The 54,237-nt window shown below is 68.2% G+C and carries 54 protein-coding genes and 2 riboswitches (2 of these 56 only partly in view); of the genes, 30 read left to right on the top strand and 24 right to left on the bottom strand.

Annotated elements, in window-relative coordinates; genetic code table 11:
• Positions 1 to 31 carry the 3' portion of a hypothetical protein gene (locus ACTJLF_RS28060; protein WP_157773606.1) on the top strand. It extends 134 nt beyond the left edge of the window, so only the last 31 of its 165 coding nucleotides appear in the window; its start codon lies beyond the left edge, outside the window; it ends in the stop codon at positions 29 to 31.
• Between the two features lie 24 nt (positions 32 to 55).
• On the opposite strand, the gene mmsB is transcribed toward ACTJLF_RS28060, so the two are convergent.
• The 4 genes from mmsB to ACTJLF_RS28040 form a co-directional block, all read right to left on the bottom strand.
• On the bottom strand, positions 56 to 952 hold the full coding sequence (gene mmsB, locus ACTJLF_RS28055; RefSeq protein WP_126182223.1) for a 3-hydroxyisobutyrate dehydrogenase: 897 nt from the start codon (positions 950 to 952) through the stop codon (positions 56 to 58).
• A gap of 120 nt (positions 953 to 1,072) precedes the next feature.
• Positions 1,073 to 2,188 (bottom strand): enoyl-CoA hydratase/isomerase family protein, encoded by a 1,116-nt coding sequence (locus ACTJLF_RS28050; protein WP_019652020.1) that lies wholly within the window; start codon positions 2,186 to 2,188, stop codon positions 1,073 to 1,075.
• A 64-nt stretch (positions 2,189 to 2,252) separates the two neighbouring features.
• A complete protein-coding gene (locus tag ACTJLF_RS28045; RefSeq protein WP_126182225.1) occupies positions 2,253 to 3,407 on the bottom strand; it encodes an acyl-CoA dehydrogenase family protein in 1,155 nt (384 codons plus the stop codon).
• Positions 3,408 to 3,510: 103 nt separating this feature from the next.
• Positions 3,511 to 5,034: a CoA-acylating methylmalonate-semialdehyde dehydrogenase gene (locus tag ACTJLF_RS28040; RefSeq protein WP_019652018.1), complete on the bottom strand. Its 1,524-nt coding sequence runs from the start codon at positions 5,032 to 5,034 to the stop codon at positions 3,511 to 3,513.
• 160 nt (positions 5,035 to 5,194) lie between these two features.
• On the opposite strand from ACTJLF_RS28040, the gene ACTJLF_RS28035 reads away from it, so the two are divergent.
• Together ACTJLF_RS28035 and ACTJLF_RS28030 are read left to right on the top strand one after the other, a co-directional pair.
• A complete protein-coding gene (locus tag ACTJLF_RS28035) occupies positions 5,195 to 6,154 on the top strand; it encodes a LysR family transcriptional regulator (protein ID WP_019652017.1) in 960 nt (319 codons plus the stop codon).
• A gap of 41 nt (positions 6,155 to 6,195) precedes the next feature.
• Positions 6,196 to 7,365, top strand: coding sequence for a pyridoxal phosphate-dependent aminotransferase (locus tag ACTJLF_RS28030; protein ID WP_440884341.1), 1,170 nt, complete (start codon positions 6,196 to 6,198; stop codon positions 7,363 to 7,365).
• Here ACTJLF_RS28030 and ACTJLF_RS28025 read toward each other — a convergent pair.
• The 3 genes from ACTJLF_RS28025 to ACTJLF_RS28015 form a co-directional block, all read right to left on the bottom strand.
• Complete coding sequence (locus ACTJLF_RS28025; RefSeq protein WP_019652015.1) at positions 7,362 to 8,744, bottom strand: CoA transferase; 1,383 nt, start codon at positions 8,742 to 8,744, stop codon at positions 7,362 to 7,364. The two genes, ACTJLF_RS28030 and ACTJLF_RS28025, sit on opposite strands and share 4 nt — an antisense overlap.
• Positions 8,745 to 8,823: 79 nt before the next feature.
• A complete protein-coding gene (locus ACTJLF_RS28020; RefSeq protein WP_019652014.1) occupies positions 8,824 to 9,462 on the bottom strand; it encodes a 3-oxoacid CoA-transferase subunit B in 639 nt (212 codons plus the stop codon).
• Between the two features lies 1 nt (position 9,463).
• Complete coding sequence (locus ACTJLF_RS28015; protein WP_019652013.1) at positions 9,464 to 10,267, bottom strand: CoA transferase subunit A; 804 nt, start codon at positions 10,265 to 10,267, stop codon at positions 9,464 to 9,466.
• Positions 10,268 to 10,381: 114 nt separating this feature from the next.
• Here ACTJLF_RS28015 and ACTJLF_RS28010 point away from each other — a divergent pair, with 114 nt between their 5' ends.
• Positions 10,382 to 10,948: a LuxR C-terminal-related transcriptional regulator gene (locus ACTJLF_RS28010; protein ID WP_019652012.1), complete on the top strand. Its 567-nt coding sequence runs from the start codon at positions 10,382 to 10,384 to the stop codon at positions 10,946 to 10,948.
• Here ACTJLF_RS28010 and ACTJLF_RS28005 read toward each other — a convergent pair.
• Positions 10,945 to 11,442: a GNAT family N-acetyltransferase gene (locus ACTJLF_RS28005; RefSeq protein ID WP_222431610.1), complete on the bottom strand. Its 498-nt coding sequence runs from the start codon at positions 11,440 to 11,442 to the stop codon at positions 10,945 to 10,947. The genes ACTJLF_RS28010 and ACTJLF_RS28005 overlap by 4 nt on opposite strands.
• A 232-nt stretch (positions 11,443 to 11,674) precedes the next feature.
• Between ACTJLF_RS28005 and ACTJLF_RS28000 the strand changes: the two genes are divergently transcribed.
• On the top strand, positions 11,675 to 11,821 hold the full coding sequence (locus ACTJLF_RS28000) for a hypothetical protein (RefSeq protein ID WP_019652010.1): 147 nt from the start codon (positions 11,675 to 11,677) through the stop codon (positions 11,819 to 11,821).
• Positions 11,822 to 11,833: 12 nt separating this feature from the next.
• Here ACTJLF_RS28000 and ACTJLF_RS27995 read toward each other — a convergent pair whose 3' ends face one another.
• The 4 genes from ACTJLF_RS27995 to ACTJLF_RS27980 are packed head-to-tail and all read right to left on the bottom strand — an operon-like array spanning position 11,834 to position 15,393.
• Positions 11,834 to 12,802 (bottom strand): Bug family tripartite tricarboxylate transporter substrate binding protein, encoded by a 969-nt coding sequence (locus ACTJLF_RS27995; protein ID WP_440884340.1) that lies wholly within the window; start codon positions 12,800 to 12,802, stop codon positions 11,834 to 11,836.
• A gap of 52 nt (positions 12,803 to 12,854) precedes the next feature.
• Positions 12,855 to 13,235, bottom strand: a complete 381-nt coding sequence (locus ACTJLF_RS27990) for a VOC family protein (RefSeq protein ID WP_440884339.1) — start codon at positions 13,233 to 13,235, stop codon at positions 12,855 to 12,857.
• A complete protein-coding gene (locus ACTJLF_RS27985) occupies positions 13,232 to 14,221 on the bottom strand; it encodes a hydroxymethylglutaryl-CoA lyase (RefSeq protein ID WP_440884338.1) in 990 nt (329 codons plus the stop codon). The genes ACTJLF_RS27990 and ACTJLF_RS27985 overlap by 4 nt, the downstream gene beginning before the upstream one ends.
• Complete coding sequence (locus tag ACTJLF_RS27980; RefSeq protein ID WP_440884337.1) at positions 14,218 to 15,393, bottom strand: CaiB/BaiF CoA transferase family protein; 1,176 nt, start codon at positions 15,391 to 15,393, stop codon at positions 14,218 to 14,220. The genes ACTJLF_RS27985 and ACTJLF_RS27980 overlap by 4 nt, the downstream gene beginning before the upstream one ends.
• Before the next feature lie 131 nt (positions 15,394 to 15,524).
• Here ACTJLF_RS27980 and ACTJLF_RS27975 point away from each other — a divergent pair, with 131 nt between their 5' ends.
• Positions 15,525 to 16,445, top strand: coding sequence for a LysR substrate-binding domain-containing protein (locus ACTJLF_RS27975; protein WP_132751415.1), 921 nt, complete (start codon positions 15,525 to 15,527; stop codon positions 16,443 to 16,445).
• A 38-nt stretch (positions 16,446 to 16,483) separates the two neighbouring features.
• Here the strand turns inward: ACTJLF_RS27975 and ACTJLF_RS27970 are convergent, their stop codons facing one another.
• Together ACTJLF_RS27970 and adh are read right to left on the bottom strand one after the other, a co-directional pair.
• Positions 16,484 to 16,858, bottom strand: a complete 375-nt coding sequence (locus tag ACTJLF_RS27970) for a DUF779 domain-containing protein (protein ID WP_145758747.1) — start codon at positions 16,856 to 16,858, stop codon at positions 16,484 to 16,486.
• On the bottom strand, positions 16,858 to 18,378 hold the full coding sequence (adh, locus tag ACTJLF_RS27965) for an aldehyde dehydrogenase (protein WP_126182244.1): 1,521 nt from the start codon (positions 18,376 to 18,378) through the stop codon (positions 16,858 to 16,860). The genes ACTJLF_RS27970 and adh overlap by 1 nt, the downstream gene beginning before the upstream one ends.
• Positions 18,379 to 18,593: 215 nt before the next feature.
• Between adh and ACTJLF_RS27960 the strand changes: the two genes are divergently transcribed.
• The 3 genes from ACTJLF_RS27960 to ACTJLF_RS27950 all read left to right on the top strand — a co-directional run bounded on the left by ACTJLF_RS27960 (position 18,594) and on the right by ACTJLF_RS27950 (position 23,221).
• The gene (locus ACTJLF_RS27960) at positions 18,594 to 20,474 is read left to right on the top strand and encodes a sigma-54-dependent Fis family transcriptional regulator (RefSeq protein ID WP_440884336.1); all 1,881 of its coding nucleotides are present in this window, start codon (positions 18,594 to 18,596) and stop codon (positions 20,472 to 20,474) included.
• 121 nt (positions 20,475 to 20,595) lie between these two features.
• A complete protein-coding gene (locus ACTJLF_RS27955) occupies positions 20,596 to 21,438 on the top strand; it encodes a class I SAM-dependent methyltransferase (RefSeq protein ID WP_132798365.1) in 843 nt (280 codons plus the stop codon).
• A gap of 184 nt (positions 21,439 to 21,622) precedes the next feature.
• Positions 21,623 to 23,221: a glucan biosynthesis protein gene (locus ACTJLF_RS27950; protein ID WP_126182247.1), complete on the top strand. Its 1,599-nt coding sequence runs from the start codon at positions 21,623 to 21,625 to the stop codon at positions 23,219 to 23,221.
• 28 nt (positions 23,222 to 23,249) lie between these two features.
• On the opposite strand, the gene ACTJLF_RS27945 is transcribed toward ACTJLF_RS27950, so the two are convergent.
• Positions 23,250 to 23,660 (bottom strand): FKBP-type peptidyl-prolyl cis-trans isomerase, encoded by a 411-nt coding sequence (locus ACTJLF_RS27945; RefSeq protein ID WP_184603965.1) that lies wholly within the window; start codon positions 23,658 to 23,660, stop codon positions 23,250 to 23,252.
• Between the two features lie 118 nt (positions 23,661 to 23,778).
• Here ACTJLF_RS27945 and eat point away from each other — a divergent pair, with 118 nt between their 5' ends.
• The 7 genes from eat to ACTJLF_RS27910 all read left to right on the top strand — a co-directional run bounded on the left by eat (position 23,779) and on the right by ACTJLF_RS27910 (position 31,115).
• Positions 23,779 to 25,206, top strand: coding sequence for an ethanolamine permease (eat, locus tag ACTJLF_RS27940; protein ID WP_019651989.1), 1,428 nt, complete (start codon positions 23,779 to 23,781; stop codon positions 25,204 to 25,206).
• Between the two features lie 22 nt (positions 25,207 to 25,228).
• Positions 25,229 to 26,632: an ethanolamine ammonia-lyase subunit EutB gene (locus tag ACTJLF_RS27935; protein WP_184603968.1), complete on the top strand. Its 1,404-nt coding sequence runs from the start codon at positions 25,229 to 25,231 to the stop codon at positions 26,630 to 26,632.
• The gene (gene eutC, locus ACTJLF_RS27930; protein WP_184603970.1) at positions 26,629 to 27,435 is read left to right on the top strand and encodes an ethanolamine ammonia-lyase subunit EutC; all 807 of its coding nucleotides are present in this window, start codon (positions 26,629 to 26,631) and stop codon (positions 27,433 to 27,435) included. Before ACTJLF_RS27935 ends, eutC begins: the two co-directional genes overlap by 4 nt.
• 49 nt (positions 27,436 to 27,484) lie before the next feature.
• Entirely contained in the window at positions 27,485 to 27,829 is a 345-nt protein-coding gene (locus ACTJLF_RS27925; RefSeq protein WP_440884335.1) for a helix-turn-helix domain-containing protein, read from the top strand.
• Complete coding sequence (locus ACTJLF_RS27920) at positions 27,819 to 29,072, top strand: type II toxin-antitoxin system HipA family toxin (protein ID WP_440884334.1); 1,254 nt, start codon at positions 27,819 to 27,821, stop codon at positions 29,070 to 29,072. The genes ACTJLF_RS27925 and ACTJLF_RS27920 overlap by 11 nt, the downstream gene beginning before the upstream one ends.
• Before the next feature lie 101 nt (positions 29,073 to 29,173).
• On the top strand, positions 29,174 to 30,436 hold the full coding sequence (locus ACTJLF_RS27915) for a haloacid dehalogenase-like hydrolase (RefSeq protein ID WP_440884333.1): 1,263 nt from the start codon (positions 29,174 to 29,176) through the stop codon (positions 30,434 to 30,436).
• Between the two features lie 97 nt (positions 30,437 to 30,533).
• On the top strand, positions 30,534 to 31,115 hold the full coding sequence (locus ACTJLF_RS27910) for a peroxidase-related enzyme (protein WP_440884332.1): 582 nt from the start codon (positions 30,534 to 30,536) through the stop codon (positions 31,113 to 31,115).
• 144 nt (positions 31,116 to 31,259) lie between these two features.
• Here the strand turns inward: ACTJLF_RS27910 and ACTJLF_RS27905 are convergent, their stop codons facing one another.
• Genes ACTJLF_RS27905 through ACTJLF_RS27895 form a run of 3 tightly spaced genes read right to left on the bottom strand, consistent with a single transcriptional unit; the run spans position 31,260 to position 34,345 of the window.
• Positions 31,260 to 33,011 (bottom strand): phosphoethanolamine transferase, encoded by a 1,752-nt coding sequence (locus tag ACTJLF_RS27905; RefSeq protein ID WP_440884331.1) that lies wholly within the window; start codon positions 33,009 to 33,011, stop codon positions 31,260 to 31,262.
• A 46-nt stretch (positions 33,012 to 33,057) separates the two neighbouring features.
• Positions 33,058 to 33,654 carry a phosphatase PAP2 family protein gene (locus ACTJLF_RS27900; RefSeq protein ID WP_354323915.1) on the bottom strand — a complete coding sequence of 199 codons (597 nt, stop codon included), beginning with the start codon at positions 33,652 to 33,654 and terminating at the stop codon, positions 33,058 to 33,060.
• Positions 33,641 to 34,345: a phosphatase PAP2 family protein gene (locus ACTJLF_RS27895; RefSeq protein ID WP_440884330.1), complete on the bottom strand. Its 705-nt coding sequence runs from the start codon at positions 34,343 to 34,345 to the stop codon at positions 33,641 to 33,643. Before ACTJLF_RS27895 ends, ACTJLF_RS27900 begins: the two co-directional genes overlap by 14 nt.
• 163 nt (positions 34,346 to 34,508) lie before the next feature.
• Between ACTJLF_RS27895 and ACTJLF_RS27890 the strand changes: the two genes are divergently transcribed.
• Positions 34,509 to 35,180 carry a response regulator gene (locus tag ACTJLF_RS27890; RefSeq protein WP_019651979.1) on the top strand — a complete coding sequence of 224 codons (672 nt, stop codon included), beginning with the start codon at positions 34,509 to 34,511 and terminating at the stop codon, positions 35,178 to 35,180.
• 46 nt (positions 35,181 to 35,226) lie between these two features.
• The gene (locus ACTJLF_RS27885) at positions 35,227 to 36,582 is read left to right on the top strand and encodes a sensor histidine kinase (RefSeq protein WP_440884329.1); all 1,356 of its coding nucleotides are present in this window, start codon (positions 35,227 to 35,229) and stop codon (positions 36,580 to 36,582) included.
• 175 nt (positions 36,583 to 36,757) lie between these two features.
• On the opposite strand, the gene ACTJLF_RS27880 is transcribed toward ACTJLF_RS27885, so the two are convergent.
• The 3 genes from ACTJLF_RS27880 to ACTJLF_RS27870 are packed head-to-tail and all read right to left on the bottom strand — an operon-like array spanning position 36,758 to position 38,873.
• Entirely contained in the window at positions 36,758 to 37,183 is a 426-nt protein-coding gene (locus tag ACTJLF_RS27880; RefSeq protein ID WP_440884328.1) for an acyl-CoA thioesterase, read from the bottom strand.
• Positions 37,180 to 38,070, bottom strand: coding sequence for a DMT family transporter (locus ACTJLF_RS27875; protein WP_440884350.1), 891 nt, complete (start codon positions 38,068 to 38,070; stop codon positions 37,180 to 37,182). Before ACTJLF_RS27875 ends, ACTJLF_RS27880 begins: the two co-directional genes overlap by 4 nt.
• Before the next feature lie 20 nt (positions 38,071 to 38,090).
• The gene (locus ACTJLF_RS27870; RefSeq protein WP_019651975.1) at positions 38,091 to 38,873 is read right to left on the bottom strand and encodes an SDR family oxidoreductase; all 783 of its coding nucleotides are present in this window, start codon (positions 38,871 to 38,873) and stop codon (positions 38,091 to 38,093) included.
• A gap of 143 nt (positions 38,874 to 39,016) precedes the next feature.
• Between ACTJLF_RS27870 and ACTJLF_RS27865 the strand changes: the two genes are divergently transcribed.
• Positions 39,017 to 40,714: an electron transfer flavoprotein-ubiquinone oxidoreductase gene (locus ACTJLF_RS27865; protein ID WP_019651974.1), complete on the top strand. Its 1,698-nt coding sequence runs from the start codon at positions 39,017 to 39,019 to the stop codon at positions 40,712 to 40,714.
• Between the two features lie 102 nt (positions 40,715 to 40,816).
• On the opposite strand, the gene ACTJLF_RS27860 is transcribed toward ACTJLF_RS27865, so the two are convergent.
• The gene (locus ACTJLF_RS27860; RefSeq protein WP_440884327.1) at positions 40,817 to 41,887 is read right to left on the bottom strand and encodes a hypothetical protein; all 1,071 of its coding nucleotides are present in this window, start codon (positions 41,885 to 41,887) and stop codon (positions 40,817 to 40,819) included.
• Between the two features lie 32 nt (positions 41,888 to 41,919).
• The gene (locus ACTJLF_RS27855) at positions 41,920 to 42,156 is read right to left on the bottom strand and encodes a hypothetical protein (protein ID WP_184603990.1); all 237 of its coding nucleotides are present in this window, start codon (positions 42,154 to 42,156) and stop codon (positions 41,920 to 41,922) included.
• A gap of 169 nt (positions 42,157 to 42,325) precedes the next feature.
• On the opposite strand from ACTJLF_RS27855, the gene denD reads away from it, so the two are divergent.
• The 4 genes from denD to ACTJLF_RS27835 all read left to right on the top strand — a co-directional run bounded on the left by denD (position 42,326) and on the right by ACTJLF_RS27835 (position 46,279).
• A complete protein-coding gene (denD, locus tag ACTJLF_RS27850) occupies positions 42,326 to 43,345 on the top strand; it encodes a D-erythronate dehydrogenase (protein ID WP_440884326.1) in 1,020 nt (339 codons plus the stop codon).
• A gap of 44 nt (positions 43,346 to 43,389) precedes the next feature.
• The gene (locus ACTJLF_RS27845) at positions 43,390 to 44,364 is read left to right on the top strand and encodes a TRAP transporter substrate-binding protein (RefSeq protein ID WP_126182257.1); all 975 of its coding nucleotides are present in this window, start codon (positions 43,390 to 43,392) and stop codon (positions 44,362 to 44,364) included.
• 98 nt (positions 44,365 to 44,462) lie between these two features.
• Positions 44,463 to 44,975, top strand: a complete 513-nt coding sequence (locus ACTJLF_RS27840) for a TRAP transporter small permease (protein ID WP_126182258.1) — start codon at positions 44,463 to 44,465, stop codon at positions 44,973 to 44,975.
• A gap of 11 nt (positions 44,976 to 44,986) precedes the next feature.
• Positions 44,987 to 46,279: a TRAP transporter large permease gene (locus ACTJLF_RS27835; RefSeq protein WP_126182259.1), complete on the top strand. Its 1,293-nt coding sequence runs from the start codon at positions 44,987 to 44,989 to the stop codon at positions 46,277 to 46,279.
• A 24-nt stretch (positions 46,280 to 46,303) separates the two neighbouring features.
• Here the strand turns inward: ACTJLF_RS27835 and ACTJLF_RS27830 are convergent, their stop codons facing one another.
• Entirely contained in the window at positions 46,304 to 47,086 is a 783-nt protein-coding gene (locus ACTJLF_RS27830) for an AraC family transcriptional regulator (protein WP_440884325.1), read from the bottom strand.
• A gap of 97 nt (positions 47,087 to 47,183) precedes the next feature.
• On the opposite strand from ACTJLF_RS27830, the gene ACTJLF_RS27825 reads away from it, so the two are divergent.
• From ACTJLF_RS27825 to gcvP, 7 genes are all read left to right on the top strand, one after another.
• Positions 47,184 to 48,374, top strand: a complete 1,191-nt coding sequence (locus tag ACTJLF_RS27825; RefSeq protein WP_440884324.1) for an MFS transporter — start codon at positions 47,184 to 47,186, stop codon at positions 48,372 to 48,374.
• An 81-nt stretch (positions 48,375 to 48,455) separates the two neighbouring features.
• Positions 48,456 to 48,950, top strand: a complete 495-nt coding sequence (locus tag ACTJLF_RS27820) for a L,D-transpeptidase Cds6 family protein (RefSeq protein ID WP_080647784.1) — start codon at positions 48,456 to 48,458, stop codon at positions 48,948 to 48,950.
• A 102-nt stretch (positions 48,951 to 49,052) separates the two neighbouring features.
• Positions 49,053 to 49,601 carry a hypothetical protein gene (locus ACTJLF_RS27815; RefSeq protein WP_019651964.1) on the top strand — a complete coding sequence of 183 codons (549 nt, stop codon included), beginning with the start codon at positions 49,053 to 49,055 and terminating at the stop codon, positions 49,599 to 49,601.
• 33 nt (positions 49,602 to 49,634) lie between these two features.
• Positions 49,635 to 50,045: a YkvA family protein gene (locus ACTJLF_RS27810; protein WP_440884323.1), complete on the top strand. Its 411-nt coding sequence runs from the start codon at positions 49,635 to 49,637 to the stop codon at positions 50,043 to 50,045.
• A gap of 53 nt (positions 50,046 to 50,098) precedes the next feature.
• Positions 50,099 to 50,179: riboswitch (glycine riboswitch) on the top strand.
• Between the two features lie 20 nt (positions 50,180 to 50,199).
• Positions 50,200 to 50,309: riboswitch (glycine riboswitch) on the top strand.
• A 45-nt stretch (positions 50,310 to 50,354) separates the two neighbouring features.
• Positions 50,355 to 51,527 carry a glycine cleavage system aminomethyltransferase GcvT gene (gene gcvT / locus ACTJLF_RS27805; protein WP_440884322.1) on the top strand — a complete coding sequence of 391 codons (1,173 nt, stop codon included), beginning with the start codon at positions 50,355 to 50,357 and terminating at the stop codon, positions 51,525 to 51,527.
• A 52-nt stretch (positions 51,528 to 51,579) separates the two neighbouring features.
• Positions 51,580 to 51,951 (top strand): glycine cleavage system protein GcvH, encoded by a 372-nt coding sequence (gcvH, locus tag ACTJLF_RS27800; RefSeq protein WP_019651961.1) that lies wholly within the window; start codon positions 51,580 to 51,582, stop codon positions 51,949 to 51,951.
• 168 nt (positions 51,952 to 52,119) lie between these two features.
• A protein-coding gene (gcvP, locus tag ACTJLF_RS27795) for an aminomethyl-transferring glycine dehydrogenase (protein ID WP_354323938.1) crosses the window boundary here: on the top strand, positions 52,120 to 54,237 show its 5' portion. It continues 798 nt past the right edge of the window; only the first 2,118 of its 2,916 coding nucleotides appear in the window; its start codon is at positions 52,120 to 52,122; its stop codon lies beyond the right edge, outside the window.

The following is a 54,237-nucleotide window of genomic DNA, read 5'->3' as shown; positions in this document are numbered from 1 at the left end:
GCTGTGGCTGCTGCAGTCGCGCTACAGCTGAGCCGGATCGATCGACGCAGCGGGCTCAGGAAGCCTTCTGCACCAGCTTCAGCACGCTCGAGAAATCGAGCGCACCATGGCCGGCGAGGCTGTGGGCCGCATACAGGCTGCGCGCCAGCCCGCCCAGCGGCGTGGCCGCACGCACGGCGGTGGCGTTTTCCTGGGCCAGCCCCAGGTCCTTGAGCATCAGGTCGGTGCCGAAGCCGCCGGCATAGTTCTTCGAAGCGGGCGCCGTCTCCATCACGCCGGGCATCGGGTTGTACTTTTCCAGCGCCCAGTTGCCGCCCGAGCTGCGGCGCATGATCTCCGAGAGCACCTTCGGATCGAGCCCGTTGGCCACGCCCAGCGCCAGCGCCTCGGAGGTGCCGATCATCAGGATGCCCAGCAGCATGTTGTTGCAGATCTTCGCGGTCTGCCCCGCACCTGCCGCGCCGGCATGGAAGATGTTGGCGCCCATCTTCTCGAGCACCGGGCGCGCACGCTCCAGGTCTTGCGTCTCGCCGCCGACCATGAAGGTCAGCGTGCCCGCGATGGCGCCGCCGGTGCCGCCCGATACGGGCGCATCGATCATCGCGATGCCCTTCGCCGCAGCCGCCTCGGCCACCTTGCGCGAGGTCGCGGCCGCGATGGTGCTGCTGTCGATCACCAGCGAGCCTGCGCGGATGCTCTCCAGCAGCCCGGGCTTGCCAGCGCCGCCCAGGAACAGTCCTTCAACGTGCGCGCTGGCCGGCAGCATGCTGATGACGACCTCGGCATCCGCCACCGCCTCGACGGCCGACTTTGCGATCGGCAGGCCGTCGGCACCGAACTTCGCACAGGCCTCCTTCGAGAGGTCGAAGGCGGCGAGCGTGTGGCCGGCCTTGTGCAGGTTCATGGCCATCGGGCCGCCCATGTTGCCTAGTCCGATGAATGCGATCTTCATTTGATGTCTCCTGGGTTGCTTGAACACGAATGCCGGATCAGGACGCAGAAGACGCGAAGGTTTCGCGTCCTTCGCGGAACCTTCGCTCCCTTTGCGCCCGGCTGGCCGCTTCTTTCTCTCTCAGGCCAGCGATGCCAGCTCCGGCGGCATCTCCCCGCGCGGACGCAGGTGGTCTTCGATGAAGGCGGGCGTGATCTCCTCGAGCGTGGCCGGGTTCCAGCGCGGATTGCGGTCCTTGTCGACCAGCACCGCGCGGATGCCTTCGGCGAAGTCCTTGTGCGCGCAGAAGCCGAGCGAGGCCCAGTACTCGAGGCGGAACACTTCGGCCAGCGACATGCGCAGCACGCGCTGCCACAGCTCGAAGCTCAGCGCAGCCGAGCTGGGCGCGCCCTTGGCGAAGGTCTTGGCTGCCGTCTGCAGCCACGCGTCGTCGCTCTGCAGCTCGCGCAGGCGCCCGGCGATGTCGAGCAGGTCGTCGCCCGCCATCAGCGCGTTGATGGTGTCGTAGTGCTCGCGCACCTTCGATGCCGGCATCTCGGCGCCTTCGCCCGCCTTGGCGAGGATGCGCGACAGCGTGGCGCGGTCGGACTTGTTCTCGCCGGCCCATTGGGTGGCGGCGATGGCTTCGAGCACTTCGCTCTTGCGCTCTTGCGGCACCAGCACGTCGGCAAGGCCGCAGAAGATGGTGTCGGCCGCGTTGATGTTCGCGGCAGTGAGCGCGAGGAACAGCCCGGTGCGGCCCGGCGTGCGGCGCAGGAACCAGCTGCCGCCCACGTCGGGGTACAGGCCGATGTTGATCTCGGGCATGGCGATGCGGCTTTGCAGCGTCATCACGCGATGCGAGGCGCCCGCCAGCAGGCCCACGCCGCCGCCCATCACGATGCCGTGGCCCCAGCACAGGAAGGGCTTGGGGAAGGTGTGGATCAGGTAGTCGAGCTCGTACTCCTCGCGGAAGAAGTCCTCGGCGTAGGTATTGCGTTCGGGGCCGCAGTCGAGCAGCGTCTGGTAGAGCTGGCGCAGGTCGCCGCCGGCGCAGAAGGCCTTCTCGCCCGAGGCCTGCAGCAGCACGCCGACGATGCCGGCGTCGCTCGCCCATTCGCGCAGCTTGGGGGTGAGCAACCGCACCATGTCCACGGACAGCGCGTTGAGCGAAGCCGGCGCGTTGAGCGTGGCAACGGCGAAGCGCTGGCCGCCGGCGGTCTTGATTTCGTCGAAAAGAACTACTGAGTCGGTCATGTGAAGCTGAGGTGAGACTGGGCTGGATCGGATGCGGGGACAGCACGCTGAGAACGCGCAGGTTTCAGCGGATGTCGCTGTCCCCTTCCAGCAATTTTCGCGCAACGATCACGCGCATGATCTCGTTGGTGCCTTCGAGGATCTGGTGCACGCGCGTGTCGCGCACCAGGCGCTCCAGCGGGAATTCGCCAAGGTAGCCGTAGCCGCCGTGCAGCTGCAGCGCATCGTTGCAGACGTTGAAACCGGCGTCGGTCGCGAAGCGCTTGGCCATTGCACAGTAGGTGCTGGCGTCGGCATGGCCGGCATCGAGCTTCGAGGCTGCGAGCCGCACCATCTGCCGCGCAGCGACCAGCTCGGTCGCCATGTCGGCCAGCTTGAACTGCAGCGCCTGGAAGCTGGCCAGAGGCTTGCCGAACTGCTGGCGCTCGTGCAGGTAGCGGCGGGCCGCATCGAGCGCGCCCTGCGCGGCGCCCACCGAGCAGGTCGCGATGTTGATGCGCCCGCCGTCGAGCCCCTTCATGGCGATGCGAAAGCCCTCGCCCTCCTTGCCCAGCAGGTTCTGCGCGGGAATGCGCACGTTGTCGAAGCTGATGGTGCGCGTGGGCTGGCTGTTCCAGCCCATCTTGTGTTCCTTCTTGCCGTAGCTGATGCCCGGCGCGTCGGCCGGCACCGCGAAGGCCGAGATGCCGCTCGCTCCCGCGCCGCCCGTGCGCGCCATCAGCACCAGCACGTCGGTCGAGCCTGCGCCCGAGATGAAGGCCTTGCCGCCGTTGATGACGTACTCGGCACCCTGCAGTTCGGCGCGCGTCTTGAGCGAACCCGCGTCCGATCCGGCGCCCGGCTCGGTCAGGCAGTACGACGCCAGCTTGCGCCCGCTCGTCAGGTCCTCGCCCCACTGCTGCGCCACTTCGTCGGTCGCCCAGGTGCCCAGCATCCACGTCGCCATGTTGTGGATGGTGATGAAGGCCGTCGTCGAAGGGTCGACCGCCGCCATCTCCTCGAACACCAGCGCGGCGTCGAGGCGCGGAAGGCCGAGGCCGCCGATGCGCTCGGGCGCATAGAGGCCGCAGAAGCCCAGCTCGCCAGCCTTGGCGATCGCTTCCCTGGGGAAGATGGCTTGCGCATCCCACTGCGCCGCATGCGGCGCGAATTCAGCCTGAGCGAAATCGCGCGCCGTCTCGGCGAAGGCGCGCTGCTCCTCGGAAAGTTCAAAGTCCAATTGATGCCCCACAGCAGATCATTTCTCGAGTCCTCTTTCCGGGGACATCGCGCAGCCGGCCTTGCCGGATCGCAGATGTGGCCCCGGGAGCCTGGGGGCGAGCTTATTTCAGGCTGATGGTCGTGTTCACGCCGTGCGAGACGGTGCTGTCGTCGAACCAGCGCGCCGTCACCGTCTTGGTCTGCGTGTAGAACAGCACGACCTGCTTGCCGTACGGGCCCAGGTCGCCGAGCTTCGAAGCGCGCGAGCCGGTGAACGAGAACATCGGCACCGGCACCGGGATCGGCACGTTGATGCCCACCTGGCCCACGTCGATGTCTTCCTGGAAGCGACGCGCCGCCGCGCCCGACTGCGTGAAGATCGCAGTGCCGTTGCCGTTCGGGTTGCTGTTGATCAGCTCGATGGCCTCGTCGATGTTCTCGGCGTCCGCGACGCACAGCACGGGGCCGAAGATTTCCTGGTCGTAGATCGTCATGCCGGGCTTCACGCCGGTGAAGATCGTCGGGCCGACGAAGTTGCCCTTCTCGTAGCCGGGCACCGTCGGCTTGCGGCCGTCGAGCACCAGCTTCGCGCCGTCGGCTTCGCCGCGCTCGATGAGGCTGTTCACGCGGTCGTAGGCGGCGCACGAGACCAGCGGGCCCACGTCCACGCCCTTGTCGGTGCCGGCGCCGACCTTCAGCGTCTTCGCCTTCTCGATCAGCTCGGGCACCCAGTTGCGCGCCTCGCCCACCAGCACCGCCACCGACACCGCCATGCAGCGCTGGCCCGCGGCGCCGAAGCTCGCGCCGGCCAGTGCGTTGAGCGTCTGCTCCTTGTTGGCGTCGGGCATCACGATGGCATGGTTCTTCGCGCCCATCATGCATTGCACGCGCTTGCCGGCCAGCGTGGCGCGGTTGTAGACGTGCGTGCCGACCTTGGTGGAGCCGACGAAGCTGATCGCCTTGATGTCCTTGTGGTCGCAGATGCCGTTGACCACGGCCTCGCCGCCATGCACCACGTTCAGCACGCCGGGGGGCACGCCGGCCTCGAGCGCCAGTTCGCACAGGCGCATGGTGACCATCGGGTCCTGCTCGGAAGGCTTGAGCACGAAGGTGTTGCCGGTGACGATGGCCATCGGGAACATCCACAGCGGGATCATGGCCGGGAAGTTGAACGGCGTGATGCCGGCGCACACGCCCAGCGGCTGCAGCAGCGTGTAGGTGTCGACGCCGCTGGCCACGTTGTTGGCCAGTTCGCCGAGCTGCAGGTTGCCGATGTTCGAGGCGTGCTCGACCACTTCGAGGCCGCGGAACACGTCGCCTTCCGCGTCGGGCAGCGTCTTGCCCTGCTCGGCCGTCAAGATCGCGGCGAGCTCGCTCATGTTCTCGCGGATGAGCTGCTGCAGCTTCAGGAAGATGCGCGCGCGGGCGCCGATGGGCGTCTTGCGCCAGGTCTTGAAGGCTTCCCTGGCGGAAGCGACGGCGGCGTCGAGCTCGGCCTGCGTGGCGAAGGGCACGCGCGCCAGCACTTCCTGCGTGGCCGGGTTGACGACGTCGCGCCATTCGGTGGTCTTCGATTCGACCAGCTTTCCGCCGATCAGCAGCTTGACGGTGGCGACCTGGGTCGAGGGCGTGGTGGTGGCGTCCATGGGTTTTGTCTCCTGTGAATCTGTGAAAGCGGCGCCGGGCGAACCGGGTCGGTCACGCATCCTAGCTTTGCAGATTTGCCATGACAATAGACAAAATTGCGCGACGACTTTGCAAAAATGCAAAGCCTTCCACCCGATACGACCTGAAGCACGAAAGCACATGGACTGGGACAACCTGCGGTACTTCCTGGAGCTGGCCCGCTCGGGCACGCTGATGAGCGCGGCACGGCGGCTGGAGGTCGACCACACGACTGTGGCGCGGCGGATCCAGGCGCTCGAGAAGGAGGTCGGCGCCCCGCTCTTCTCGCGCGAATCGGGCGGCCACCGGCTCACCGAGGCGGGCCGGCGCCTGCAGCCGCAGGTCGAGGCGATGGAGAGCGCCTTCCTGGCGGTGGAGAGCACCGCGCCGGCATCGCAGGAAGGCCTTTCGGGCCTGGTGCGCATCGGCGCGACCGAAGGCTTCGGCACGGTGGTGCTGGCGCCGCAGCTCGCGTCGTTCGCGGTGCGGCACCCGAAGCTCACCATCGACCTGCTCGCGATGCCGCGTCTCGTGCACCTGTCTCGGCGCGAGGCCGACATCGTGATCTCGCTCGAACGCCCGGCGCGCGGGCCGGTGGTGGTCGCCAAGCTCACCGACTACACGCTGCGCCTGTACGCATCCAGGCAATACCTGTCGGCGCACAAGCCGATCCGCACCCGGGAGGACCTGCGCGGCCACACCTTCATCAGCTACGTGGACGACCTGCTCTTCAGCAAGGAGCTGCAGTACCTCGACGAACTGCACCGCCCCGACGCCTTCGCGCTGCGCAGCACCAGCGTGCTCGCGCAGCACAGCGCGGTGGCTGCGGGCGCGGGCATCGCGGTGCTGCCGGCGTTCCTCGCCGAACACGACAGCGCGCTGCGCCCCGTCCTGCCCGGGCAGGCGAACTTCACGCGCACCTTCTGGATGTCGATGCCGGCGGAGACCAAGCATCTCGCGCGCATGCAGGCGGTGTGGAACTTCCTGCGCGAGACGGTGCAGGAGCGGCAGTCGCTCTTGCTGCTGCAGCCGCCTGGCGAAGAGAATGAGTCGAGCGGCCCGCCACAACGGCCGGCCCGCCAGCGCAAGCCCACCCCATAACGATCGACCCGCTCCCCCAGACGGAGACAGGAGAAACGCCCATGCCACGCCACCGCCCCGCCCGACTCGAACACATCGCCGGCATCGGCGTCGACCGCATGGGCGCCATCGCAGACGACGCGAGCGGCCCGCCGTTCCTGCGGCTGGAGAACCTCGACGTCGACATCCCGCCAGACCCCGAAGCCGTCGCGCGCACCGTGCAGGCCGCATCGTTCGACCCCGACAACAGCTACCTGCCCTTCGTCGGCCAGTCCCGGCTGCGCGACGTGGCGGCGCGGCATGTGTCGGCGCTCTCGGGCGTGGCGTACAGCGGCGCGCGCAACTGCGTGATCTCGGCGGGCGGGCTCTCGGGCATCCTCAATGCGCTGCTCGCGACCGTCGAGGTCGGCGACGAAGTGCTGGTGACCGACCCGACCTACGCAGGCCTGCTCAACCGCATCCGCCTTGCGGGCGGCACACCGAAGTACGTGCCCTTCAGGTTCACACCCGGCGGTGAATGGGAGCTCGACCGCGAAGCGCTGCAACAGGCAGTCGGCCCGCGCGTGCGCACCATGCTGCTGATGTCGCCCTCGATGCCCTCGGGCGGCTGCTTCGACGAGGAAGACTGGCGCGCCATCGCCGCGCTGTGCGTGCAGCACGACATCACGCTGATCCTCGACACCGCGATGGAGCGCCTGCTGTACGACGGCCGCAAGCCCATCCATCCCGCGGGCCTGCCCGGCATGGCCGAGCGCACCATCACGGTGGGCTCGTCGGCCAAGGAACTGCGCATGATCGGCTGGCGCGTGGGCTGGACCGTGGCGCCCGAGAGTTACATGCCCGACCTCGTGGCCGTGTCGCTCGCCAATGTGGTGGTGCCCGTCGGTATCGCTCAGGACGCGGTGGCCACCGCGCTGGAGCAATCGCCGCGCACGCTCGCGCCCTACGTGGCGGAACTGGAGCGGCGGCGCGACACGGTGCTGGAGGAGCTCAAGGGCCTGCCGGTCGGCGTGCCGGGCGGTGGCTGGTCGCTGCTGCTGCGCACGAGCGATTTCGGCATCGACGGGCAGACGTTGTCGGAGCGCCTGCTCGCGCAGCGCGTCTGCGCCACCGCGATGAAGGGCTGGGGCAAGACGCATGGGGCGCAGTACCTGCGCTTCGTGTTTTCCAACGAGCCGGTGGAGCGGCTGCGGGGGTTGGGAGACAAGGTGCGGTCGGCGCTCGGGGCTTAAGGCCACCTCGGCGGATCGCTTCCCGGCGGCATCGAAGGCCGCACCCATTCGGCGGGCGTGCGTTGCAGTTGCGCGCTGTGTCGCAGCGCCGCCAGCCGGCCGAACCCGGAGTCGGAGGTTTCGACATACGGCTTCAGATCGGGCTTCGCAGCCGAGAGCCCGTCCTGCACGCGCCCGAGGCTGCGCAGCCACTGTCCCGTCTGCGCCAGCGACAGCTGCACGTGCCAGCTTCCACCCTCCCGCTGCTGGCGCCAAAGTGCCGCGGCTGCGCCGAAGGCGATCAGGTAGCCGGTGGCCTCGTCGAGGATCTGCATGGGCAGCGGCCTGGGCTTGCCGTCGCCTGCGGCCTCGCCCTCGGCGTGGTTGAAGCCCATCGCGGTCTGGACCAGCGAATCGAAACCCCGGCGACTTGCCCACGGCCCCTTGGTGCCGTAGGCGCTGAGCGATACGCAGACGATGCCGGGCCTCATGCTTGCCAGCGCTGCCGGTCCGAAGCCGCGCGCCTCGATGCCGCCCGGCCTGTAGCCCTGGACGAACACATGCGCATCGACCACCAGCCGCCGCAGGGCCGTCCGCCCCTCCTCGGTCTGCAGGTCGGCATGCGCCGAGAGCTTGCCCCGGCTGGTGTCGGCGATCGCACTGATGTTCGGCAGGTTCGGTGAGTTCACGAGCATCACCTCCGCGCCATAGGCCGCAAGGGCGCGTCCACCGACCGGCCCGGCAAGCACCCGCGTGAGGTCGAGCACGCGCAGGCCCGACAGGGGGCGCTCGTCTTCGCGCAGGGGCGGCAGTGCAAGCGGCGGCGCATCGCCGATGCGCTCGATGGTGAAGAGAGGCTGCGCGGCGACTGCGCGGCCCTGAGGCGAGGCGTCCCATTCGTCGAAGCGCCGCAGCGCCGTCACGACCAGCCCGGCCGCAGCCGCGGCATCTTCCAAGTCGAGCGCGGGCCACGCGGCCATCGCCCGCTCCGCGTCCGCGCGGGTGGCGGTGGCCGGGTCGAGATTCATCAGCCGCAGCGCGCCGTCGCGGTGATGCGCGAAGTTCGCGTGCAAGCGCACCCAGCCGTCGGCGCAGCGATAGAGCCCCGAGAACTCGTCCCATTGCGGTGGTACCTGGCCGTCCAGGCTGAACCAGCCCGTGCTCTCCAGGGCCGCATGAAGCATGTCGACGCCCACCTGCTGCCGTGGCGTTCCCCGCAGGTGCCCCAGTTCGCAGGCCGCGAGGGCCGCAGCAGCGATGGTGCCCTGCGCTGCAGTGCCTACCGCGAAGGAAGACGGCAGCACAGGTTCCGCACCGGTGAACCGCGCGAACTGCAAGGCCTCTTCGGGCAAGCCGGCTTGCCGCCAGATGCCGCCCAGAACCTCGCTCGAATTCACCATTTCCATGCTCCAAGGCAAAAAGGCAGGTCCGCTTGCGCGACCCTGCCTCTTGTTGTCGTTGCGTTTGCCGTCCGCCCAGTTACTGGATCAGCTTGGCCCCAGTCTTGGCCTGCAGCGCGTCGAAGGTGACGCCCGGCGCCAGCTCGACGACCTTCAGGCCCTCGGGCACCACGTCCATCACGGCCAGGTCGGTGATGATGCGGTCGACCACGCCCACGCCGGTCAGCGGCAGGGTGCACTTCTCGAGGATCTTCAAGTCCTCGGTGCCGTCCTTCTTCTTGGCGACGTGCTCCATCAGGACGATCACGCGCTTCACGCCGGCCACGAGGTCCATGGCGCCGCCCATGCCCTTGACCATCTTGCCGGGGATCATCCAGTTAGCGAGGTCGCCCTTGGTGCTGACCTGCATGGCGCCGAGGATCGACAGGTTGATCTTGCCGCCGCGGATCATCGCGAAGCTGTCATGGCTGCCGAAGATGGCCGAGCCCGGCAGCGTGGTCACGGTCTGCTTGCCGGCGTTGATCAGGTCGGCGTCGACCTGGTCTTCCGTCGGGAACGGGCCGATGCCGAGCATGCCGTTCTCGCTCTGCAGCCACACTTCCTTGTCGCCGGTGTGGTTGGCCACCAGCGTCGGGATGCCGATGCCGAGGTTGACGTAGAAGCCGTCCTCGAGTTCCTGGGCGGCGCGGGCCGCCATCTGGTCTTGGGTCCAGGGCATCTCAGGCTCCTTCTTTCTTGTTGACGACCTTGGCAGGCACTTCGCTGCCGGCTGCTGCAGCGGCGGCGATGACGGTCTGCGCCTCGACCTTGGCGGCGGCGGCATCGACCGATGCGCTCACGGTGCGCTTCTCGATGCGCTTCTCGGGGTTGGCGTTGAGCACGATGCGGTGCACGTAGATGCCCGGCAGGTGGATGTCGTCGGGGGCCAGTTCGCCCACCTCGACGATCTTCTCGACCTCGACGATGCAGATCTTGCCGGCCATGGCCGCGGCCGGGTTGAAGTTGCGCGCCGTCAGGCGGAAGCGCAGGTTGCCCGACTTGTCGGCCACGTCGGCCTTCACCAGCGCCACGTCGGGCACCAGCGAGCGTTCCATCACGTAGGTCTCGCCGTCGAACTCGCGCAGTTCCTTGCCTTCGGCAACCTGGGTGCCCACGCCGGTCTTGGTGAAGAAGGCCGGGATGCCGGCGCCGCCGGCGCGCAGCTTCTCGGCCAGCGTGCCCTGCGGCGTGAACTCCAGGGCCAGCTCGCCCGCGAGGTACTGGCGCTCGAACTCCTTGTTCTCACCGACGTAGGACGCGATCATCTTCTTGATCTGGCGCGTCTCCAGCAGCTTGCCGAGGCCGAAGCCGTCGACGCCCGCGTTGTTGGAGATGACGGTGAGGTTCTGGACGCCGGAATCCTTGAGCGCGTCGATCAGCGCTTCGGGAATGCCGCAGAGGCCGAAGCCGCCGACCGCGAGCATCTGCCCGTCGGCGACGACCCCCTTGAGTGCCGCATCAGCGGTGGGAAAAATCTTGTTCACTCGAGCTCCTCGATGGATGAATGAAAGTGGGTGGAAAGGAGTTGGTAAAGGGCGGGAAACCCCTGAACGATACTACCTACTCGCATACGTAGTATTTCGTAATGGAGACCCCCGATGCCCGAGATCGATTACCGGCTGGCGTTTGAACACGCGCCTGTCGGCATGGTGGTGTCGAGCAACCGCACCATCGTGGCGTGCAACCTGCGCGTTTGCGAGATTTTTGGCGCAACGCCCTCCGCGCTGGTCGGGCATTCGTTCAGCATCCTCTACCCGAGCGTGGCCGAGTTCGAGCGCATCGGCAAGCGCATGGAGCCCTTCCTCAACGCCAGCGGGCACTACGCCGACAACCGCATGATGAAGCGGCTGGGCAACCTGCACGGCGCCATCGCCGACGAGACCTTCTGGTGCCACGTGACCGGCCACGCCATGAACCGCGATGCCCCCCACGAGGCCGGTATCTGGACCTTCGAGGACCTGGGCTCGCGCCGCGCCGTCAAGGCCGAACTCACGCCGCGCGAGCGCGAAGTTGCCGCGCAGGTGATGCGCGGGCTGACCTCCAAGGAGATCGGCAAGGCGCTGGGCATCAGCCACCGCACCGTCGAACTCCACCGCGCCCGGCTGATGCGCAAGTACTCGGCCGCGACCACGGCGGAGCTGGTGCAGAAGCTGATCGCAGGCTAGGTCCGGCCTGCGAGCTCGATGCGCAGGCGCACCATGTCGCGCAGCACGATGCCGTCCTGCCTCTGCAGCCTGCCGCCGCCCGTGCGGCGCACGAAGAAGTCGGTGTCGACGCCGACGATGCGGAAGCCGAAGCGCTGGTAGAAGGCCAGCTCGCGCAGGCTGCTGTTGCCTGTACCCACCTCGAGCAGTTGCGCCCCGCGCTCGGTCGCCAGCGCCTTCGCCTTGCGCAGCAGCGCGGTGCCGACGCCATGGCTGCGCAGTTCGCCGCGCACCGCGATGTTCATGATTTCCCAGGTGCCGACGCGGGTTTCGAGCAGCACCATCTGGCCGACGACCTCGCCTGCCGCCTCCGCCAACCAGAGTTCGCCGCGCGAGAGGTACTTGCGGATCTCGGCGCGCGGGCCGTCGGCGGCCAGCAGCAGCGGCCATGGCATCGGATCGTCGGGGGTGGCGCGGCGCATCTTCAGCCTTGGCGCTGTCGTCTTGCTCTTCATTCTTGCGGGTCTGCCTGCTTGTTCGTCTATGGATCGGTCGAGGGGCGCTGGATTCTCGCCCCGCGCGCGGGCCACCGATTCGAAATCCCAGCCCGAAGTTCCGTCCAGCGGATGCCCCATCGTTGCGAAAACGGAAACGCCGTGTCGACGAAACGCCTGTGCCGCAGCGCGCTGCGAAGCCTATCGTGGAGGCCATCGGGGCGATGAGCCCGCAACCACACAGGAGTCCGAAATGTCCACGCCCATCCATTCCGAACGCAGCCTCCTGCTGCAGACGCAGGCCTCGGTCGCCCGCGCCCATGCGCTCGCCGTGCGCCAGCTGCCGGTCGCGATGACGCTCTCCGCGATCATCCTTTCGATCATCAACGTCAAGCTGTAGCCGCGCCTTGGATCAATCGGGCTTGATGTCCGCCGACTTGATCACCTTCGACCAGGTCGCCAGTTCCTGGTCGACGAATTTCGCGAGCGTCGCTGAGCCCATGTAGGTCGCGAAGGCGCCCTGCTCGTCCACCTTCTTGCGGAAGGCTTCGCTCTCGACGATCTTGCGCAGTTCCGCGCTCAGCCTGTTGACGACCTCCGGCGGCGTCTTCGCCGGCGCGAACACCGCGAACCACGACTCGACCTCGTAGCCCGGCAGCCCCGCCTCGGCCGAAGTCGGCACGTCGGGCATCGACGGGTGGCGCTTGCTGCCCGTGTAGGCCAGCGGCTTGATGCGACCGCCTGCGAAGTGGCCGATGACGGAGGGCGGCGTGGTGATGAACATGTCCACGTTGCCCGAGATCAGGTCGTTGATCGCCGGCCCCGAGCCCTTGTAGGGCACGTGCGTCATCGCCTGCTTCGCCTGCCGCGACAGCAGCTCGCCCGCGATGTGCTGGATCGAGCCGTTGCCCGAGGAGGCATAGAACAGCCCGCCCTCCTTCCTGCCGCCGTACTCGATGAGCTCCTTCATCGACTTCACAGGCAGCTTGCCGCTCACCGCGACCACGTGCGGCGCGCGCATCACCATCGCCACCGGCACGAAGTCCTTGGTGGGGCTCCACTTGATGTTCGGGTAGAGCGAGGGATTGCCCACGTGGTAGCCCGAGTACTGCATCAGCAGCGTGTAGCCGTCGGGCGCGGCGCGCGCCACGAACTCGGTGCCGATGTTGCCGCTCGCGCCGGGCTTGTTGTCGACGACGACGGGCTGCCCCAGCGCACGCTGCAGCGGCTCGCCGACCAGGCGGGCCATGATGTCGGTGGAGCCTGCCGGCGCGGTCGGCACGACCATCGTGATCGGCTTCGAGGGCCAGGCGTCGGCAGCGCTCGCGGCCGAAGCGGACAGCACAAGGCCGACCGCGACGAGGCGGTGGATGGTTTTCATGGTTTGTCTCCGGTGGTTTTGTTTTTGCTCGCTGTCTTCCGGGGCCTCGCCCTCAGGGCGACAGCTCCGAGATCTCGATCAGGTTGAGATCCGGATCGCGCACATAGACCGAGCGGATGCGCGAGGTGGCGCCGGTGCGCATCACCGGCCCTTCGAGGATCGGCACGCCCTGCCTTGCAAGACGCGCAATGACTTCGCCCAGCGGCACGCTGGCGATGAAGCACAGGTCCAGCGAGCCGGGCGTGGGCAGCTGCGCCTTGGGCTCGAACTCGTGGCCCTTCACATGCAGGTTGATCTTCTGGTTGCCGAAGCGAAAAGCCTTGCGGCCGGCGCCGAAGCTCTCCAGCGACATGCCCATCACATCGACATAGAAGCGGATGCAGGCCTCCTCTTGCGCGGTGGTCAGCACGAGGTGGTCCAGGTGGTCGATCATGGTTGCAGCTCCTTCGTTGCGAGCCCGCGCTGCCTTGCACGAGCCACGATGTCGTTGAAATCCGGCGGCGGCGCATGCCGCGTCAGCCGGTGGCCGGCGCGCGAGACCTGGGCGGGCAGATCGTGCTGCAGCAGCGCTTCCAGGGCCACTGCGGTGCCGACCAGGCCCGCGAGGTCCATGCCGGTGTCATAGCCCATGCATTGCAGCATGTGGACCACGTCCTCCGTCGCCACATTGCCGGTCGCGCCCGGCGCGTAGGGGCAGCCGCCGATGCCGCCGAGCGACATGTCGAGCCGGCGGATGCCGGCCTCGACCGCCGCCACCGTGTTCACGAGGCCCATGCCGCGCGTGTTGTGGAAGTGGGCCGTCCATTCCAGTGCCGGGTGGCTCGCCATCACCGCTTCGCAGATCTCCCCCACCTGCGTGGGATAGGCCATGCCCGTGGTGTCGCACAGCGTGATGCCCTGCACGTCCAGCGCGGCGAAGCGGTCGATCCAGCCACGCACGGCCGCCAGCGGCACCTCGCCCTCCATCGGGCAGCCGAACACGCATGAGAGCGACACGTTCACCGGCACGCCGGCGTGCTTCGCCAGGCCGATGACGTCGGCCAGCTGCGCGAAAGACTGCTCCCGCGTCATCCGCAGGTTGGCGAGGTTGTGCGTCTCGCTCGCCGACATGACGATGTTGAATTCGTCGATGCGGCTTTCCAGAGCGCGCTGCGCACCGCGCACATTGGGCACCAGCGCCGTGTAGACCACGCCGGGGCGGCGGGCGATCCGATTCATCACCTCCTCGCCGTCGCGCAGTGCGGGAATCGCCTTCGCCGAGGTGAAGGACGTGACTTCGATCTTCGCGTAGCCCAGGCCGCCGAGCCGGTCGATCAGCGCGATCTTGTCCTCCGTCGGGATGAAGCGGCTCTCCATCTGGAAGCCGTCGCGCGTCGCGACCTCGTTGATCAACAGCCGCGTGCCGTTGCCCTCCTTCATGCCGCCGCTCCTTCGGCACGGCGCGCGGGCCAGCCGCCGCCGCGCAGATCACCATCGTGCTCGCCCAGCCGGGGCGCGGGGTGCGCGATGCGGCCCGGCGTGGCACTGAGCTTGGGCACCACGCCAGGCACCTTCAGCGTGGCGCCGTCGGAAGTCGAGGCTTCCACGATCATCCCGCGCGCCAGGTATTGCGGGTCGCTCGCGATGTCGGCCACCGTGTAGATGCGCCCCACAGGCACGCCCGCCGCATCGAGTGCGGCCAGCACCTCGTCGCGGCTGCGCCGCAGCGTCCATGCCTCGATGGCGGCGTCGATCTCATCCACGCGCAGCACGCGGCCGTCGTTGTGCGCGAGCGCGGGGTCGCTTCCCAGGTCTTCCCGGCCGATGGCGCGCATCAGCCGGCGGAAGATGCTGTCGCCGTTGCCGGCCACCAGCACGTAGTGTCCGTCCTCGCAGCGGTAGGCGTTGGTCGGCGCGATGCCGGGCAGCGCGCTGCCGGCCCGCTCGCGCACGGCGCCGAAGGCGTCGTATTCGGGCAGCAGGCTTTCCATCACGTTGAACACCGACTCGTAGAGCGCCACGTCGATGAACTGCCCTTCTCCGCCATGGGTGGTACGGTGGTGCAGCGCGGTCAGCACGCCGATCACGCCGTGCAGCGCGGCCAGCGTGTCGCCCAGCGACACTCCCACGCGCACCGGCACCCGCCCCGGCTCGCCGCTCAGGTAGCGCAGGCCGCCCATCGATTCGCCGAGCACGCCGAAGCCGGGCTTGTCGCGATAGGGCCCGGTCTGCCCGTAGCCCGAGATGCGCAGCATGATCAGCCGCGGGTTCAGCGCATGCAGCTCTTCCCACCCCAGGCCCCAGCCTTCGAGCGTGCCGGGCTTGAAGTTCTCGATCAGCACGTCGGCCTCGAGCGCCAGTGCGCGCACGGCCTCCTGACCTTCGGTGCTGCGCAGGTCGAGGCACACCGAGCGCTTGTTGCGCGACTGCACCTCCCACCATGCCGAGGTGCCGTTGTCGCGCAGCAGCCGCCACTTGCGCAGCGGATCGCCGACGCCGACCGGCTCGACCTTGATCACGTCGGCACCGAACTCCGCCAGCGTCTTGCCGGCGAAGGGGCCGGCGATGAGCTGGCCGAGCTCCAGCACCTTCAGGCCTTCGAGTGCATTCATGTCCGCGTCCGTCTCCTTGGTTGGGCTGACCCCGACTCTAGGAACGGATCGCGGAATGCGGAATTGCTTTGGCGGCAGCAGTCCTTCGCGAAACGCGAAGGGGCTCTCTCGACTCTCCCTAGAATTCCCCAATGGCCAGCACCATCAATCCCGCGCGTGTCGATTTCGTGACGCTTCGCCTCTTCTGCGCCGTGGCCCAGTCGGGCAGCATCACCAAGGGTGCGGAGGCGTGCCACCTCGCGCTCTCGGCCGCAAGCCGGCGGCTATCCGATTTCGAAGCGGCAACAGGGTCGAAGCTGCTGGAACGCAGCTCCCAGGGCATCGCGCTCACGCCTGCGGGCCATGTGGCGATGCAGCATGCGATGCGGCTCTTCCAGGGCTTCGAGCAGTTCAGCAGCGAGCTCGGCGACTACTCGAGCGGCGTGCGCGGCCACGTGCGGCTGTGGGCCAACATGTCTGCGCTGACGGAGTTCCTGCCCGCTACGCTCGCGGCCTTTCTCGCGCAGCATCCGGACATCCGCGTCGAGGTCGAGGAGCAGCTGAGCGGCGACATCGTGCGCGCGCTCGTTGATGGGCTCGCAGACGTCGGCGTGTTCGCCGAGAACACCCCTGCCTACGGCCTCGACGTGCAGCCCTTCCAGACAGACGAGCTCGTGGTGCTCTGTGCGAAGCAGCATCCGCTGGCGCGCAGCCGCGTGAAGCAGACGGATTTCAGGAGCTGCCTCGCGCACGAGTTCGTGGGGCTGAACCGCAGCAGCTCGCTGCTGGAGCTGACCTCGCGCGCGGCCGAGCAGGCCGGCATTCCGATGCGCCTGCGCGTGCAGGTGCGCAGCTTCGACGCGATGTGCCACATGATCGCGGCCAACCTGGGCATCGGCGTGGTGCCGCTGGCCGCCTGCAAGGCGCAGGTGGAGGCGCTCGACCTGAAGGTCGTGCACCTCAAGGACGAATGGGCCACGCGGCGGCTGCTGATGGCGACGAAGACGGGGGCCGAGCTCTCCCCCGCGGCGCGGCTGCTGGTGCGCCAGTTGCTGCAGCCCGCCGCTCCCTGAGGCCGCTCGGCTGCCTCAGGGCTGCCGCGAGCTTGGTCTCACCCTTTCTCCAGCGCTGTCCATTCTTCGTCGGTGAAGAGCCTCGAACGCGTCAGGAAGCGCAAGCCCTCCGGCCCCTCCAGCGAGAACATGCCGCCGCGACCCGGCACCACGTCAATGATGAGCTGCGTGTGCTGCCAGTACTCGAACTGCGGCCCGCTGATGTAGAACGGCATGCCGCCGATGTGCCCCAGCAGCCTGTCGTAGTCGCCCACGATGAACTCGCCCTGCGCGTAGCACATCGGCGCGCTGCCGTCGCAGCAGCCGCCCGACTGATGGAACATCAGCGGGCCGTGCCCGGCGGCGAGCCTGTCGATCAGCGCAAGCGCTGCATCGGTCGCGGTGACGCGCAGGACTTCGCCGGTGCTGCTCATCAGAAGAAGCCCAGCTTGTTCTCGCTGTAGCTCACCAGCAGGTTCTTGGTCTGCTGGTAGTGGTCGAGCATCATCTTGTGGTTCTCGCGGCCGATGCCCGACTGCTTGTAGCCGCCGAAGGCCGCGTGCGCCGGATAGTGGTGGTAGCAGTTGGTCCACACGCGGCCGGCCTGGATGCCGCGGCCCATGCGGAAGGCGCGGTTCATGTCGCGGCTCCACACGCCGGCGCCGAGGCCGTAGAGGGTGTCGTTGGCGATGGCCAGCGCTTCTTCCTCGTCCTTGAAGGTGGTGACCGACACCACGGGGCCGAAGATTTCCTCCTGGAAGATCCGCATCCTGTTGTTGCCCCTGAACACCGTCGGCTTCACGTAATAGCCGCCGGCGAGGTCGCCTTCGAACTGGTGGCGCTCGCCGCCGATCAGCACTCTCGCGCCCTCCTGCCTGCCGATGTCGAGGTACGACAGGATCTTCTCCAGCTGCTCGCTGGAGGCCTGCGCGCCGATCATGGTGGCCATGTCCAGCGGGCTGCCCTGCTTGATGGCGGCCACGCGCTTGAGCGCGCGCTCCATGAAGCGGTCGTAGATCGACTCCTGGATCAGCGCGCGCGACGGGCAGGTGCAGACCTCGCCCTGGTTCAGCGCGAACATCGCGAAGCCTTCGAGCGCCTTGTCGAAGAAGGCGTCGTCCTTGTCCATCACGTCGGCGAAGAAGATGTTGGGCGACTTGCCGCCCAGCTCCAGCGTGACCGGAATCAGGTTCTGGCTCGCGTACTGGGAGATCAGCCGGCCCGTGGTGGTCTCGCCGGTGAAGGCGATCTTGCCGATGCGGTTGCTCGACGCCAGCGGCTTGCCCGCCTCCACGCCGAAGCCGTTGACCACGTTCAGCACGCCCGGCGGCAGCAGGTCGCCGATCAGCTCCATCAGCACCAGGATCGACACCGGCGTCTGCTCGGCCGGCTTGATCACCACGCAGTTGCCGGCCGCGAGCGCGGGCGCCAGCTTCCACACGGCCATCAGGATGGGGAAGTTCCACGGAATGATCTGCCCGACCACGCCGATGGGTTCGTGGAAGTGGTACGCGAAGGTTTCATGATCGATCTCGCTGATGCCGCCCTCCTGCGAGCGCACGCACGAGGCGAAGTAGCGGAAGTGGTCGATGGCCAGCGGCAGGTCGGCGGCGGTGGTCTCTCGGATGGGCTTGCCGTTGTCCCAGGTTTCCGCAGCCGCGAGCACGGCCAGGTTCTCCTGCATGCGGTCGGCGATCCTGTTGAGGATGTTCGCGCGTTCGGTCGTCGAGGTGCGGCCCCAGGCGGCCTTCGCCTTGTGGGCTGCGTCCAGCGCGCGCTCGATGTCGGCCGCGGTGGAGCGCGGCACCTCGCAGAAGACCTTGCCGGTCACGGGCGTGATGTTCTCGAAATACTGGTTCTCCGCCGGCGCGACCCATTCGCCGCCGATGTAGTTGCCGTAGCGCTTCTTGAACGGCACCGCGGTACCGAATTTGCCCGGTTCGAGCATGTCCATGACGTTGTCTCCATGTGCAGGGTGATGGCGCCGCGACATGCGGCGGCCGCACGCTCAAGCGCAAGCCGCGTACCCGGCCGGATCGGTAGATTCCCTGAGCGCCCTACCGAGGGGAGGCGGTCCCGGCAGCGGGTTTTCATTCGCAATCTGCGACATGTTCGGGCGAACATGGCGACTACGATGTCGCACAAGGCGAAACACCATCGGAGACACGCATGAGTGCACAAGCGCAGTTGCCGTCGATCGCAGTGGCACAGGCCCGGGAGCTCTTCTTCGAACAGGGCGCCGACCCCGTGCCCTGGATCGCCCCGCACATCTCACGCTCCTGGCAGCGCAGCCGCCCGGTCGACCACCAGGCCGTCGACCCCGAGCCGATGGCGCTCTCCCTGCTGAGCGAACGGCGCGAACAGGCCATGCGCCTGCTGAACTGCGCGCAGCCCGAGCTCGACGGCCTGGCCGAGCATGCGATCGGCAACGGCTGCGTGGTGATCCTGTCGGACGCCAGCGGGCTGATCCTCGAAGAGATCGGCAGCCCCGACTTCCTGCCCAAGGCCCAGCGCATCGCGCTGCAGCCGGGCGTGGAGTGGTCGGAGCACAACCGGGGCACCAACGCCATCGGCACCGCGCTGGCCGAGCGCGAAGCGCTGATGGTGCTGGGCGGCGAGCACTACCTGGCGCAGAACGGCGGACTCGGCTGCGCCGCAGCCCCCATCTTCACGGGACGCGGCGAGCTCGCGGGCGCGCTCGACATCTCTGGCGACACGGTGCGCGTGAACACGCACGCGCTCGGACTGGTCCGCATGGCGGCCCAGCAGGTCGAGCACCGCATGATGCTGGCCGAGGCCGGCGGCCACGTGCTGCGCTTCCATGCACGGCCGGCGCTGATCGGCACGGCGCGCGAGGGGCTGATGGTGATCGACGGCGGGCGCATCGTCGCGGCCAACCGCGTGGCGCTCGAACTGTTCGGCCGCTCCTGGAAAGACCTGCTCGACCTGGACGCCGACGACTTCCTCGGCCCGCACTGGCCGCGCATGGAGCACCGGCGCGGCCTGCTCACGCTGCCGGGCGGACGGCAGATCGCGACGGTGATGGAGCGCTCGGGCACGCCGGGCAGCCCACGTGCGACCCGGCGGCGCAGCGTGCCATCGCAGGCCGTGACCGAGGCCGACGACGTGCAGCCGCTGCTGCACAAGGCCGTGCGGGTGCTCAACGAAGGCGTCTCCGTGCTGGTCAACGGCGAGACCGGCAGCGGCAAGGAGGTGTTCTCGCGCCGGCTGCATGCTGCCAGCCGGCGCAGCGCAGGCCCCTTCGTCGCGGTGGATTGCGCGTCGCTGCCCGAGACGCTGATCGAATCGGAACTCTTCGGCTACGAGCAAGGCGCCTTCACCGGGGCCAGGCGCAAGGGCATGGCCGGGCGCATCCGAGAGGCCGACGGCGGCGTGCTGTTCCTCGACGAGATCGCGGAGATACCGCTGGCCCTTCAGACGCGGCTGCTGCGCGTGCTGGAGGAGCGCGTGGTCACGCCGCTGGGAGGCGGCCAGGGCGTGCCGGTGGACTTCGACCTTGTCTGCGCAACCCACGGCCACCTGCCCTCGCTGGTGGAGGCCGGCCGCTTCCGCGCCGACCTGATGTACCGCGTGGCCGGCTTCACGGTCACGCTGCCGGCGCTGAGGCAGCGCGACGATCGGCATGCGCTGATCTCGCGGCTGTTCCTCGAGGCGGGCGGCGCGGCGAAGCATCTGCAACTGGAGGCCGATGCCTTGGAAGCGTTGGCAGCCTACCGTTGGCCGGGCAACGTGCGCGAGCTGCGCAGCACGCTGCGCTCCATCGTGGCGCTGGCCGATGCGGGCGACTGCGTGACGGCAGCCATGCTCCCGCCGCATCTGCAGGATCTTGGGATGCAGCCTGCCGCCCCATCGCCGATGCCGACCGCTCCGCACGCGGCGCCCCTGCAGGCCATGACGCGCCAGGCGCTCGACGAGGCGCTAAAGGCCTGCGACCACGACGTCGCGAAGGCCGCGCGCAGGCTGGGCATCCATCGCAGCACGATCTACCGCCACCTCGCACGCCAGCGCGGCAAGCCTGCCGGCAACTGATGCCGGGGTCCGGCCGGAACCTGCATCGATCCTGGCCCGCCGTGCCGACCGCTACCAAAGACTGACTTGCCCCGGTGTGCCGGAGCGGCCAGACTTTGGGCGAAGCGCAGCTCCAGCATCCATGACCGCCCGCAAATCCGTCCGCCGCCTGTCCGCCGTTCCTTCGACCCTGCGGATTCCCCTGGCCGCGCGTGCCTCGGGCGACGCGATGTTCCCGCAGGTGGCCGTGCGCGACGCGTACGCCGCGGGCGTCCTCGAACAGATCCGCGACGAGGGCGATCCGCTGCCCGAAGACCGGGCCACCATCTACGGCATCCTCTCGCGCACGCGGCGCTTCCGCAGCCTGGCGCAGGAGTTCCTCAAGCAGCACCCTGGCGCGCGCATCGTGAACATGGGCTGCGGGCTGAGCCACTACTTCCAGTGGCTCGACGATGGCAGGTCGCGCATGACCGATGCCGACCTGCCCGAAGTGCTCGAACTGCGCCGCGCGCTGCTTCCCGAGCCCGGCGATCGCCATGACGTGCGCGAATTCGACCTGAGCGCAGCCAAGTGGTGGGATCAACTGGGCCTGCCGCGCAAGCGCGATGCGCAACCCGTCTTCCTCTTCACCGAAGGCGTGCTGATGTACCTGGAACCCGGGCAGGTCCAGGCGGTGCTCGCGACTTTCGGCGAGCGCGCGCCCGCCGGCTCCGTGCTCGCCTTCGACGCGATGTGCTGGCTCGCGGTGGGGCGCGGCAGGCAGCATCCCTCGGTGCGGGTGACCGGGGCGGAGTTCAAGTGGGGCATCCGCCGCACGGCCGAACTCACGCAGCCCCATCCGCGCCTGAGCCTCGAGAGCACCTACCGCGTGCTCGAAGGCTTCGGCCTGCCCTACACCCTGTTCGCGCCGATGGTCATGCTGTTCCTGGGCGTGCCGCTCTATGCGCTCTACGAACTGAAGGCGACGGACGGCGCCGATACATAAACGCACAATTTTTCGAATTGCCGGTTTTGTCCGGCGCGCGCTGCGCGGATCGGCTGACGCGGGCCGCGCTCCGATAAGGCCATGATCCGGGGGTGTTTACGGTCGCGGAAAATGCCATATCGTTTCTGCACTCCACCGTCCCTCCGTTCTTCCCCCCAAGAGATTCGCAACCCTCAAGAACCACATGCTTGATCGCCGATCCTTCCTTGCCGCCGGCAGTGCCGCTGCCGCACTCGCCGCCCTCGGACTGCCCGAAGAGGCCCTCGCCGCCAACGGCCTGCAGCTGAGCCAGCCCACGCCCTTCTCCTTCGACGCGCTGGTCGCGCAGGCGAAGGCGCTGGCCGGCAAGCCCTATGCCGCTGCCACGCCCCTGGCACCCGAGGTGCTCGACCGCATCGACTACGACGCGCACGGCAAGATCAAGTTCGACCCGGCCAACGCCCTCTTCCGCGACGGGCCCGGCGCATTTCCGGTCACCTTCTTCCACCTGGGGCGCTTCTTCCAGACCCCGGTGCGCATGAACGTGCTGGAGAACGCCGACGGCGACGTCTTCTCCCGGGAGGTGCTCTACAGCCCCTCCTACTTCTCGATGCCGCCCGACAGCCCGGCGCGCTCGCTGCCCCCGGGCGCGGGCTTCGCCGGCTTCCGTCTGCAGGAAAGCCGCCTGGGCGACCAGAGCAAGCTCGACTGGCAGAAGAACGACTGGGTGGCCTTCCTGGGCGCCTCGTACTTCCGCGCCATCGGCGAGCTCTACCAGTACGGCCTCTCCGCGCGCGGCATCGCGCTGGACGTGGCGGTGCCCGACCGGCCCGAGGAGTTCCCGAACTTCACCCGCTTCTACTTCGAGACGCCGGCGGCCAACAACACAACCTCGATGACGGTCTACGCGCTGCTCGAAGGGCCGAGCGTGACGGGCGTCTTCAAGTTCGTCATGCAGCGCACCAAGGCCGTCATCATGGACATCGATGCACGCCTGTTCATGCGCAAGGACGTGGCCCGCCTGGGCCTCGTGCCGCTCACCTCGATGTACTGGTACTCGGAAACCACCAAGCCCACCGCCATCGACTGGCGCCCCGAGGTGCACGACTCCGACGGCCTCGCGATCTGGAACGGCGCGGGCGAGCGCATCTGGCGCCCGCTCAACAACCCGACGCAGACGCGCGCATCGGCCTTCGCCGACACCAGGCCGCGCGGCTTCGGGCTGCTGCAGCGCGACCGAGCCTTCGACCACTACCAGGACGGCGTGAACTACGAGAAGCGCCCGAGCCTGTGGATCGAGCCGCTGGGCGACTGGGGCGAGGGCTCGGTGCAGCTCATCGAGATCCCGACCGACGACGAGATCCACGACAACATCGTCGCCTTCTGGGTGCCCAAGGCCGACGCGAAGGCCGGCACCAGCTACAGCCTGCAATACCGGCTGCACTGGACCGACCAGGAACCGTTTCCCTCGCCGCTGGCGCGCTGCGTGGCCACGCGCATCGGCCGCGGCGGTCAGCCGGGCCAGCCGCGTCCGCAGGGCGTGCGCAAGTTCATGGTGGAGTTCATCGGCCAGCCGCTGACGACCGTGCCCTTCGGCGTGAAGCCCGAGGTGGTGCTGACGGCCGCGCGCGGCAAGTTCTCGTACGTCTTCGCCGAGGCCGTGCCCAACGGCGTGCCGGGCCACTGGCGCGCGCAGTTCGACTTCACGCCCGAGGGCAACGAGCCGATCGACATGCGCCTGTACCTGAAGAACGGCGACCAGACGCTCACCGAGACCTGGCTGTACCAGTACCAGCCAGGCTGAGCCCTGACAGCTCCTTGCCGACGAAGCCTCAGCGCTTCGTGACCGAGATCAGCTCGACCTCGAAGTTGAGCGTGGCATTCGGCGGGATCACGCCGCCGGCGCCGCGCGAGCCGTATGCGATCGAGGGCGGGCAGGTCAGCTTGGCCTTGCCGCCCGGCTTCATCTTCTGCACGCCTTCGGTCCAGCACGGGATCACGCCGTTGAGCGGGAACTCGGTGGGCTCGCCGCGCTTGTAGGAGCTGTCGAATTCCTTGCCGCTGTCGGGGAAGGTGCCGCGGTAGTGCACCTTGACCACGTCGGTGGCGGCGGGCGACGCGCCGGTGCCTTCCTTGATCAACTGGTAGACCAGGCCGCTGGGCGTGGTCACGGGCGCGGACTGCGCGAATGCGGCGGGCACGGCAGCGAAGGAAACCAGGGCGGCACAGAAAAGAGACTTCACGGAACACCTCGAGGATTGAGAGGCCTCGATTATGGCCAGCGGCCATGCAGGCCCACGGTGGAACAGCCCTTGCTTTGGCGAATGTGCACTGTCAACATTCACGAAGAGAGGAAGTCGCATGAACTCCACCACCGCCGCCGGCACGGCCGCATCGCCGGCCCCTGCAGGCACAGGCCATCTCAAGAAGGTGCTCGGCCCCGTCCAGCTCTGGGGCATCGCGGTGGGCCTCGTCATATCGGGTGAGTACTTTGGTTGGAGCTACGGCTGGAACACGGCCGGCACGCTCGGCTTCCTGGTCGCCACGGTGCTGGTGGCGACCATGTACACCACCTTCATCTTCAGCTTCACCGAGCTTTCCACCGCCATTCCGCACGCGGGCGGTCCCTTCGCCTACGCGCGCCGCGCCTTCGGCCCCACCGGCGGCTTCGTCGCGGGCTTCGCGACGCTGATCGAATTCGTCTTCGCGCCGCCGGCGATCGCGCTGGCCATCGGTGCGTATCTCAACGTGCAGTTCCCGGGCATCAACCCGAAGTGGTTCGCGCTCGGCGCGTACGTGATCTTCATCGGGCTCAACTGGATCGGCGTGGGCATCGCCGCGGCCTTCGAACTCTTCGTGACGGTGCTGGCCATCGTGGAGCTGCTGGTGTTCATGGGCGTGGTCACCCCGGGCTGGAGCATGGCCAACTTCGTGGCCAACGGCTGGGCCGGCGGCAGCGTGCTGAACGGCACGGCCATCGCAGGCATCTTCGCTTCCATCCCCTTTGCGATCTGGTTCTTCCTCGCCATCGAGGGAGCGGCCATGGCGGCCGAGGAGGCGCGCGATCCGCACCGCACCATTCCCATCGCGTACACCACCGGCATCGTCACCCTGGTGGTGCTGGCCTTCGGCGTGATGATCTTCGCAGGCGGCGTGGGCGACTGGCGCAAGCTCGCCAACATCAACGACCCGCTGCCGCAGGCGATGAAGGCGGTGGTGGGAGACAACAGCGGCTGGCTGCACATGCTGGTGTGGATCGGCCTCTTCGGCCTGATCGCATCGTTCCACGGGATCATCATGGGCTACTCGAGGCAGATATTCGCGCTGGCGCGCGCGGGCTATCTGCCGCGCTACTTCGCCGGCCTGAGCCCGCGCTTCGACACGCCGCACCGTGCGCTGCTGGCCGGCGGCGTGATCGGCGTCATCGCCATCTTCAGCGACGAGTGGGTGCAGTTCGGCGGCCAGACGCTCACCGCCAACATCGTGACCATGGCGGTGCTCGGCGCCATCGTGATGTACCTGATCTCGATGGCCGCGCTCTTCAAGCTGCGCCGCAGCGAGCCCGACCTGCTGCGCACCTATCGCGCGCCCTTCTACCCCGTGTTCCCGGCCATCGCGCTCGGCCTCGGCGTGGTCTGCCTGGGCGCGATGGTGTGGTTCAACGGCATGCTCACGCTGCTGTTCGTCGTGCTGATGGCTGCCGCCTACGGCTACTTCCTGCTGACGTCGGGGCAGCGCGACGCGGCAGCGCCCGACGAGATGTTGTCTTCATCGACCACCACCAGCTGACACCCGCGCAAGCTCCAGATAGATGCTGTATCGCACCACCATCGCCGGCCAGGGCTATGCCTTCGAGGACCTGCGCCAGGTCATGGCCTTCGCAAGCCCGGCCCGCTCGGGCGACTACCTCGCGGGCATCGGCGCGGCCACGGCGCAGCAGCGGATGGCCGCGCGGCACGTGCTGGCCGAAACGCCGCTCAGGCAGTTCCTCACCGAAGCGCTGATTCCCTACGAGAGCGACAACATCACGCGCCTCATCATCGACAGCCACGACGCGCAGGCCTTCGCGCAGGTGTCGCACCTCACGGTGGGAGACTTCCGCAACTGGCTGCTGTCCGATGCGGCGACCACCGCCACGCTCACCGCGCTCGCACCGGGCCTCACGCCGGAGATGGTCGCGGCAGTTTCCAAGCTCATGCGCAACCAGGACCTGGTATCGGTCGCCAAAAAATGCAGCGTGGTCACGCGCTTTCGCGACACCATCGGCCTGCCCGGCCATCTCTCGGTGCGCCTGCAGCCCAACCACCCGACCGACGACCTGCGCGGCGTGGCCGCCTCCACGCTCGACGGCCTGCTCTACGGGGCGGGCGACGCGGTGATCGGGCTCAACCCGGCCTCCGACAGCATGCCCGTGCTCGGCCGCCTGCTGCACATGCTCGACGAGGTCATCCAGCGCTTCGAGATTCCCACGCAGAGCTGCGTGCTCACTCACGTGACCAACACGCTCAAGCTTGCCGAAGCCGGCGCGCCAGTCGACCTGGTGTTCCAGTCGATCGCAGGCACAGAGAAGGCGAACCTCTCCTTCGGCGTGACGCCCGAACTGCTCGACGAGGCCTACGCCGCAGCGCTGTCGCTCCAGCGCGGCACCGTGGGCGACAACGTCATGTACTTCGAGACCGGCCAGGGCAGCGCACTGTCGGCCAACGCCAACTTCGGCGTCGACCAGCAGACCTGCGAGGCGCGCGCCTATGCGCTGGCGAGGCGCTACAAGCCCTTTCTCATCAACACCGTCGTCGGCTTCATCGGCCCGGAGTACCTGTACGACGGCAAGCAGATCATCCGCGCCGGGCTGGAAGACCACTTCTGCGGCAAGCTGCTGGGCCTGCCCATCGGCTGCGACGTCTGCTACACCAACCATGCCGAGGCCGACCAAGACGACATGGACACGCTGCTCGTGCTGCTGGGCACCGCGGGCATCAACTTCATCATGGGCATCCCGGGTGCGGACGACGTGATGCTCAACTACCAGAGCACTTCGTTCCACGACGCACTGTTCCTGCGCGATACGCTGGGCCTGAAGCGCGCGCCCGAATTCGAGGCATGGCTGCAGCGCATGCAGATCACCGACACGGCCGGCAGGCTGGCCCCGCCCTCGCCCGCTTCCTCCAACCGGCTGCTGGCCGACATGAGCGGGCTTTCCGCACTGGCGTCATGAGCAGCCCCGAATCGCCCGTCACCCCCAACCCGTGGGCGCAATGGCGCTCCGCCACGCCCGCCCGGCTCGCGCTCGGGCGCGCCGGCTCGGGCATGCCCACCGACGAGACGCTGCGCTTCGGCTGGGCCCATGCGATGGCGCGCGACGCGATCCATGCCGCGCTCGACGTGGATGCACTCGAGTCGGCGCTCGCCGCGCAGCACTGGGAAGTGGCCCGCGTGCGCAGCCGTGCCGCGGACCGCACCGAATACCTGCGCCGGCCCGACTTCGGCCGCCAGCTCGACGAAGACTGCGCCACCCGCCTCCTCGGCGAGCGGCGCTACGGCTGCGATGTCTGCGTCGTGATCGGCGACGGGCTCTCCTCGCTGGCCGTCGCGCGCCACGCGGTGCCTCTGCTGGCCGCGCTGCGCACGCACCTGCCGCCCGACATCCGCTTCGCTCCGGTGGTCATCGCCACGCAGGCGCGGGTGGCGCTGGCGGACGAGGTGGGCGAACTCTTCGGCGCGGCGCTGTCGGTCATGCTGATCGGCGAGCGCCCGGGCCTGAGTTCGCCAGACAGCCTCGGCATCTACCTGACCCACACGCCCAAGCGCGGCCGGCACGACGCCGAGCGCAACTGCATCTCGAACGTGCGCCCCGAGGGACTGCCCTACGGCGCGGCCGCGTTCAAGCTGGCATGGCTGATGCGAGAGTCCCTGCGCAGGGGGCTGACGGGCGTCGGGCTCAAGGACGAGAGCGACCTCGCGGTGCTGGAGCAGCGCCACGGGCCCGAGATCGGCCGGGCGGACGGCCTCCCCAAGTAGAAAATATGCAATAAAATGACTTTTAAGCAGGTTAACAGTCATTTTATTGATGCCCAAAAGCAGCCACAGCCTTTCGGCCCTGCCTTCTCAGACAACTCGTCCCCTTGAACAGCTGGGCTTGCGCCTTCGCGCGCACAGGGTCCATCGCGAGTGGACGGTCGCCGAAATGGCCGAGCGACTGCTGTGTTCCCCCAACACGCTGCGCGCGCTCGAATCCGGCAAGCCGGGCACCAGCATCGGTCTGCTGGCCCATGCGTTGTGGCTCTTGGGCGAAATCGATTCGCTGGACAGCGTCGCCCCCGCCCCTGCAGGACTGGTGGCAAAACGCCGGGTGCGCAAGTCGGCAACGCAAGGCGCGGCGGGCGTGATCGCGGAGGACGAGCGTGACTTCTGAAGCCAGCGAAGTCGAGCGGCGTGTCTACGTCGGGCTTGCGCACCGAACCGGCGCGCAGGTACAACCGGCCGGGCTGATGAAGCTCGTTCGCCGTGGTGTCATGGAGTCCGGCGAATTCGCCTACGGCCGGCGCTACCTCGAAGACCCGGAAGCTGCACCGCTCAACCCCGAGCACCTGCCGCTGCGCGACGCTGCCTTCGTGCTGGCCGAGGGCCGCATCCGCGATGGCGGCGCCATGCCGCTCACGCTGCGCGACGCACTGCCAGACAGTTGGGGACGCAAGGTGCTCGAAATACGCCAGGGCAGGCCACTCTCGGACATCGACGCGCTTTTGTTGACCAACGAGGACCGCGTAGGTGCGATGGTGTTCGCCGAAACCCTGCCCATCCGCAGCGACGAACCACCGGTCGCACTCCGGTCGCTACAGGAACTCGCCGATGCCTCGCATCGCATCGAGCAAGGCCTGGAGGTCGGCCCCGACATGCATCTGTTGCTGCGCGGCGGAAGCCTGGGCGGCGCGCGTCCCAAGGCAGCGTTTGTGCACGAGGGTCGGCGCTGGATCGCCAAGTTCGCATCGCGCGGTGACGACCACGACGTGGAAGTGATCGAGGCGGCCACGCTCTGGCTGGCCGATGCGTGCGGAATCGAGGTACCACCTTTCCTGTTGCAGCCTCTCTCGTCAGGGCATGCCTTGCTGGTCGAGCGCTTCGACCGCGCAGGACCGGTGACAGACGAGCGACGCTTTCACTACCTCTCGGCGTCGGCGCTGCTCGATGTGCCTTATGAATCCAGCCGGGGCAGCTATGTCGAACTGGCCCAACTGCTGCGGCGCATCTCTGCGCAGCCACAAGAGGACCTGACGGAGTTGTTCCGGCGGCTGGTGTTCAACCTGGCAGTTGGGAACAGCGACGATCACGTCAAGAACCATGGCGCGCTGCGCAGCGACGACGGAAGGTGGCGTCTGGCCCCGGCTTTCGATCTCGTCATGCAGCTTGGCGGTCACACGGGCTATCAGGAGCTCGCCATTCTTCCAGGGCAGCACGCGTCGAGCCTCGCCCTGGCGCGCGAGGCGGCGCCGCACTTTGGCCTGTCGGCTGCAGCGGCGGAAGAAATCATTGTGGCTATCGGCGAGAAGGTTGCCGTTCATGCGGCGGCAAGCGCGGCGACTGCCGGGGGAAATGGGGCGCTGGTGCGGCGGGTGGCGCACTTTGTTGAACTTCAGGCAGAACGCATCGCGGCTTAGCGCGCCTTGCGGCGCAATGCATGCTCATCACGCACAGCCTGGCACGCCTGATGCGTAGGTTGGGACTCATCTCAATCTGCAACGCTCAAAACAGGAAAAGCATGCAACGCCGCCTCGTCCTTCTCACCCCCATGGCCGCCGCACTCGTCGCCGCTGGATGTGCCAGCCTCACGCCTGCAAAGAGCCTTGCCCCCGCGAACTGGGACGCCTTCAACCGCGCGCAGATCGAGGGCCTGATCGCCAGCCTGGGCAAGGGCAGCCCGGGCTACGACGCCGCGAAGCCGCCGTACGTGGTGTTCGACTGGGACAACACCAGCGTGTTCCTCGACATCGAGGAAGCCGCGCTCATCTACCAGCTGGAGAACCTGGTCTTCGGCGCCACGCCCGCGCAGCTCGAGGTGGCGCTGCGCAAGAACATTCCGAAGAAGGACTTCCTGCCCGCATACAACAACGCGGCCGGCCAGCCGGTGAGCATCGACACCGTGGTGCCGGACATCCTCGCGAGCTACACATGGCTCTACCAGAACTACAAGGGGCTGAAGGGCGACCAGTCGCTGGCCGTGGTGGCATTGAGCCCGCACTACGGCGCATTCACCACCAAGGTGCGCTATCTCTACGAAGCCATCGGCGACACCTTCGACCACGACACGGCCTACCCGTGGGTCACCTACCTCTTCGCCGGCATGACCGAGGCGCAGGTGCGCAAGCTCACGGTCGACACCGTGGCCTGGCAGCTGAAGGAGCCCGTGACCAAGGTCAAGTGGACTTCGCCCGCAGCCCTGCCCGGACGCGCCGGCGTGGTCTCGGTGAGCTGGAAGAACGGCCTTCGCCTGCAGCCCGAGATGCAACAGCTGTATGCTGCGTTCCGCAACGCGGGCTTCGACGTGTGGGTGTGCTCGGCCTCCTTCGTCGACGTGATCAAGGAGATCTCGTCGAACCCGGCCTTCGGCTACAACAACGCGCCCGAGCGCGTGCTCGCGATGGAGCTGGAGCGCGACGCCCGCGGCGTGATCCAGCCCGAGTTCCGCCGCGGCTACGACCAGACGCAGGGTCCGGGCAAGACCAAGAACATCCGGCGCTTCCTGGTCAGCAAGTACGGCTACGGCCCCAGCTTCGTGGCCGGCGACAGCGAAGGCGACCAGAACATGATGGCCGACTTCGCCGACACGAAGAAGGTGCTGATCGTCAACCGCCTGCGCGATCCGAAGACCGACATCGGCAAGTTCTCCGCCATGGCGGTGCAGAACTACGGCAAGGCCGACACGCGCTACCTGCTGCAGGGGCGCGACGACAACACGGGCTCGTGGGTGAGTTCGCAGTTGCACACGCCGCTGGGCGCCACGCAGGGCAAGGCGCTGAAATAAGACCCGGCCTCGGCTGCGCCCATCTCGCGGGCCGGCCCTCCGCATCTGCGGAACTATGATGACCCGTCAAGGCAAACAAACCACGACGGAGACAGACATGGCCGCAGACCGCTACCCCCTTGCCGAACTGAAAGACCTGCCCGAGGACATCCGCACCGCGATCCTCGCGGTGCAGGAAAAGGCCGGCTTCGTGCCCAACGTGTTCCTGGCCCTCGCGCGCCGCCCCGCGGAGTGGCGCGCCTTCTTCGCGTACCACGACGCGCTGATGCTCAAGGAGGAAGGCTCGCTCACCAAGGGCGACCGCGAGATGATCGTGACCACCACCAGCGCGGCCAACATGTGCCTCTACTGCGTGGTGGCCCATGGCGCGCTGCTGCGCATCTACGAGAAGAAGCCGCTGGTGGCCGACCAGGTGGCGGTGAACTACCTCAAGGCCGACATCACGCCGCGGCAGCGCGCGATGCTCGACTTCGCGATGAAGGTCTGCGAGCGCTCCCACGAGATCGACGACAGCGACTTCCCGCCGCTGCACGCCCACGGCTTCGACGACGAGGACATCTGGGACATCGCGGCCATCACCGCCTTCTTCGGGCTGAGCAACCGGCTCGCCAGCTTCAGCGGCATGCAGCCGAACAACGAGTTCTTCCTGATGGGGCGGGTGCCGCGCGAGAAGAAATAGGCTGAAGAACCAGAACGAGCAGCGGGACGCGGGCGACGCTTTCGCTGAGGGCGCAGAAGAGCGAACCGGATTCTTGTCGGGCTCTTTCGCGCTCTTCGCGGAATCTTCGCGTCCTTTGCAGCCGGCAGTCCGATCCCGCTTCCCTCAGCCCTTGCCGCGGCAGGAAGCCAGCGCGTCCAGCGCCGGCTTGTAGGTCGGCGTGGTCACGTCCATCACGCCCAGCACCGTGTGGTAGAGGTTGTCGTGCGTGAGCGGCGCGTCGAGCCCCGCTTCCATACACGAGCGCGAGAGCTTGCGCCGCTCGCTCATGCCTTCGCTGAACCAGGTGATCATGGGCACGTGCTTCTGCGCGTCGGGCGCGAAGCTGTAGGGCACGCCATGCAGGAACAGGCCGAACTCGCCGAGCGATTCGCCGTGGTCGCTGATGTAGAGCATCGCCGGGTCGTACCGCTTCGACTGCGCCTTGAGCCAGTCGATGGTCTGGCCGAGGAAGCGGTCGGTCTGCACGATCGAGTTGTCGTACACGTTCATCAGCTCGGCGTGGGCGCAGTCTGCAAGGGCGTTGGTCTTGCACTCGGGCAGGAAGCGCTTCACGTCGGGTGCGGAGCGCTTGTAGTAGGCGGGCCCGTGGCTGCCCATCTGGTGCATCACCAGCACCACGCCCTTGGCGCGGCGCTCGGCAGGCAGCGCGGCGATGCGCTCGTCCAGGCCCTTGAGCATCACGTCGTCCAGGCACTCGTCGCCGTCGCACAGCGCCTTCTTGGTGGCGGGGTCGAGCCCGGCGAAGGCCGATGCGTTGGGAATGCGCTCGCACACGCCCTTGCAGCCGGCCTGGTTGTCGAGCCAGAACACGGCCAGGCCGGCGGCCTGCAGCACGTCGACCAGGGTTTCGTAGTCGTCCTTGCGCGACTCGTAGCCTTCCTTGCCCAGCGGCGAGAACATGCAGGGCACCGAAGCCAGGGTGTTGGTGCCGCAGGAGCGCACCTCGCGGTAGCTCAGCACGCCGCGCCTGGCCAGCTCGGGCGTGGTGTCGCGGGCGTAGCCGTTGAGGGCGAAATGGTCGGCACGCGCCGTCTCGCCCACCACCACCACGAAGAGCGGCGGCTTGGTCTGCGATGCATAGCTCGCGCCCAGCGCCGTTCCCGCGGTGATGGAGACCAGCTTGCCGCTGCGCTTGAAAAGAGGCTTGATGAAGAGCGAGCCGGTGGAATAGATCGACGCGATCGGATTCATCATGTAGCGCAGGTGCACGTTGTTGCGCATCAGCGGCGCCAGTTCGCGGTTCATGGCCACCGCGGTGCCCACCGCCACGATGACGGACAGCAGCAGCAGACCCACGTTGCGCGCGAGCTTGGGCAGGATGCGCATGGGCACGACGCGCACCCGCCAGATCAGCCAGGCCGCCGGCAGCACCACCACCGCCACGTTGAAGGCCATGCGCCAGCTCAGCAGGTCGCGCGCCTCGTTGGGGTCGGTCTGCAGCGCGTTGGCGATCATGCTGGGGTCCATCACCACGCGGTACTGGAGCATGTAGTGCTGCACCACCGCGGCCAGCACCACCACCAGCAGCCACAGCGGCTTCATCCAGCGCGACCAGGCCGTGAACGAGAGGATGGCCGCCGAGCCGCACAGCGTGAGCAGGCTCATTGACACGACCGTGGACATGTAGCTGCTGGGCGCGCCGCCGATGCGGGCCAGCTCGTTCCAGAGCGGCCAGTTCGTGGTCAATACCAGATAGAGGCTGAGCCAGAGGACGACCAGGGCCGCCGAGCGCGGACGCTGCAACCAGAGGTCGAACCGTGCCCACGGGGCGCCGGAGGGAGGCAACTGTGGTGTTTTGGACTCAGGAGTACCCGCCTGTTCCACGGGAACAGGCGAAATTCGCGAAACAGACATCTCGCGAATGTAACTAGCCCGGCTGAAGCGAGGCTGAATTGCCCCTTCAGTCCGTGTTCAGACTCGCCGCCCTGCGCAGCCTCGATCTGGCCGAGCGCCGCCGCGCCACCAGGGCGCCCGATGCAGCCTGGCTCAGCGGCCGGCTGATGCCCCGCTCCACCACGATCGCCACCAGCGCGCCGAGCATGGTCGCCGCCACGATGTCGGACGGGAAATGCAGGCCGAGGTACACCCGGCTCCATGCCACCAACGCCGCCACGACCAGCGCCGCCAGCATCGGCAAGCGCGACGGCAGGCACCACAGCGCGAACGCCGCGGCGAAGGTACCGGCCGCATGCATGCTCGGGAAGCCCGGCCGCACGCCCTGCGGCACCCACTGGATGCCCAGCCCGTAGAAGGCCGGCCGGGGAATCGGCGCCAGGGAGCGGATCACGGTCACCACGATCCAGGCGGCCAGTACGCTCAGCAGCACGGTGAACAGCGCATAGCGCCAGCGACGGCTGAACAAGGCGCTGAAGCCGATGGCCAGCGTGAGCATGGCTGGCAGCAGGTCGGAGCAGAACTCGGCGAAGGCCAGGCTCCATGCCGCCGCCGAAGGGCCGGCGTTGATCAGCCCGAAGAGCGCGAAATCAAGGCCCTGCATGTGCCGGGATCGCCGTGGCCGTGCCGCGCGAGCCGAAGCGCGCGACGGCCGTGTCGATGACGAGGCCCACCGTCCAGCAGACCCAGCCGGTCCAGAGGGTGTGGCTCATGTAGTGCGCGCCGCGCAGCTGCTGGGCCACGCCCAGTACCAGGCCCGCGGCCATGGCCGTCCACAGCCAGATCGTTGCCGCGCGGGCCGATGCCCGCCGCAGCACGAAGTACCCGCCCAGGTAGGCGAACGCCGCCGAGGCGTGGCCGGCCGGGAAGCACCCGCCGGGGCCGCCGTCGCTCACGCCCCACGACCAGTGCGACACGTAGCGCGCGACACCGCCGAATTCCTGCAGGTCCCAGGGGCAGCTGGTGTGGCTCGCGTGCTTGATCATGCTGACCGCGATCACCGAGCCGAGCACCGTCAGGGCCAGCTGGACGCGGAAGGCGGTATCGAGGCGCCGCAGCACGCCGAAGGGCCAGCGGATCGCGACGAACAGCAGGACCACCAGGGCCCAGCTGAGATTGCGGGCGCCCTCATGCATGACGTGGACCATGAAGGGGTTCTCGCGCAGCGCGAACCCGAGGTGCGAGCCCGCCATGCGCGCCAGGAAGAGATCGCCGCCGGTCGCGTCCCACGCCATCAGCGCAGCGAATGCGAAAAGGGTGAAAACCCACAGGCGGAGAAGGGTGGGACGGGTCATGGAGGCAGGCGGGACTGACAAACAGCCGCGAGCCTACGTTTGCGGAATGAACCGAGCCTGAAGCAACCTGAACCGAATCTGACCGGAAAGCCCGCGGGCGGCGGGCTTTCGGGGCGGCTTTTTCGGGGACGCTAGACTCTTTTTCTCGTTGAAAGGACATGGCGTGCGCATATTGCTTGTCGAAGATGACACCGCATTGGCAGACGCCGTCTGCAGCTACCTGCTCGCCAAGGCTTTCGTGGTCGACGTGGCGCCCAGCCTGGCCGATGCCCGCGCCGCCCTGCTCTCGGTGCAGTACGCGGCGGTACTGCTCGACCTGCACCTGGGCGACGGCGACGGCCTCTCGCTGCTGCCGCAGGTGCGCGCCCTGCCCGAGCGCCCCATCGTCATCGTGCTGACCGCGCGCGACCAGGTGACCGACCGCATCCGCGGGCTGGACGCCGGCGCCGACGACTACCTCATCAAGCCCTACGACCCGGCCGAGCTGCTGGCGCGCCTGCGCGCGGTGGAGCGGCGGCGCAGCTCGAACAGCTCGCCGGTGCTGCAACTGGGCAACCTCGAGATCGACCTGGCGCACGACATGGTGCGCAAGAGCGGCTCGCCGATCACCCTCACCCAGAAGGAATGGGCGCTGCTGCGCGTGATGGCCACCCGGCCCGAGCGCATCCACACGCGCGAGAACCTCGCCGACGCCCTCTATGGCTTCGGCGACGAGGCCGACAGCAACACGCTCGAAGTCTTCATCAGCCGGCTGCGGCGCAAGCTCGGCCGCAGCCACATCCAGACGTTGCGCGGCCTGGGCTACCGGCTGTCGTCCTCGGACGAGGACGAATGAGCGCCGCGCGAACGGCCCAAGGCTCCCGCGGCTCGGAGACTGCCCGTTGAGCACGAGCAGCTTCCTCGCCGGCCGCCAGTCGCTCGCCGGGCGGCTGACCCGCACGCTGATCCTGTGGGTCGGCGGCGTGTGGCTTCTGTGCGTGCTCGCAGTGGTCTGGTATGTGGACCGCGAGATCAACCACAACTTCGACAACGAGCTCATCGAGGTCTCGCACCGCATGTTCGCGATGGCGGTGCAGGAACTGGAGCGGTTGCAGCATTCGGGCACCCAGCAGCCGCGCGAGCCGCTGATCGCGCCCAAGCAGCTCTTCTCGGAAGACGCGGTGATCTACCAGATCGTCGACCCGCACGAGCACGTGCTGCTGCGCTCCGCCGAGGCTCCCGCCGACACCTTCGACGTGCCGCTGGCCGCCGGCTTCGCGAACAACTCGAGCTGGCGCATCTACACCGTGCGCCATCCCACGCTGGGCCTGTTCTTCCAGGTGGCCGACCCGCTCGACGAGCGGCGCCATGCGCTCAACCGCACGCTCTTCGGGCTGATCATTCCGCTCGGCGCGGTGCTGCCGCTGCTGGCGCTGGTGCTGCGCAACGTGGCGCGCACGGAGCTCCGCGTCCTGCAGGAGCTGGCAGCCGAGATCGAGAAGCGCAGCGGCGCCGACCTGAGGCCGATCGCGCTGCCCGGCGAGCTGCCGAGGGAGCTGCGCACCGTGGGCGACCACCTCAACCGGCTGCTGGAGCGGCTGTCGCATTCGCTGGACGTGGAGCGCGCCCTGGCGGCCAATGCAGCGCACGAGCTGCGCACCCCGCTGGCCGCGGCCCGCCTGCGGCTGCAGACCGCACTCGACCACGACCTGAGGCGCAATGACGTGCAGGCCGCGCTCGACGCGCTGCGCACCCTGAGCCACCGCACCGAGAAGCTGCTGCAGCTATCGCGCGCGGAGTCTGGCGCCTCGTTCACGCGCAACCAGGTCGACCTGGTGCAGCTCGCAGGCGCCGTGGCGCAGGACTTCTGGCAAGACCCGCAGAACACCGAGCGACTGATGCTCAAGGTGCCCGACACCGCGTCGCCGGAGGTCCTGGGCGACGTGGACGCGCTGGCCATCGCGCTGCGCAACCTGGTGGAGAACGCGCTGCGCTACGGCGGCGGCCGCGTCGTCATCGAGGTGATGGCGCCGTGCACGATGGCCGTGCGCGATTCGGGCAAGGGCGTCACCCCCGAACAGCTCGCCACGCTGCGCGAGCGCCATGTGCGCCACAGCTCCGACCGGGCAGGCTACGGGCTGGGCATCTCGATCGTCGGCACGATCGTCGAGAAGCACGGCGGCCGGCTGGAGCTCTCTTCCCCGCCGCCGGGCGCGACGCAGGGCTTCGAGGCCCGCATCGTGCTGCAGCAGGCCTGATCGGCCGGCCGGCGCGACCTCGGCGCCGAGGGGCTTCCTTCCTCGACACGAGGTCACGGGAATCGTCGAAGCCGAACGGATGGGCGCCATACATCGCCGCCACCTCCTTCACGAGGCCCTGCAGCGCGGGCTTCGGCAAGAAGAAGCTGCCGGCGTCGGACCGACAGCGCTCCTCTCAGTCGGCACTCACAAGCGCGCGCAGCCAGTCGGGCAAGGTCATCGCCTTCTGCTTCGGAAAGTCGACCCAGATCGTGGTGGCACCGCCGGCGGCGCAGATGACGTCGGGCTCTTCCTCGCGGGCCATGGTGCCCCAGCTCTCGAAGGTGGTGCGGCCCGGGTCGCTCACGTACATCTTGAGCATCACGTTGCCGGGGTACTCGATCTGGCGGTAGAAGTTGCAGAAGGCGTTGACGATCACCATGCCCTCGCCGTCGGGCTGCGGCTCGAAGCCGATGGAGTGCATCCAGTCGATGCGCGCCGTCTCGAGGTAGCGGAAGTAGGTGCCGTTATTGAGGTGGCCCATGGCGTCCATGTCGCCCCAGCGGATGGGAATGGACGTTTCGTACACCAGCTTCTTCTTTTCGGGGATTTCGATTCTCATCGGTGCGCCTTGATGGATGCGAGGATGCCCAGCACGAATAGCGCCGCCGCGGCCCACTCGGTGGCCTGCGGCCAGCGGCCGTCCCAGACGAAGGAATAGAGCAGCGCGAACAGCGTCTCGCTCACGATCAGCTGCCCGCAGAGGCTGGCCGACAGCCGCTGGCTCGCCACGTTCCAGAGAATGGTCGCGAGCCAGGAGGAGCCGAAGCCGCTGGCCAGCGCGATCCATGCGAAGAGCATGCCGTCGGGCCGGGCCTTGAGCGTGGCCGCGTCGCTGCCTGCGACGAGCCACAGCAGCAAGGCGCCAAGGCCCGTGGCCACGCCGAGCCAGTTGGCCCAGTCGGTCGCATTGAGTTCGGTGTGGCGCTGCAGCCAGGCGGCGTTGAGCAGGCCGTACACCGTCCAGCTCGCCATCGAGGCCACCGCCAGCGCGATGCCCCAGCCGAAGCGGGCGCCGGTCTCCGAGCCCGCGCCGTGCTGCGCCGACCATGCGCCGTGGATCATCAGTGCGATGCCCGCGCCCGTGAGCAGCAGCCCGGGCAGCAGCGCACTCATGCGCAGGCCCGCGGGACGGCCCAGCAGCATCATCCAGACAGGGATCGTGCCGATGATGAGGCTGGGCACCTCCGTTCCCGCCGCCTGGATCCCGAAGGCCAGCAGCAGGTAGTAGCCGCTGAACCCCAGCACGCTGAGCCCCAGCGCCGCGAGCGCCTGCTGCGCATTCGGCCAGCGCGATGCGGCCGGCCGCGCGAACACCGCGAGCCCCGAGATGGCGCCGAACACCAGGAAGCGCGCAGCGGTGATGTCGACCATGCCGAAGTGGCCCACCATGCGCGGCGCGACGAACACCAAGCCCCACAGCGCGCCCGCGCCCAGGCCGGCGGCAATGCCGATCCAGGCCCGCGGGCTCAGAGCGCGAACCCGTCGTCGGCCGCGATGACGGCGCCGTTCACGAAGTGGCTCTGGCCGCTGGCCAGCAGCACGATCAGGCCGTCCAGGTCTTCGGGCTTGCCCACGCGCTTGCGCGGCAGCATGTTGACCAGCTTTGCGCCGCCTTCGGTGCTCCAGTGCTCCTCGTTGAGCTCGGTGGTGATGTAGCCCGGGCACAGCGCGTTGACGTTGATGCCGAAGCGGCCCCATTCGAGCGCCATGGCCTTGGTCATCTGTACCACTGCCGCCTTGCTCATGCAATAGGTGCCGATCTGCGGCATGACCTTCAGCGCCGCGGCCGACGCGATGTTGATGATGCGCCCGCCGATGTAGGTGCCCGGCGCGGTGCCCCGTGCACGCGCCAGCATGCGCTTGCCGACCTCCTGCGCCACGAAGAAGGAGCCCTTCACGTTGGTGTCGAAGATGTAGTCGTAGTCGTCGGGGGTCACGTCCTGCAGGCGCTGCGTGGTGCTCACGCCCGAGTTGTTCACCAGGATGTCGATCGGGCCGACCTCGGTCTCGGCGCGCGCCACGGCGGCCTTGATGCTCGCGATGTCGGTCACGTCGAGCTCGACCACGTGGGCGTCGTGGCCCTCGCCTTCGATGCGCGCGCGCAGCTCCTTGAGCTTCTCGATGCGGCGGCTCGCAAGCACCACCGCGGCGCCGGCTCGCGCCAGCGTTTTCGCGAACTGGGCGCCGAGCCCGCTGGAGGCGCCGGTGACGAAGGCCACGCGGCCGGAGAGATCGATGCTGTAAGCCATGGACTGGATCCTGTGGAGTCGCGCAGGTGACGCGGGGAAGCCCCGCCCGCGGGCGACAGGGGGCATGCCTGGACGCCGCATAAAATGCCCCGCAGTCCCGGGCTGCCACCGCGCCCCGAAAAATCATTATCGATCCAACCCACATGACGCACGACGAAATCCTCGCCCAGTTCGGCCCTCGCGAAGCCATGGAATACGACGTGGTCGTGGTCGGAGGCGGCCCCGCCGGCCTGTCGACCGCGATCCGGCTCAAGCAGCTGGCCGCGCAGCAGGAAAAGGAGATTTCGGTCGTGGTGCTCGAGAAGGGCTCGGAGCCCGGCGCGCACATCCTCTCGGGCGCCATCATGGACCCGCGCGCACTCAACGAGCTGCTGCCCGACTGGAAGGAACTCGGCGCGCCGCTGAACCAGCCGGTCACCGACGACGCGATGGTGTTCCTTGGCGAGAAGTCGGGCCTGCGCACGCCCGGCTTCCTGCTGCCGGAATGCTTCCAGAACCACGGCAACTACATCATCAGCCTGGGCGCCTTCACCAAGTGGCTCGCGCAGCAGGCCGAGAACCTGGGCGTGGAGATCTTCCCGGGCTTCCCCGCTGCCGAGGTGCTCTACAACGACGATGGCTCGGTGCGCGGCGTGGCCACCGGCAACATGGGCGTCGGCAAGGACGGCGAGCCCACCGAGAACTTCCAGCTCGGCATGGAGCTGCTGGGCAAGTACACCGTGTTCGCCGAAGGCGCGCGCGGCCACCTCGGCCGCCAGCTCATCGCGAAGTACAAGCTCGACGCCGGCAAGGACCCGCAGACCTACGGCATCGGCGTGAAGGAAGTCTGGGAGATCGACCCCAAGCGCCACCAGCCCGGCTTCGTGCTGCACACCGCCGGCTGGCCGATGAAGAGCGACACCTACGGCGGCGCCTTCCTCTATCACATGGAGGACAACAAGGTCACCATGGGCTTCATCACGGGCCTGGACTACAGCAACCCCTACCTGAGCCCCTTCGAGGAAATGCAGCGCTGGAAGCTTCACCCCAACATCCGCTGGTACCTGGAGGGCGACGAGTCCAAGGGCATCAAGCCTGCAAAGCGCATCGGCTACGGCGCGCGCGCCATCACGGCCGGCGGCCTGATGTCGCTGCCCAAGACGGTGTTCCCGGGCGGCGCGCTGGTCGGCTGCGAGGCCGGCTACCTCAACGTGAGCCGCATCAAGGGCAGCCATGCCGCCATCAAGACCGGCATGCTGTGCGCCGAGGCCGCCTTCGACGCGGTCATGGCCGGCCGCCAGCACGACGAACTCACGGCCTACCCGGCCGCATTCGAGAAGAGCTGGCTCCACACCGAGCTGAACAAGGCCCGCAACTTCAAGGCCTGGTTCAAGAAGGGCCTGGGCATCGCGACCATCATGAACGGCGTGGAGCAATGGCTGCTCAAGGGCCACATCCCATGGACCCTGCGCCGCGACAAGCCCGACCACCTGTACCTGAAGCCGGCGTCCGAGTGCAAGCCCATCGTCTACCCCAAGCCCGACGGCAAGCTCACCTTCGACCGCCTCTCCAGCGTGTTCATCAGCAACACCAACCATGAAGAGCAGCAGCCGGCCCACCTGACGCTCAAGGACCCGACGGTGCCGGTGAACGTCAACCTCGCCAAGTTCGCGGGCCCCGAGAGCCGCTACTGCCCCGCCGGCGTCTACGAGTTCGTCGGCACCGAGGACGGCAAGCAGCGCCTGCAGATCAACGCGCAGAACTGCGTGCACTGCAAGACCTGCGACATCAAGGACCCGACGCAGAACATCGTGTGGGTCACGCCCGAAGGGGGCGGTGGGCCGAACTACGTGGGGATGTAAGGCCCTCGGCCCTCTTCTCTTCCTCCGCTTCTTTTCGCTTCCTTCTGCTCAAGGCCCTCTTCGGAGGGCCTTTTCCTTGGCATGGCCGGAAGGCCCGCCGCCTCAGGCAAGGTATCCGGCGACCTCCTCGGGCGTGAGCAGGCGCACCAGCGACACACGCGACTTCTGCTCCGAATGGAGCACGCGGTCGAACCCGTTCCAGCTGCGGCTGGGCTTGTTCTGCGTGTCCAGTGCGACGAGCACCAGCCGTCCCTGCCTGCGGACGTTCTCGCGCAGCGAACCCTCGCCCCATGACCACGCCATCGGATCGACAAGTTCGCCGTTGCTGAAGGCGTGGGCCTGCAGCCACAGGTACTCGGCCGAGTCGCTGTCACGGTTTGCGTTCGCACCCGCCTCGCCCGCGGGCGCCTGGGGCGGCTGGATGCCCAGCGCCTTGGCGTGCTTGCGCATCAGCTTCTGCAGCAGCGAGAACGCGTGGAAATTGTTGTTGATGGCATGGGCCTTCACCAGCATGCCGGTGCCGGAGGCCGGTAGAACCACGACCAGTTCGTCCTCGTAGGTCAGCTCGGCGGCACCCTGCAGGAAGTGCAGGCCGTCGATCGGCAGCGAATCGTTGACAGCCATCGCATCGATGCGCGCCACCAGTTCGCCGTCGGCCAGCAGGGCGCGGTGGTTGCGCACGTCGCGCATGAGCATGGCCATCAGCGGCAGCACCAGCAGCCCGGCCGCGGCCTGCCGCGCCTCGACCTCGAAACGCTCCTGCGCCGACAGCGCGCCGAGGGCGGCATTGGCGGCCTGCCATTCGGCGAGATCGTCGGGGTCCGCGTCATCGTCGCCTTCGAGCGGCTGCGTCGCGCAGAAGGGCTCGAGCGAGGCGAGCAGGTCGGCCATGAGTTCGAGCGCCGCACCGAAGAGCAGGTGCGGATCGGCCCCGTCCTCCACCAGCGCACCGCAGAACAGGGCGAGCAGCGCGGCACGGTGGGGATGCAGGAGGGGCAGCTGGTCGACAGCCAGTTGCAGCACCTCGTTCTTCTCCGGGCTCTTCATCACCGAGAGGTAGAAATCCCTGACCTCCTCGCGCGAGAAGAACGAGGACTGGGTGTCGAGGTCGGCTTCGCCGATCACCGGCTGCCGCAGCGTTTCGAGGAAATCGGGTGGGAACTGCATCGTCATGTCGTCGTTGTTTCTGCTCAGGAGTCCGGACTTCACACCGGAACCAGGCTGCGCGCCGCCAGCCCGGCGGCCATGGCACCGAAGATGGAGCCCGGCAGCGAGAAGGCCGGTCCGGCCAGCCCGGCAAGCGCTCCCGCGCAGCCGCCAAGGAACATCCACGCCACCAGCGTCCGTCTTCGCCGGTATTGCGGCGAAGGCTTCTCGGCGAACAGGCCGTTTGCCACGAGCCATGCCACGGCGAGTAGCCACAAGACAATGACCGTGAGCATGCAATGTCTCCTGTCGATGAAGGCGCTCGTGCGCGACGGGTTTCGCGATGGGCTCCGAGGCGCAGCCTGCGATCGAGCATGCCACAGGCCTGTCGCCCTCGCCGCCGCCCGCGATCGGACGGGAAATGCACCGCACGCTTATCCTCGGCGCTCACAGGAGACAGGACCCATGCAGATCATCATCACCGGCGGCGCAGGCTTTGTGGGCGCGCGCCTCGCACGCACGCTGCTCAGGCAAGGCAGCCTTTCGCTGGCCGGCGCGCCCGGCAGCCCCATCGAGCGCATCACGCTGGTCGACCGCGCGGCCCCGCCGGCCGACCTTGCGGCCGATGCGCGCATCAGGACCATCACCGGCGACCTGGACGACCAGCTCTCGGCACAGGCCGACGCCACGCCCTGGCGCGAGGCCGACGCCATCTTCCACCTGGCGGCCGCAGTGAGCGGCGAATGCGAGGCCGACTTCGACCTCGGCATGCGCAGCAACTTCGCCGCCACGCATGCGTTGCTCGAACGCGTGCGCGCGCTCGGCACGAAGCCGGTGCTGGTGTTCTCCAGCTCGCTCGCGGTGTTCGGCGACTCGCCCGAGCAGCCCCTGCCGAAGGTGATCGAGGACCACACGCTGCCCACGCCGCAGACGAGCTACGGCATCCAGAAATTCATCGGCGAGCAGCTGGTGGCCGACTTCACGCGCAAGGGCTTCGTGCGCGGGCGCAGCGTGAGGCTCATGACGGTGAGCGTGCGTCCGGGCAAGCCCAACGGCGCGGCCTCGGGCTTCTTCAGCGGAATGATCCGCGAGCCGCTAGCTGGCCTGCGCGCAGCCTGCCCGGTGCCCGACGAGACGCCCGTAGCCATCGCTTCGCCCTCGCGCACCATCGAGGGCATCATCCGCGCCGCCGAGGCGAGCGACGCGCAATGGGGCCCGCGCACCGCGCTGAACCTGCCCTCGCTGCCGACCACGGTGGGCGAGATGGCCGCGGCGCTGGAGCGCGTGGCCGGCAAGGCCGCCACCGCCCTGCTCGACCGCACGCCCGACCCGACGATCATGCGCATCGTGAAGACCTGGCCGGGGCATTTCGAGACGGCGCGCGCCGGGGCGCTGGGGCTGACCGCCGACGACAGCTTCGAGGCAGTGATCCGGGAATACGTCCGTGAAAATCCCGACGCGGTGAAGCTCCCCAGCGTTGCATAGTCAGGTGCGCCTGACGCGCACCTGACTTCAACCCCGGAGACATCATGAAACTCGGCCACATCGCCGCCGCCTGCCTTTCGCTCGCCCTGGGCACTTCCGCCTTCGCCCAGGCCCCCACCGTTCTCAAGATCGGCTACGCGACCTCCAAGGAGTCGCACTACGGCGTGGGCTCCACGGTGTTCTGCGAGGAGATCGAGAAGGGCACGCAAGGCCGCTACAAGTGCCAGCACTTCGCCAACTCGGCGCTGGGCGGCGAGCGCGAGCAGATCGAGGCCATCCAGCTCGGCACGCAGGACCTGGTCAACACCTCGACCGGCCCGGTGGGCAACTTCGTGCCCGAGGTGAAGATCGTCGATATCCCCTTCCTCTTTCGCGACTACGACCACGCGCGCAAGGTGATGGACGGCCCGATCGGCCAGGACATCCTGACCAAGTTCCCGAGCAAGGGCATCATCGCGCTGGCGTGGACGGAGAACGGCTTCCGGCACATGACGAACAGCAAGCGCGACATCGTCAAGCCCACCGACGCGGCCGGCCTGAAGATGCGCACCATGGAGAACAAGGTGCACATGGACGGCTACCGCACCTTCGGCATCCTGCCTACGCCGATGGCCTTCCCCGAGCTCTTCGGCGCACTTCAGCAGGGCACGGTCGACGGGCAGGAGAACCCGATTCCGGTGATCCTGGCTTCGAAGTTCTCGCAGGTGCAGAAGCACCTCTCCCTCACCGGCCACGTCTACTCGCCGGCGCTCCTGCTGCTGTCGCCGAAGGTGTGGAACAAGCTCTCGGACGCCGACAAGAAGGTGTTCACCGAGGCCGCGAAGAAAGCCGCCGTGGCCCAGCGCAAGAAGGTCAACGACGACGAGAACAACGGCATCGCCCAGCTCGAGAAGGACGGCATGAAGGTCACGCGTACCGTCGACGGCGCCGCCTTCCGCGAGGCGCTGAAGCCGGCGTACGTGAGCTACGCCAAGGAATTCGGCGCGGACAACATCAAGAAGATTTCGGACGTCAAGTAAGCCGTCCGAGCCGGCCTTCCGGCAACGCGCCCGGTACGCATGCGTGCGCCGGGCGCTTCGTTTTTCTTCTCTCCCGAAACAACAGAGAACAACTCAAAGTGCAAGCCTTCGAGCGCTACTTTCTCGCCGCCAACCGCTGGGCGCTGATTCTTCTGCTGGCCGCCATGTCGGTCATCATCTTCACCAACGTCGTGCTGCGCTACACCACCAGCCAATCGCTCGAATGGGCCGAGGAGGTGTCGCGCCACATGATGATCTGGCTCACTTTCCTGGGCGCCGGCCCGGTGCTGCGCTACGGCGGGCACATCGCGGTCGAGAACCTGCAGGACGCGCTGCCGCGCGGCGCGGCCATCGCGCTGCGCATCGTCGTCGCCGGGCTGCTGTTCGCCTTCTTCGGCTTCATGGTCTGGTACGGCTGGCTCTACATGCAGCGCACGATGTTCCAGCTCACGGCCGTCACGCAGATTCCCTTCGCCTACATCTACAGCGCGATGCTGTTCGGCGGAGTGCTGCTCGTCGTGCACTGGCTGCTGGTGGTGCGCGGCTACGTGCTGAGGCGCGAGTTCGCGTCCGACGCGCACTTCGACGCCAACGCGAGCGCGTCGCTGTAAGGAGAACGACCGTGGATGCAAGCCTCGTTCTCATCGTCTCCGCCTGCGTGTTCCTGGCCATCGGCGTGCCGGTGGCCTTCGCGCTGGGCCTTTCCACCGTCACCACGCTGATCCTGGCGGAGAACTACCCGCTGATGGTGCTGCTGAAGGAAACCTTCACCGGCATCGACAGCTTCCCGCTGATGGCGGTGCCCTTCTTCATCCTGGCCGCCGAGCTGATGAGCGGCGGTTCGCTCACCGAGGTGCTGCTGCGCTTCGCAGGCCAGTTCGTGGGCCACCGGCGCGGCGGGCTGGGCTACACCAACGTGGTGTCGCTGACCTTCTTCTCGGGCATCTCGGGCTCGGCGCTGGCCGACGCGGCGGGGCCGGGGTCGATGCTCATCAGGATGATGGACAAGGCCGGCTACGACCGCTCCTACGCGGCGGCGCTCACCGCCTCGACCGCGATCGTGGGGCCGATCATCCCGCCCTCGATCATCATGATCATCTACGCGCTGCAGGACGAGACGGTCTCGGTCGGCACGCTGTTCGCGGCGGGCATCCTGCCGGGCATCCTGATCGCGGTGGCGATGTGCCTGGTGAACTACCACGTCTCGAAGAAGCGCAACTACAAGGGCGACGGGCAGACGCCGCCGCTGCGCGAGATCCTCGTCACGACGTGGAAGGCGATTCCCGCGATCCTGTTGCCGGTGGTCATCCTGGGCGGCATGCGCGCGGGCTGGTTCACGCCCACCGAGGCCTCGGTGGTGGCGGTGTTCTATGCGCTGGTGTGCGGCAAGTTCGTCTACCGCACGCTCGAATGGAAGGCGCTGCCGGACATCCTCTCGCGCTCGGCCCTGCTTTCGGCCTCGGTGCTGATCATCATCGGGCTGTCGGCGTCGTTCGCGTGGGTCCTGACGATCGAGGGCATCCCGCAGCAGATGGCCGAGTGGCTGATCGGCATGAACCTCTCGCCGTGGATGTTCCTGATCATCGTCAACATCTTCCTGCTGCTCTTCGGCATCTTCATCGAGCCTCTGCCGGGCGTGATGGTGCTGGCGCCGATCCTCGCGCCGGTGGCGGTGAAGCTGGGCGTGGACCCGGTGCACTTCGCGATGATCGTGATCTTCAACCTCACGCTCGGCATGATCACGCCGCCGGTGGGCGGCCTGCTGTTCGTGACCTGCAACGTATCGAAGGTGCCGATGACGGCGCTGGTGAAGGAGCTTGTGCCGTTCCTGTGGGCGCACGGCGCGGTGCTGCTGATCCTGACCTTCGTGCCGGCGCTGAGCACCTGGCTGCCGCACACGCTCGGGTTCAAGTAGCGCCGCGACCTCGACCGCCGGCGCTCAGCCGGGCCGGTGCAGGTACTGGCTCGGCGGCACGCCCAGCGTGCGCCGGAACATGGCGGTGAAGGCGCTCGGGCTCTCGTAGCCGTGGGCCAGCGCCACCTCCAGGATCGACGCGCCCGCTGCCAGCCGGGGCAGGCTCAGCAGCAGCCTCGCCTGCCGGCACCACGCACCGAAGTTCATTCCCGTCTCGCGCTGGAACAGGCGAGCGAGCGTGCGGGTGTTCATGTGCAGGCGCAAGGCCCACTCTTCCAGCGTCGCGGGCAGCGAAGGATCGCGCACCAGTTCCTCGCACAACGCGGCCAGCCGGGCATGGCGCGGCATCGGCACATGCAGCGAGAGCGCCGGCGCGGCCTCGATCTCGTCGAGGATCAGCTCCATCACGCGCTCGTCGCGGCTGCCCGGCGCGTAGTCCAGCGGCAGCGACACGGCCGTGACGATCAGCTCCCGCAGCAGCGCGCCGACGTGGATCACGCGGCATTCGCTGCCCAGGTCGGCACGCGTGCCCGGCTCGACGAACACCGTGCGCATGCGAACCTCGCCGGCCATGCGGATGCGGTGCTCCATGCCGCCGGGCACCCACACGCCGCGGCCGGTCGGCACCACCCAGCTGCCGGCGGCGGCGCTCACCAGCATCACGCCCGAGATCGCGTGGATGAGCTGGCCGCGCCGGTGCGTGTGCGGCGGAATGAAGGCGTTGCCGGCAGGGTCGGTCGCCAGCACCGCGACCGCGCGCGGGGTGGATTCGCCTTGCTCGGGGCGGAGGTCGATCGCTTTGTCCATTTCTCGACGATGCTTGCCAATTCGTAGCAGGAACATCTTCTCACGGCTTCCTACGATGCTTTTTTCACTCCTACCGCAAACGAAAGAAGCATCCGTCATGAACAAGCGCCGACTCGGGCTGCTCACCGGCACCCATGCCGTCAACGACCTCTACCAGGGCCTCGTGCCCGCCCTGCTGCCGTTCATGGTGCTGGAGCGCGGCTACAGCTACACCGCCGTCAGCGGGCTGATGCTGGCGGCCACCGGCCTGTCGAGCGTGGTGCAGCCGCTGTTCGGCCTGTACGCCGACCGCCACCCGCGCAGCTGGCTGGTGCCCACGGGCTTTCTGGTGGCAGCGCTGGGCGTGGTGCTGGCGGGGCTGAGCCAGAGCTACCTGCTGACCTGGATCGCGATGGCGCTGTGCGGCCTGGGCATCGCGGCCTACCACCCGCCGGCCACGGTGGCTGCACGCGCGGCCGGCGGCGGCTCGCAGAAGGCGATGAGCGTGTTCTCCGTGGGCGGCACCATCGGCGCCTCGTTCGCGCCGGTGCTGGCGGCCACGGCCGTGGGCGGCGGCAGCCTGTCGCGCAGCTACCTGCTGGGCGTGCCCGCGCTGGCGATGGGCCTGGTGTGGTTCGTCGTGAACACCCGGCGCGGAGCGGCCTCGGGCAGTGCCGCCGCGGGGGCGCGAAAGGCCGGCGACCATCTGATGAAGCCGCACAACGACTGGCGCGCCTTCGGGCTGCTGGTGGCGACCATCGTGGGCTGGTCGATCCCATACGTCACGGTGATGTCGATGCTGTCGCTGCGCATCACGCGCGACCTGCACGGCTCGGCCTTCCAGGGCGCGGCGGCGCTCACCGCGTTCACTGCGGCGGGCGCGGTCGGCACGCTGCTCGGTGGGTGGCTGGGCGACCGCATCGGGCGCATGGGCACGATCCGCGCGGGCTACCTCTTCGCGCTGCCCTCGCTCGCGGGCATCGTGCTCGCACCGAGCGCCGGCTGGGCGCTGGCCTGCACCGGACTCTTCGGCCTGTGCATGTTCCTGCCCTTCGCGGCGCAGGTGACGCTCGCGCAGGACTACCTTCCGCGCAACCCGGCCACCGCCAGCGGCATCGCGCTGGGGCTGGCGCTGTCGGTGGGCGGGCTGGTCTCGCCGCTCTTCGGCATGCTGTCGGACGCGCGCGGCCTCGGCGTGACGCTGACCGCCGTGCTCTGCCTGCTGTGCGTGGCGGCGGTGCTCGCGCTGCAGCTGCGCAATCGCACCATGCAGACGATGCCTGTCGACGCCGAGGGAGCCGCCGCCTGAAAGCGGCCCGGCGCATGTTCGCTGCCAGAATCGGGCGCAGGGCCGAAGGGCCGGCGAAACGACAAGGAGGGACACTGCGCCATGAATCGATTCCTGAGCTGCGTATTGGGGAGCACGCTGCTGGCTCCGGCTGCCTTCGGCGCCGGGCCGACGACGGCGGTAGCGCCAGGAGCGCCGGTAGCGCCAATAGCGCCGACGACGCCGGCAGCCGCCGCCGCGCCGGCCGATCCCGCAGCAGGCATCCGTGAAGTCGAGTCTGCAGTGCGCGCCTGGGCCGCGGCATGGTCCGCACGCGACGTGACTCGCTACCTCGCCGCCTACGCGCCCGACTTCACCCCGCCGCGCGGCCAGGACCGCAAGGCATGGGAGGCCGACCGCCGCGCCCGCATCGAGGAGAAGGCCGCCATCAGCGTGGAGATCGACAGCCTCGTCATCAGCCTCAAGGGACAGGCGGCCACCGCCAGCTTCCAGCAGACCTACAGCGCCGACAAGCTGCGCGAGAAGAGCCGCAAGACGCTGGAGCTTCAGCGCGTCGGGGGCCGCTGGCTCATCCGCAAGGAGGGCGCGGGCGGATGATGCAGGCGCCCGGACCAATGGCCCTGTAAGCCAAACGGTTCACGAAGGTGTCACCGCTTGCAACCATGCTGCAGCCTTCGTTTCCCCAAGGCTGTGGCTGCCATGTTTCCCACCAAGACCGACAAGGCGCGCAACGAACTCCAGGGCGGACAGCGCACGCTCACCCAGCGCGAACGCGCCCTGCTGCTGATGGCCGACGGCCGGCGCTCCCTGACCGACTTCAGTCCCCTCTTCCCCAACCGCGATGAAGCCGAGCGGACGATCCAGGCGCTGATCGACAAGGGCTACCTGCAGGGCCCCAAGGCTGCAGCCGCACCGGCCGAGCCTCCCGCACAGCCCGCGCCCTCGCCCATCCCGGCCGTCGAGCCGATCCAGGTCGCCACCGCCGCCGACACCTTCGACGGCAAGCGCTCGCTGGCGACCACACGCATGTTCCTGTTCGACATCTGCGAGCGCATGTTCGTGCGCCGCGACCCGAAGTTCGCACTGCAGATGCGCGACGCCCTGCGCGAGGCGCGCGACCGCGAGGCGATGCTGACCATCGCCGCGCTGATGCTCACCGAGATCGAGAAGACCGCCGGCGTGGAGCGCGCCGAATCGCTGCGCGAGCGCATCGACCGGCTGCTGCCGCCGGCCGAAGTGATTCACTGAAGACCCCGGCCGGGGCTGTGACACCATCGCCGGGTGAATCTTTCCTCGCGTCCCCCACCCGCGCTGTCCGAGCGGCTTCGCAACTGGGCCAGGCGCCTCAAGCGCGACGGCGTCACGCTCTGGTTCGCCTGCCGGCACGCCGCCACGCCCTGGTATGCCAAGGCGCTGGGCGTGTTCGTGGTGGCCTATGCCCTGAGCCCGATCGACCTGATCCCCGACTTCGTGCCGGTGCTGGGCTACGTCGACGACGTGCTGCTGCTGCCGGGGCTGATCTGGCTCACGATCAGGCTGATTCCGGCATCCGTCCTCGCCGAATGCCGTTTGCAGGCCGATGCCTGGATCCAGCGTGCCGGCTCCAGGCCGACCAGCCGCTGGGGCGCCGCGCTGGCCGTGGCGGTGTGGATTGCGGTCGCCGCCGGGGGCTGGTACCTGTGGGCGCGCTGATCGCAAAAGCCCGAATCGCCGGCCATGCCGCGCGATCCACTACACTCCCCGGGGTCAGGAGAGAGCCCCGCATGCCGGGGCCGCCGAAGGCGCAGGGGGAAGTTTCCCCCGAACGCTCAGGCAAAAGGACTGACGAGGCGCCGGTGAAAACCGGCGTTTCCTTGCTGGAGAGAGGCCGCCGCCAAACACAGGCAGCGGCCCACCGAAGGAGCAAACCCCGATCGTGGGGCGAATCTCTCAGGTAAAGCGGACAGCAGGGGTGGCCCATGGCTTGCGTCATGGATTTCGACTGCCCCTTTGGAGTGCCCCGTGGCCGCTTCCTCCGCATCCGCTACCGAACTTCTCAAGACGCCGCTGTACGACCTCCACCTGGAGCTGGGCGCACGCATGGTGCCCTTCGCCGGCTATTCGATGCCGGTCCAGTACCCCGCCGGCCTGATGGCCGAGCACAAGCACACGCGCGACGCGGCCGGTCTGTTCGACATCTCACACATGGGCCAGCTGCGCCTGGTCGGCCCCGACGCCGCGGCCGCGTTCGAGACCCTGATGCCCGTCGACGTGATCGACCTGCCCGCCGGCAAGCAGCGCTACGGCCTGCTGCTGAACGACGAGGGCGGCATCCTCGACGACCTGATGTTCTTCAACGAGGGCAACGGCTCGATCTTCGTGATCGTCAACGGCGCCTGCAAGGCGGCCGACATCGCCCACATCCAGCAGAAGATCGGCTCGCGCTGCGAGGTGCGCCCCCTGCCCGACCATGCCCTGCTCGCGCTGCAGGGCCCACAGGCCGCGGCCACGCTGGCGCGGTTGTCGCCCGGCGTCGAGCGCTTCGTGTTCATGACTGGCGGCGCTGTGCAGATCGGCGGCATTGCGGCCTTCGTCACCCGCAGCGGCTACACCGGCGAAGACGGCTTCGAGATCTCGGTGGCCGCATCCGACGCCGAACGCCTCGCCCGCCTGCTGCTGGCCCAGCCCGAGGTCAAGCCCATCGGCCTGGGCGCGCGCAATTCGCTGCGGCTCGAAGCGGGCCTGTGCCTCTACGGCAACGACATCGACACCACCACCACGCCCGTCGAGGCCTCGCTCAACTGGGCGATGCAGAAGGTGCGCCGCGCGGGCGGTGCGCGCGAAGGCGGTTTTCCGGGCGCGGCCAGGGTGCTTGCGCAGCTCGCCACGGCCACTGCCGGCGCGGCCGGCCGCACCGACCACGACACGCTGAAGCGCAAGCGCGTGGGCCTCGTGGCGCTGGAGCGCATTCCGGTGCGCGACGACACGGTGCTGCAGTCTTTCGAAGGCCAGGACATCGGCCTCGTCACCAGCGGCCTGCTCGGCCCCACGGCCGACCGCTGCATCGCCATGGGCTACGTGGCCACCGCGTTCGCCGAACCCGGCACGCGCGTGCAGGCCATCGTGCGAGGCAAGCCGGTGCCGATGGAGGTGTCGACCATGCCCTTCGTGCCCACCCGCTACTACCGCGGCTGAACGGCTAGGCTCTGTACCCCGAAACATTTTTTCCACGAGGAGTTTTTCCACCATGAGCATCAAGTACACCAAGGACCACGAATGGGTGTCGGCCGAAGGCGACGCGGCCACCGTCGGCATCACCGTGCATGCGCAGGACGCGCTGGGCGACGTGGTGTTCGTCGACCTGCCCGAGATCGGCAAGACCTTCGCCCAGGGCGAAGTCGCCGGTGTCGTCGAATCGGTGAAGGCCGCCGCCGACGTGTTCATGCCCGTCTCGGGCGAGATCACCGAAGTGAACGAAGCGCTGCGCGCCGACCCCTCTCTCGCCAACAGCGACCCGCTGGCCGCCGGCTGGTTCTTCAAGGTCAAGCTGAGCGACCCCTCGCAGCTCGACGCGCTGCTGGACGCGGCCTCGTACGACAAGTTCGCTGCCGAGTCCTGATCCCAGAAATCGGACAGCCGAACGCAGAAGGAATACAAGAACCAGGCAGAAGTCGCAGAAGAAACCGAATCAACTCCTGGTTCTCCTTCCGCGACCTCTGCAAAACCTTCGCGACTTCCGCGTTCTGACCCCGCTCCCCCGCCCCAAGCTCTTATCACCAGCCCTGCCATGTCGAAGCCCGCTGCCCTCCCCACCCTGCAAGAACTCGAGAACGCCGAAGAATTCATTGCCCGCCACATCGGCATCGATGCGGCGGACGAGGCGCGCATGCTGCCGGCGATCGGGTCGGAAACGCGCGCGGAGCTGATCGACGGCATCGTGCCCGCCGCCATCCGCCGTGCCAGGCCGATGCGCCTGCCCGCGCCGGTGACCGAAGCCGACGCGCTGGCCGAGCTGAAGGCGATGGCGTCGAAGAACAAGGTGCTGCGCAACTTCATCGGCCAGGGCTACTACGGCAACCACACGCCGGGCGTGATCCTGCGCAACATCCTCGAGAACCCCGCCTGGTACACCGCCTACACGCCCTACCAGGCCGAGATCTCGCAGGGCCGCATGGAAGCCCTGCTCAACTTCCAGACGATGGTGTGCGACCTCACGGGCATGGCCATCGCCAACGCCTCGATGCTCGACGAGGCCACCGCCGCCGCCGAGGCCATGACGCTCGCCAAGCGCAGCGTGAAAAGCAAGAGCAACGTGTTCCTCGTCTCGGGCGACTGCCATCCGCAGACCATCGAGGTCATCAAGACCCGTGCCGCGCCGCTGGGCATCGAGGTCAAGGTGAGCACCGTGTCGGAAACGCTGCCGCACCTGATGGTGAGCGGCGCCTTCTTCGGCGTGCTCGCGCAGTACCCTGCCACCACCGGCCACGTGCACGACCTGCGTCCGCTCGCGGGCCACGCGCACCAGTGCGACGCGGCCTTCATCGTCGCGGCCGACCTGCTGGCGCTGACGCTGCTCGCGCCTCCGGGCGAATGGGGTGCCGACATCGTCTGCGGCACCACGCAACGCTTCGGCATGCCGCTGTGCAACGGCGGCCCGCACGCCGCCTACCTGGCCTGCCGCGACGAGTTCAAGCGCTCGCTGCCGGGCCGCCTGGTGGGCGTGAGCGTCGACACGCACGGCCAGCCGGCCTACCGCCTCGCGCTGCAGACGCGCGAGCAGCACATCCGCCGCGAGAAGGCCACCTCCAACATCTGTACCGCGCAGGTGCTGCCGGCCGTGGTGGCCAGCATGTACGCCGTGTACCACGGGCCCGACGGCCTCACACGCATCGCGCAGCGCGTGGCTGCCCTCACCGCCGTGCTGGCCAAGGGCCTCGCGCAGATGGGCCGCGAGCCGGTGAATGCCACCGCGTTCGACTCGCTGACCATCCGCACCGGCGAAGACACGCAGGCGATCATCGAGCGCGCGCAGGCAGCAGGCGTCAACCTGCGCCAACGCCTGCAGCAGCACCTGGGCATCTCGCTGGACGAGACCAGCACGCGCGCCGACGTCGAAATGCTGTGGGCCCTGTTCGCGCCCGCCGGCACGCAGGCGCCGCGCTTCGACGAGCTCGCCGGCAACACCACGCCGCTGATCCCCGAAGACCTGCGCCGCACCAGCGCATTCCTCACGCACCCGGTGTTCAACACCCACAAGAGCGAGACGGCGATGCTGCGCTACATCCGCAGCCTGTCGGACAAGGACCTCGCGCTCGACCGCAGCATGATCCCGCTGGGCAGCTGCACCATGAAGCTCAACGCGACCAGCGAGATGATCCCCATCACCTGGCCCGAGTTCGCCAACATCCACCCCTTCGCGCCGGCCGACCAGCTGCAGGGCTATGCCCAGCTCGACGCCCAGCTGCGCGCCTGGCTGTGCGAGGCCACGGGCTACGCGGGCATCAGCCTGCAGCCCAACGCGGGTTCGCAGGGCGAGTACGCGGGCCTGCTGGCCATCAAGTCCTTCCACGAGGCCAAGGGCCAGGGCCACCGCAACATCTGCCTGATTCCGTCTTCCGCGCACGGCACCAACCCGGCCAGCGCACAGATGGTCGGCCTGCAGGTGGTGGTGACGGCCTGCGACGCGCAGGGCAACGTCGACATCGACGACCTCAAGCGCGCCTGCGAGAAGCACAGCGCCAACCTGGCCGCGGTGATGATCACCTACCCCAGCACCCACGGCGTGTTCGAGACCCGCGTGAAGGAGCTGTGCGAGCTGGTGCATGCGCACGGCGGCCGCGTGTACGTGGACGGCGCCAACATGAACGCGCTGGTCGGCGTGGCCGCGCCGGGCGAGTTCGGCGGC

The sequence above is a fragment of the Variovorax sp. 22077 genome (genome assembly GCF_052044195.1).
Taxonomy (GTDB): domain Bacteria; phylum Pseudomonadota; class Gammaproteobacteria; order Burkholderiales; family Burkholderiaceae_C; genus Variovorax; species Variovorax atrisoli.
Note: the sequence above shows the minus strand (reverse complement) of the source record. Positions and strands in the feature narration are given on the sequence as shown.

Excerpts from the sequence above, each read along its gene's own strand:
- mmsB (WP_126182223.1), bottom strand. The coding sequence starts at position 952 with ATGAAGATCGCATTCATCGGACTAGGCAACATGGGCGGCCCGATGGCC.
- denD (WP_440884326.1), top strand. The coding sequence starts at position 42,326 with ATGCAGATCATCATCACCGGCGGCGCAGGCTTTGTGGGCGCGCGCCTC.
- ACTJLF_RS28000 (WP_019652010.1), top strand. The coding sequence starts at position 11,675 with ATGTCCACGCCCATCCATTCCGAACGCAGCCTCCTGCTGCAGACGCAG.
- ACTJLF_RS27950 (WP_126182247.1), top strand. The coding sequence starts at position 21,623 with ATGCTTGATCGCCGATCCTTCCTTGCCGCCGGCAGTGCCGCTGCCGCA.
- ACTJLF_RS27970 (WP_145758747.1), bottom strand. The coding sequence starts at position 16,858 with ATGAGCAGCACCGGCGAAGTCCTGCGCGTCACCGCGACCGATGCAGCG.
- ACTJLF_RS28050 (WP_019652020.1), bottom strand. The coding sequence starts at position 2,188 with ATGACCGACTCAGTAGTTCTTTTCGACGAAATCAAGACCGCCGGCGGC.
- ACTJLF_RS27820 (WP_080647784.1), top strand. The coding sequence starts at position 48,456 with ATGAATCGATTCCTGAGCTGCGTATTGGGGAGCACGCTGCTGGCTCCG.
- ACTJLF_RS27925 (WP_440884335.1), top strand. The coding sequence starts at position 27,485 with ATGCCCAAAAGCAGCCACAGCCTTTCGGCCCTGCCTTCTCAGACAACT.
- ACTJLF_RS27900 (WP_354323915.1), bottom strand. The coding sequence starts at position 33,654 with ATGCAGGGCCTTGATTTCGCGCTCTTCGGGCTGATCAACGCCGGCCCT.
- ACTJLF_RS28040 (WP_019652018.1), bottom strand. The coding sequence starts at position 5,034 with ATGGACGCCACCACCACGCCCTCGACCCAGGTCGCCACCGTCAAGCTG.
- ACTJLF_RS27975 (WP_132751415.1), top strand. The coding sequence starts at position 15,525 with ATGGCCAGCACCATCAATCCCGCGCGTGTCGATTTCGTGACGCTTCGC.
- ACTJLF_RS27910 (WP_440884332.1), top strand. The coding sequence starts at position 30,534 with ATGGCCGCAGACCGCTACCCCCTTGCCGAACTGAAAGACCTGCCCGAG.
- ACTJLF_RS28010 (WP_019652012.1), top strand. The coding sequence starts at position 10,382 with ATGCCCGAGATCGATTACCGGCTGGCGTTTGAACACGCGCCTGTCGGC.
- ACTJLF_RS27915 (WP_440884333.1), top strand. The coding sequence starts at position 29,174 with ATGCAACGCCGCCTCGTCCTTCTCACCCCCATGGCCGCCGCACTCGTC.
- gcvH (WP_019651961.1), top strand. The coding sequence starts at position 51,580 with ATGAGCATCAAGTACACCAAGGACCACGAATGGGTGTCGGCCGAAGGC.
- ACTJLF_RS27865 (WP_019651974.1), top strand. The coding sequence starts at position 39,017 with ATGACGCACGACGAAATCCTCGCCCAGTTCGGCCCTCGCGAAGCCATG.
- ACTJLF_RS27990 (WP_440884339.1), bottom strand. The coding sequence starts at position 13,235 with ATGATCGACCACCTGGACCACCTCGTGCTGACCACCGCGCAAGAGGAG.
- ACTJLF_RS27855 (WP_184603990.1), bottom strand. The coding sequence starts at position 42,156 with ATGCTCACGGTCATTGTCTTGTGGCTACTCGCCGTGGCATGGCTCGTG.
- ACTJLF_RS27825 (WP_440884324.1), top strand. The coding sequence starts at position 47,184 with ATGAACAAGCGCCGACTCGGGCTGCTCACCGGCACCCATGCCGTCAAC.
- ACTJLF_RS28005 (WP_222431610.1), bottom strand. The coding sequence starts at position 11,442 with ATGAAGAGCAAGACGACAGCGCCAAGGCTGAAGATGCGCCGCGCCACC.
- eutC (WP_184603970.1), top strand. The coding sequence starts at position 26,629 with ATGAGCAGCCCCGAATCGCCCGTCACCCCCAACCCGTGGGCGCAATGG.
- ACTJLF_RS27935 (WP_184603968.1), top strand. The coding sequence starts at position 25,229 with ATGCTGTATCGCACCACCATCGCCGGCCAGGGCTATGCCTTCGAGGAC.
- ACTJLF_RS27845 (WP_126182257.1), top strand. The coding sequence starts at position 43,390 with ATGAAACTCGGCCACATCGCCGCCGCCTGCCTTTCGCTCGCCCTGGGC.
- ACTJLF_RS27860 (WP_440884327.1), bottom strand. The coding sequence starts at position 41,887 with ATGACGATGCAGTTCCCACCCGATTTCCTCGAAACGCTGCGGCAGCCG.
- adh (WP_126182244.1), bottom strand. The coding sequence starts at position 18,378 with ATGGACATGCTCGAACCGGGCAAATTCGGTACCGCGGTGCCGTTCAAG.
- ACTJLF_RS27815 (WP_019651964.1), top strand. The coding sequence starts at position 49,053 with ATGTTTCCCACCAAGACCGACAAGGCGCGCAACGAACTCCAGGGCGGA.
- ACTJLF_RS28025 (WP_019652015.1), bottom strand. The coding sequence starts at position 8,744 with ATGGTGAATTCGAGCGAGGTTCTGGGCGGCATCTGGCGGCAAGCCGGC.
- ACTJLF_RS27980 (WP_440884337.1), bottom strand. The coding sequence starts at position 15,393 with ATGAATGCACTCGAAGGCCTGAAGGTGCTGGAGCTCGGCCAGCTCATC.
- ACTJLF_RS28020 (WP_019652014.1), bottom strand. The coding sequence starts at position 9,462 with ATGCCCTGGACCCAAGACCAGATGGCGGCCCGCGCCGCCCAGGAACTC.
- ACTJLF_RS28035 (WP_019652017.1), top strand. The coding sequence starts at position 5,195 with ATGGACTGGGACAACCTGCGGTACTTCCTGGAGCTGGCCCGCTCGGGC.
- ACTJLF_RS27880 (WP_440884328.1), bottom strand. The coding sequence starts at position 37,183 with ATGAGAATCGAAATCCCCGAAAAGAAGAAGCTGGTGTACGAAACGTCC.
- eat (WP_019651989.1), top strand. The coding sequence starts at position 23,779 with ATGAACTCCACCACCGCCGCCGGCACGGCCGCATCGCCGGCCCCTGCA.
- ACTJLF_RS27985 (WP_440884338.1), bottom strand. The coding sequence starts at position 14,221 with ATGAAGGAGGGCAACGGCACGCGGCTGTTGATCAACGAGGTCGCGACG.
- ACTJLF_RS27895 (WP_440884330.1), bottom strand. The coding sequence starts at position 34,345 with ATGACCCGTCCCACCCTTCTCCGCCTGTGGGTTTTCACCCTTTTCGCA.
- ACTJLF_RS27870 (WP_019651975.1), bottom strand. The coding sequence starts at position 38,873 with ATGGCTTACAGCATCGATCTCTCCGGCCGCGTGGCCTTCGTCACCGGC.
- ACTJLF_RS27995 (WP_440884340.1), bottom strand. The coding sequence starts at position 12,802 with ATGAAAACCATCCACCGCCTCGTCGCGGTCGGCCTTGTGCTGTCCGCT.
- ACTJLF_RS27955 (WP_132798365.1), top strand. The coding sequence starts at position 20,596 with ATGACCGCCCGCAAATCCGTCCGCCGCCTGTCCGCCGTTCCTTCGACC.
- ACTJLF_RS27830 (WP_440884325.1), bottom strand. The coding sequence starts at position 47,086 with ATGGACAAAGCGATCGACCTCCGCCCCGAGCAAGGCGAATCCACCCCG.
- ACTJLF_RS28030 (WP_440884341.1), top strand. The coding sequence starts at position 6,196 with ATGCCACGCCACCGCCCCGCCCGACTCGAACACATCGCCGGCATCGGC.
- ACTJLF_RS27960 (WP_440884336.1), top strand. The coding sequence starts at position 18,594 with ATGAGTGCACAAGCGCAGTTGCCGTCGATCGCAGTGGCACAGGCCCGG.
- ACTJLF_RS27905 (WP_440884331.1), bottom strand. The coding sequence starts at position 33,011 with ATGTCTGTTTCGCGAATTTCGCCTGTTCCCGTGGAACAGGCGGGTACT.